Origin of the sequence: Aquabacterium sp., assembly GCF_048860245.1 — a bacterium.
Classification (GTDB): domain Bacteria; phylum Pseudomonadota; class Gammaproteobacteria; order Burkholderiales; family Burkholderiaceae_C; genus Aquabacterium.
Window position 1 is genome coordinate 1 of the sequence record NZ_JBLIZW010000008.1, and the last position, 57,671, is coordinate 57,671.

Annotated in this window: 47 protein-coding genes and 1 pseudogene (1 of these 48 running past the window's edge); 27 read left to right on the top strand and 21 right to left on the bottom strand. The window is 61.9% G+C overall.

The window, feature by feature from the left end; genetic code table 11:
• Positions 1–267: 267 nt before the first annotated feature.
• The 5 genes from ACMV18_RS00645 to gap all read left to right on the top strand — a co-directional run bounded on the left by ACMV18_RS00645 (position 268) and on the right by gap (position 6,546).
• Positions 268–792 carry a pilin gene (locus ACMV18_RS00645; protein ID WP_420816285.1) on the top strand — a complete coding sequence of 175 codons (525 nt, stop codon included), beginning with the start codon at positions 268–270 and terminating at the stop codon, positions 790–792.
• A 121-nt stretch (positions 793–913) separates the two neighbouring features.
• Positions 914–2,659 carry a phosphoethanolamine transferase gene (locus tag ACMV18_RS00650; RefSeq protein WP_420816286.1) on the top strand — a complete coding sequence of 582 codons (1,746 nt, stop codon included), beginning with the start codon at positions 914–916 and terminating at the stop codon, positions 2,657–2,659.
• A gap of 113 nt (positions 2,660–2,772) precedes the next feature.
• Positions 2,773–3,399: a hypothetical protein gene (locus tag ACMV18_RS00655; protein ID WP_420816287.1), complete on the top strand. Its 627-nt coding sequence runs from the start codon at positions 2,773–2,775 to the stop codon at positions 3,397–3,399.
• A 57-nt stretch (positions 3,400–3,456) separates the two neighbouring features.
• Positions 3,457–5,502, top strand: a complete 2,046-nt coding sequence (gene tkt, locus ACMV18_RS00660; protein WP_420816288.1) for a transketolase — start codon at positions 3,457–3,459, stop codon at positions 5,500–5,502.
• A gap of 42 nt (positions 5,503–5,544) precedes the next feature.
• Positions 5,545–6,546 (top strand): type I glyceraldehyde-3-phosphate dehydrogenase, encoded by a 1,002-nt coding sequence (gene gap, locus ACMV18_RS00665; RefSeq protein WP_374257460.1) that lies wholly within the window; start codon positions 5,545–5,547, stop codon positions 6,544–6,546.
• A gap of 46 nt (positions 6,547–6,592) precedes the next feature.
• Here the strand turns inward: gap and ACMV18_RS00670 are convergent, their stop codons facing one another.
• Genes ACMV18_RS00670 through ACMV18_RS00685 form a run of 4 tightly spaced genes read right to left on the bottom strand, consistent with a single transcriptional unit; the run spans position 6,593 to position 10,293 of the window.
• Positions 6,593–8,008, bottom strand: coding sequence for a methyl-accepting chemotaxis protein (locus ACMV18_RS00670; protein ID WP_420816289.1), 1,416 nt, complete (start codon positions 8,006–8,008; stop codon positions 6,593–6,595).
• A gap of 36 nt (positions 8,009–8,044) precedes the next feature.
• On the bottom strand, positions 8,045–8,833 hold the full coding sequence (locus ACMV18_RS00675) for a hypothetical protein (RefSeq protein ID WP_420816290.1): 789 nt from the start codon (positions 8,831–8,833) through the stop codon (positions 8,045–8,047).
• Between the two features lie 38 nt (positions 8,834–8,871).
• On the bottom strand, positions 8,872–9,765 hold the full coding sequence (locus tag ACMV18_RS00680; RefSeq protein ID WP_420816292.1) for a biotin--[acetyl-CoA-carboxylase] ligase: 894 nt from the start codon (positions 9,763–9,765) through the stop codon (positions 8,872–8,874).
• Positions 9,766–9,774: 9 nt separating this feature from the next.
• Positions 9,775–10,293 carry an SET domain-containing protein gene (locus ACMV18_RS00685; protein WP_374257466.1) on the bottom strand — a complete coding sequence of 173 codons (519 nt, stop codon included), beginning with the start codon at positions 10,291–10,293 and terminating at the stop codon, positions 9,775–9,777.
• A 126-nt stretch (positions 10,294–10,419) separates the two neighbouring features.
• Between ACMV18_RS00685 and ACMV18_RS00690 the strand changes: the two genes are divergently transcribed.
• From ACMV18_RS00690 to ACMV18_RS00705, 4 genes are all read left to right on the top strand, one after another.
• Entirely contained in the window at positions 10,420–13,044 is a 2,625-nt protein-coding gene (locus ACMV18_RS00690; RefSeq protein WP_420816293.1) for a DNA topoisomerase III, read from the top strand.
• 172 nt (positions 13,045–13,216) lie between these two features.
• The gene (gene pstS, locus ACMV18_RS00695) at positions 13,217–14,281 is read left to right on the top strand and encodes a phosphate ABC transporter substrate-binding protein PstS (RefSeq protein ID WP_420816294.1); all 1,065 of its coding nucleotides are present in this window, start codon (positions 13,217–13,219) and stop codon (positions 14,279–14,281) included.
• Positions 14,282–14,337: 56 nt separating this feature from the next.
• Entirely contained in the window at positions 14,338–15,372 is a 1,035-nt protein-coding gene (gene msrP / locus ACMV18_RS00700; protein WP_420816295.1) for a protein-methionine-sulfoxide reductase catalytic subunit MsrP, read from the top strand.
• Positions 15,372–16,007 carry a sulfite oxidase heme-binding subunit YedZ gene (locus ACMV18_RS00705; protein ID WP_374257472.1) on the top strand — a complete coding sequence of 212 codons (636 nt, stop codon included), beginning with the start codon at positions 15,372–15,374 and terminating at the stop codon, positions 16,005–16,007. The genes msrP and ACMV18_RS00705 overlap by 1 nt, the downstream gene beginning before the upstream one ends.
• Before the next feature lie 16 nt (positions 16,008–16,023).
• Here ACMV18_RS00705 and ACMV18_RS00710 read toward each other — a convergent pair whose 3' ends face one another.
• From ACMV18_RS00710 to ACMV18_RS00730, 5 genes are all read right to left on the bottom strand, one after another.
• Positions 16,024–16,884: an intradiol ring-cleavage dioxygenase gene (locus ACMV18_RS00710; protein WP_420816296.1), complete on the bottom strand. Its 861-nt coding sequence runs from the start codon at positions 16,882–16,884 to the stop codon at positions 16,024–16,026.
• A 98-nt stretch (positions 16,885–16,982) separates the two neighbouring features.
• A complete protein-coding gene (locus ACMV18_RS00715) occupies positions 16,983–17,936 on the bottom strand; it encodes a sensor domain-containing diguanylate cyclase (RefSeq protein ID WP_420816297.1) in 954 nt (317 codons plus the stop codon).
• Positions 17,929–18,543, bottom strand: a complete 615-nt coding sequence (locus tag ACMV18_RS00720) for a chemotaxis protein CheC (protein ID WP_420816298.1) — start codon at positions 18,541–18,543, stop codon at positions 17,929–17,931. Before ACMV18_RS00720 ends, ACMV18_RS00715 begins: the two co-directional genes overlap by 8 nt.
• Positions 18,543–18,914, bottom strand: coding sequence for a response regulator (locus ACMV18_RS00725; RefSeq protein WP_420816299.1), 372 nt, complete (start codon positions 18,912–18,914; stop codon positions 18,543–18,545). The genes ACMV18_RS00720 and ACMV18_RS00725 overlap by 1 nt, the downstream gene beginning before the upstream one ends.
• A 62-nt stretch (positions 18,915–18,976) precedes the next feature.
• On the bottom strand, positions 18,977–24,946 hold the full coding sequence (locus tag ACMV18_RS00730) for an excinuclease ABC subunit UvrA (protein WP_420816300.1): 5,970 nt from the start codon (positions 24,944–24,946) through the stop codon (positions 18,977–18,979).
• A gap of 131 nt (positions 24,947–25,077) precedes the next feature.
• Between ACMV18_RS00730 and ACMV18_RS00735 the strand changes: the two genes are divergently transcribed.
• The 3 genes from ACMV18_RS00735 (at position 25,078) to ACMV18_RS00745 (ending at position 28,668) form a co-directional block, all read left to right on the top strand.
• The gene (locus ACMV18_RS00735; protein WP_420816301.1) at positions 25,078–26,181 is read left to right on the top strand and encodes a diguanylate cyclase; all 1,104 of its coding nucleotides are present in this window, start codon (positions 25,078–25,080) and stop codon (positions 26,179–26,181) included.
• 73 nt (positions 26,182–26,254) lie between these two features.
• On the top strand, positions 26,255–28,177 hold the full coding sequence (locus tag ACMV18_RS00740) for a methyl-accepting chemotaxis protein (protein ID WP_420816302.1): 1,923 nt from the start codon (positions 26,255–26,257) through the stop codon (positions 28,175–28,177).
• Positions 28,178–28,230: 53 nt separating this feature from the next.
• A complete protein-coding gene (locus ACMV18_RS00745; protein WP_374257484.1) occupies positions 28,231–28,668 on the top strand; it encodes a hypothetical protein in 438 nt (145 codons plus the stop codon).
• A 69-nt stretch (positions 28,669–28,737) separates the two neighbouring features.
• Here ACMV18_RS00745 and ACMV18_RS00750 read toward each other — a convergent pair whose 3' ends face one another.
• The 4 genes from ACMV18_RS00750 to ACMV18_RS00765 form a co-directional block, all read right to left on the bottom strand.
• Positions 28,738–29,160: a universal stress protein gene (locus tag ACMV18_RS00750; RefSeq protein ID WP_374257485.1), complete on the bottom strand. Its 423-nt coding sequence runs from the start codon at positions 29,158–29,160 to the stop codon at positions 28,738–28,740.
• 51 nt (positions 29,161–29,211) lie between these two features.
• The gene (locus ACMV18_RS00755) at positions 29,212–29,991 is read right to left on the bottom strand and encodes a metallophosphoesterase (protein WP_420816303.1); all 780 of its coding nucleotides are present in this window, start codon (positions 29,989–29,991) and stop codon (positions 29,212–29,214) included.
• Between the two features lie 6 nt (positions 29,992–29,997).
• Complete coding sequence (locus tag ACMV18_RS00760) at positions 29,998–30,717, bottom strand: UPF0149 family protein (RefSeq protein ID WP_374257488.1); 720 nt, start codon at positions 30,715–30,717, stop codon at positions 29,998–30,000.
• A gap of 81 nt (positions 30,718–30,798) precedes the next feature.
• Positions 30,799–31,455 carry a glutathione S-transferase family protein gene (locus ACMV18_RS00765; RefSeq protein ID WP_420816334.1) on the bottom strand — a complete coding sequence of 219 codons (657 nt, stop codon included), beginning with the start codon at positions 31,453–31,455 and terminating at the stop codon, positions 30,799–30,801.
• A 230-nt stretch (positions 31,456–31,685) separates the two neighbouring features.
• Between ACMV18_RS00765 and ACMV18_RS00770 the strand changes: the two genes are divergently transcribed.
• Positions 31,686–32,936 carry a polyhydroxyalkanoate depolymerase gene (locus tag ACMV18_RS00770; RefSeq protein ID WP_420816304.1) on the top strand — a complete coding sequence of 417 codons (1,251 nt, stop codon included), beginning with the start codon at positions 31,686–31,688 and terminating at the stop codon, positions 32,934–32,936.
• 9 nt (positions 32,937–32,945) lie between these two features.
• Here the strand turns inward: ACMV18_RS00770 and ACMV18_RS00775 are convergent, their stop codons facing one another.
• The 4 genes from ACMV18_RS00775 to ACMV18_RS00790 form a co-directional block, all read right to left on the bottom strand.
• A complete protein-coding gene (locus ACMV18_RS00775) occupies positions 32,946–34,841 on the bottom strand; it encodes a propionate--CoA ligase (RefSeq protein ID WP_420816305.1) in 1,896 nt (631 codons plus the stop codon).
• A gap of 114 nt (positions 34,842–34,955) precedes the next feature.
• Positions 34,956–35,141 carry a hypothetical protein gene (locus tag ACMV18_RS00780; protein WP_374257492.1) on the bottom strand — a complete coding sequence of 62 codons (186 nt, stop codon included), beginning with the start codon at positions 35,139–35,141 and terminating at the stop codon, positions 34,956–34,958.
• A gap of 8 nt (positions 35,142–35,149) precedes the next feature.
• Positions 35,150–36,085 (bottom strand): UDP-3-O-acyl-N-acetylglucosamine deacetylase, encoded by a 936-nt coding sequence (lpxC, locus tag ACMV18_RS00785; protein ID WP_374257493.1) that lies wholly within the window; start codon positions 36,083–36,085, stop codon positions 35,150–35,152.
• 87 nt (positions 36,086–36,172) lie between these two features.
• Positions 36,173–37,363: a class I SAM-dependent methyltransferase gene (locus tag ACMV18_RS00790; RefSeq protein ID WP_420816306.1), complete on the bottom strand. Its 1,191-nt coding sequence runs from the start codon at positions 37,361–37,363 to the stop codon at positions 36,173–36,175.
• Between the two features lie 47 nt (positions 37,364–37,410).
• Between ACMV18_RS00790 and ACMV18_RS00795 the strand changes: the two genes are divergently transcribed.
• From ACMV18_RS00795 to ACMV18_RS00825, 7 genes are all read left to right on the top strand, one after another.
• Complete coding sequence (locus tag ACMV18_RS00795) at positions 37,411–38,241, top strand: SDR family oxidoreductase (RefSeq protein ID WP_420816307.1); 831 nt, start codon at positions 37,411–37,413, stop codon at positions 38,239–38,241.
• Entirely contained in the window at positions 38,231–38,638 is a 408-nt protein-coding gene (locus ACMV18_RS00800) for a dihydroneopterin aldolase (protein ID WP_420816308.1), read from the top strand. Before ACMV18_RS00795 ends, ACMV18_RS00800 begins: the two co-directional genes overlap by 11 nt.
• Positions 38,629–39,000 carry a dihydroneopterin aldolase gene (locus tag ACMV18_RS00805; protein WP_420816309.1) on the top strand — a complete coding sequence of 124 codons (372 nt, stop codon included), beginning with the start codon at positions 38,629–38,631 and terminating at the stop codon, positions 38,998–39,000. Before ACMV18_RS00800 ends, ACMV18_RS00805 begins: the two co-directional genes overlap by 10 nt.
• Before the next feature lie 178 nt (positions 39,001–39,178).
• Positions 39,179–40,180, top strand: coding sequence for a tRNA 2-thiocytidine(32) synthetase TtcA (gene ttcA / locus ACMV18_RS00810; RefSeq protein WP_374259368.1), 1,002 nt, complete (start codon positions 39,179–39,181; stop codon positions 40,178–40,180).
• A 1-nt stretch (position 40,181) separates the two neighbouring features.
• Positions 40,182–40,790 (top strand): DUF4136 domain-containing protein, encoded by a 609-nt coding sequence (locus ACMV18_RS00815; protein WP_420816310.1) that lies wholly within the window; start codon positions 40,182–40,184, stop codon positions 40,788–40,790.
• Between the two features lie 26 nt (positions 40,791–40,816).
• Positions 40,817–42,211, top strand: coding sequence for a bifunctional UDP-N-acetylglucosamine diphosphorylase/glucosamine-1-phosphate N-acetyltransferase GlmU (gene glmU / locus ACMV18_RS00820; RefSeq protein WP_420816311.1), 1,395 nt, complete (start codon positions 40,817–40,819; stop codon positions 42,209–42,211).
• Positions 42,212–42,228: 17 nt separating this feature from the next.
• A complete protein-coding gene (locus tag ACMV18_RS00825) occupies positions 42,229–43,086 on the top strand; it encodes a J domain-containing protein (protein WP_420816312.1) in 858 nt (285 codons plus the stop codon).
• A gap of 6 nt (positions 43,087–43,092) precedes the next feature.
• Here ACMV18_RS00825 and ACMV18_RS00830 read toward each other — a convergent pair whose 3' ends face one another.
• The gene (locus ACMV18_RS00830; protein ID WP_420816313.1) at positions 43,093–43,584 is read right to left on the bottom strand and encodes an Lrp/AsnC family transcriptional regulator; all 492 of its coding nucleotides are present in this window, start codon (positions 43,582–43,584) and stop codon (positions 43,093–43,095) included.
• Positions 43,585–43,742: 158 nt separating this feature from the next.
• Between ACMV18_RS00830 and glmS the strand changes: the two genes are divergently transcribed.
• Both glmS and ACMV18_RS00840 read left to right on the top strand, forming a co-directional pair.
• Positions 43,743–45,623: a glutamine--fructose-6-phosphate transaminase (isomerizing) gene (glmS, locus tag ACMV18_RS00835; RefSeq protein ID WP_420816314.1), complete on the top strand. Its 1,881-nt coding sequence runs from the start codon at positions 43,743–43,745 to the stop codon at positions 45,621–45,623.
• Positions 45,624–45,629: 6 nt separating this feature from the next.
• Positions 45,630–45,860: a VF530 family DNA-binding protein gene (locus ACMV18_RS00840; protein WP_420816315.1), complete on the top strand. Its 231-nt coding sequence runs from the start codon at positions 45,630–45,632 to the stop codon at positions 45,858–45,860.
• 7 nt (positions 45,861–45,867) lie between these two features.
• On the opposite strand, the gene ACMV18_RS00845 is transcribed toward ACMV18_RS00840, so the two are convergent.
• A complete protein-coding gene (locus ACMV18_RS00845; protein ID WP_420816316.1) occupies positions 45,868–46,290 on the bottom strand; it encodes a MerR family transcriptional regulator in 423 nt (140 codons plus the stop codon).
• 162 nt (positions 46,291–46,452) lie between these two features.
• Here ACMV18_RS00845 and ACMV18_RS00850 point away from each other — a divergent pair, with 162 nt between their 5' ends.
• From ACMV18_RS00850 to ACMV18_RS00865, 4 genes are all read left to right on the top strand, one after another.
• A complete protein-coding gene (locus ACMV18_RS00850; protein ID WP_420816317.1) occupies positions 46,453–47,118 on the top strand; it encodes an NAD(P)H-binding protein in 666 nt (221 codons plus the stop codon).
• Between the two features lie 78 nt (positions 47,119–47,196).
• Positions 47,197–48,429: an NADH:flavin oxidoreductase/NADH oxidase family protein gene (locus ACMV18_RS00855; protein ID WP_420816318.1), complete on the top strand. Its 1,233-nt coding sequence runs from the start codon at positions 47,197–47,199 to the stop codon at positions 48,427–48,429.
• A gap of 243 nt (positions 48,430–48,672) precedes the next feature.
• Complete coding sequence (locus tag ACMV18_RS00860) at positions 48,673–49,830, top strand: acetylornithine transaminase (RefSeq protein WP_420816319.1); 1,158 nt, start codon at positions 48,673–48,675, stop codon at positions 49,828–49,830.
• A 9-nt stretch (positions 49,831–49,839) separates the two neighbouring features.
• Positions 49,840–50,058: an oxidoreductase-like domain-containing protein gene (locus tag ACMV18_RS00865; RefSeq protein ID WP_420816320.1), complete on the top strand. Its 219-nt coding sequence runs from the start codon at positions 49,840–49,842 to the stop codon at positions 50,056–50,058.
• A gap of 14 nt (positions 50,059–50,072) precedes the next feature.
• Here ACMV18_RS00865 and ACMV18_RS00870 read toward each other — a convergent pair.
• Both ACMV18_RS00870 and ACMV18_RS00875 read right to left on the bottom strand, forming a co-directional pair.
• A pseudogene (locus tag ACMV18_RS00870) lies at positions 50,073–51,524 on the bottom strand (flavin-containing monooxygenase); the annotation flags it as partial.
• Between the two features lie 139 nt (positions 51,525–51,663).
• The gene (locus tag ACMV18_RS00875; protein ID WP_420816321.1) at positions 51,664–53,346 is read right to left on the bottom strand and encodes a diguanylate cyclase; all 1,683 of its coding nucleotides are present in this window, start codon (positions 53,344–53,346) and stop codon (positions 51,664–51,666) included.
• A gap of 291 nt (positions 53,347–53,637) precedes the next feature.
• On the opposite strand from ACMV18_RS00875, the gene ACMV18_RS00880 reads away from it, so the two are divergent.
• Positions 53,638–57,671, top strand: partial view of a response regulator gene (locus ACMV18_RS00880; RefSeq protein WP_420816322.1) — the 5' portion only. The gene runs 40 nt beyond the window's last position; the window shows 4,034 of its 4,074 coding nt (coding positions 1–4,034); its start codon is at positions 53,638–53,640; its stop codon lies off the right edge, out of view.

Here is a 57,671-nt window from a genome sequence, read left to right on the forward strand (position 1 = left end):
GTGCGCGGCATCAAGAAGGTCGACCAAGTCTTCATGATGGCCATGGCCGCCTATAACCTCGTGCGCATGCGCACCTTGGGACAAGTCCGTCTGGAGGTCGCGTGATGAGGGCAAAACACCCCGAAATGGCCTCAGATCAGGTCGAAATGGGCTTGAAATGGGGTGGTTTGGCGCCGGAGTCGGCCCGCATCATCGAAAAACGAGTCCTTACGTCAGCAGCGAAGCTGCGCCCGTTGGGTATTTCCGCAGCCTGCTAAGGAGTTGACCATGAAAGTGATGAAGCAAGTGCAAAAGGGTTTCACCCTGATCGAACTGATGATCGTGGTGGCCATCATCGGTATTCTGGCTGCCGTGGCGCTGCCCGCTTATCAGGACTACACCGTCCGCGCTCAGGTGTCTGAGTCCCTGAACTTGGCCAGCGGCCTGAAGACTGCCGTGAGCGAGTACTTCTCGCAGACTGGCGCGTTCCCAAAGGACAACGTTCAAGCAATTTGCGGTTCTGCTTCGACCTGTACCGGTTCTGCTGCGACCGACAACAAGGGTAACTATGTGACCCAAATCGCTGTGACTACTGGTGGTGGCTTGGATGTGACTTTCGGCAACAAGGCCAACAAGGACATCTCTGGTAAGGTTCTGAGCCTGCGCCCTGGTATTGACACCGCCAAGAACATCACTTGGATTTGCGGCAAGGCTGCTACCCCCTCTGGCGTGACCGTCGGTGACGGTACCAACGTTGCAACGGACGGCACCAACGTCGATCTGAAGTATCTGCCTACTTCTTGCAAGATCTAATTCAATACGTTGAATTGGCAAAGGGGCACCTTAGGGTGCCCCTTTTTGGTTTCCGACTTTGAATTCAAGTGAGGCTGATTTGAACAGGGTGCAAACAGGATGGGCATGGATGAGTGTCGCAATGTTTGCGCTCGTGCTATTTGTTCCCAACCTTGTTGACGTCTTTCCGATGACGCCCACAGGGCGTGTTGACCGTGTGGAAACCATGGTCCTGGGGGCCGTGTTTTGGCTGCTGTGGTTTGCTGTTTGGCGCCAACTCTGGCATGCCTTGTTAGGTGCTGCGGTATTGTTTTTGCCGTGGTGGCCCATTGATATCTACCTTCGGACGCAGGTTGGTACACCATTTGGCCGGATGTTTGCCGGCATCGTCATGGAGACGCATGAGGCGGAATTGATGGATTTCCTCAGCAGCTACGCGCATTTGGTTGTCGTGGCGGTGCTGTTTTACTTGCTCTTGGTTGGCTTGTGTGTGCCCGCCGTTCGACGGGCTGGGATTGCCTGGCGGCATCGGTCGCGCTGGTGGATTCTGATGTTACTGCCAGCGTGTTTGGGGCTGCTTCAGTTTTCGTTTGCCAGGCAGGAGGCAGGATTTGACATCAAACCGCCCCCCGACGTGTTTCGCGTGGAGCCGCTGGACTACATGGGGTCCAAGTTGTCGGTGGTTTATCCACTCGATATGCCTTTTGCGATGTACCGTTACTGGCAGGACCGACGGAAGGTTGCCGAGTTGCGTGAGCAGATGCGCAACTTCTCATTTGGGGCGGTGAAAGATCCTGTGGTCGGGGCGCAGGTCTTGGTGTTTGTAATTGGTGAGTCGTCACGAACGGATCGTTGGCAGCTGGGAGGCTACGCAAGGGCAACGAATCCTTTGCTCTCGGTCGAGCCCAATCTTTTCTTCTTCACGGATGTCGTTACGCGCAGCATTGCGACGCGTACGGCCGTACCGGGCATGGTGTCACGCGAGCCGATCATCGGGGCTGATGGGGGCACCAATCCAAAAGTTGAGCCGGGTTTCCTGCGGGCTTTGCAAGAGGCGGGATATGCCACCTACTGGCTGTCCAATCAAGGCAGCAGCGGTTACTTCGAGACGTCAACCGTGTTTTATGCGCGAGACGCGCAGCATGTTCAGTTCTTCAACCCAGGCGACTATCAGGTCGAGGGACGCCATGATGAGGCGATGTTGCAGCCATTGCGCGCCATCGTCGCGGATGGGATGAAGGGCGCATCACCACGTGTGGCCATCGTCCTGCACACCATGGGGAGTCATTTCAATTACGCGCACCGATATCCGGATCGCTTCGATGTTTTCCAGCCCTCATTGCGGACACCCGGGCATGGCTTTGAGTTGGGAGTGGTCAAGAAGGTAGAAACCAATAATGCCTACGACAACTCGGTGCTGTACACGGACTATGTCTTGTCTCGGGTGATTGGCATTTTGAGGGACGCACAGGTGCCTGCCGCGATGGCTTACATGTCGGATCATGGCGAAGACCTTTATGAGCCGGGGTGCTTGTCGCCTGGATTGATTCGCTTGGGGGAGACTTCCTATCGCGTGCCAACTTTGGTGTGGCTGAGTGATCAGTTGTTGGCTCAGCAGCCTGACTGGCGTCAGCAGATGCGCGCGAACAAAGCCGTGCCCATGGTGGCTGACGTGATGTTTGGCACCGTGTTGGATCTGGCGGGGGTCAGGGTCCATGAGAGCGGGCATATCCATCGCAGCTTGGTCCACCCGATTGAACCCTATCACGAGGGGCGCAGGGTGGTTGCACCAGATAATTCATGGACTGACTTTGACAAAGCGGCCGCCAGAAGTCGGTGCCAAATCACCGCGCCAGATGGCCACGTGCAAGCGCGAGGTGTTCAGTGAAGACGAGATTGAAGTTGGCAGCGCTTTACGGTGCGGTGTCTGGCTGTGTGTTGATCGGATTGATGCAGTGGGTCCTTGCGCACAGGGCGTCTGCAAGTTGGCAGGGGCTGCAGATGGGTGAGGCGCCAGCGAGGCTGGCGGTTGCGGTCGCTGCTGCATTGGGCGCTGGCGTGGCGATCTTGCTGTTCAAGCCTGGTAAGTCGGTTGCAGAGCGTGTGGCGGATGTCGCGCTGATCATTCTTGCGCAGGGGGGCGTTTGGTTGGCTGGTGCTGTGGTGGCGCTGCAAGCTTCGCCAACGGTTGTGGTTTGGATGGCCGATCACTTTGAAGTGGTTTCGCCAATGGATATTCGTCGTCGTGGTTTCCTGTTGCCTGTGTTGGAGCAAGTCCAGATGGCGTGGCGGGGTGTGCAGACGCAGAGCTTGGCCCTTCCTGATGACTCCCAGGCTCGCCAGTCTTTGTTGATGGCTGAGTTGGGGGGGCAAAGCTTGGCCGGGCGTCAAGAGTTGTGGCGTAACTATCGGGCCAGTGACACCGCCACCAGCATTCGTGCTTTGCCAGCAAGTGGTGGCAGCCAAGGTATGGCGGGCCGCGATGCCTTCATGGCAGCGTCAGCCTGTGCTGAAGCTGATGTTGGCTGGCTGCCGCTCAAGTCTCCGCATGGCTTTCATACGGCATTGGTCAGCCGAAAAGATGGGCGTATCTGTGACGTCCTTGACCTCGATCTTTGGGATAAGTAGCCGCTGGTGTTGGCTCGCAGGTAAAATCCGCGTTTTCCTGTAGCCATGCTTCCCACCATGCCCAACTCCACCAAGAACATCACCGCCATGGCCAACGCCATCCGTGCGCTGGCCATGGATGCCGTCCAGCAAGCCAATTCCGGTCACCCCGGCGCCCCGATGGGCATGGCCGACATGGCGGTCGCTCTGTGGGGACGTCACCTGCGCCATCATCCCGCGCAACCGCAATGGGCTGACCGCGACCGCTTCGTGCTGTCCAATGGTCACGCTTCGATGCTGATCTACGCGCTGCTGCACCTGTCTGGCTACGATCTGTCCATCGACGATCTGAAGGCCTTCCGTCAGATGCACAGCAAGACGCCAGGCCACCCCGAAGTGGGCATCACTCCCGGCGTGGAAACGACCACCGGCCCCCTGGGTCAAGGCATCACCAATGCCGTGGGCATGGCCTTGGCCGAGAAGATGATGGCAGCGGAGTTCAACCGCGAAGGCCACAGCATCGTCAACCACTACACCTACGCTTTCCTGGGCGATGGTTGCCTGATGGAAGGCATCAGCCACGAAGCCTGTGCCCTGGCTGGCGCCTGGAAGCTCAACAAGCTGATCGCGCTGTACGACGACAACGGCATCTCCATCGACGGTCAGGTTGCACCTTGGTTTGTGGACGACACGCCCAAGCGTTTTGAGGCCTATGGCTGGAACGTCATCGGCCCTGTCGATGGTCACGATGTGGACGCCGTGGATGGCGCCATCGAGAAGGCAAAGCTGAGCGCTGACAAGCCCACGCTGATCGTTTGCAAGACCTCGATCGGTCACGGCTCGCCCAACCGCGCCAACACGGCCAAGGCCCACGGTGAACCCCTGGGTGGCGACGAGATCAAGCTGACCCGCGAAAACCTGGGTTGGGACCACGCACCCTTCGTGATCCCCGCTGAAGTCTACGAAGACTGGAATGCGCAAGCCGACGGCGAGATGCTGGTCAATGACTGGAACCAGCGCTTCGCCGCCTACGAAAAGGCCTTCCCCGAGCTGGCTTCCGAGTTCACGCGCCGCATGGCGGGCGAACTGCCTGCCAATTTTGCCGAGATCGCCGTGCAAGCCGTGGCCGCTGCCCACGACAAGGCGGAGACCGTGGCCTCCCGCAAGGCCAGCCAGCTCGCACTGGAATTCTTCACCGCTGGCGTGCCCGAGATGCTGGGCGGCTCCGCTGACCTGACTGGCTCCAACCTGACCAACACCAAGAGCACGCCGGCTTTCCGCGTGGATGGTGAAGGCAAGGTCGTGACCACCGATGGCAAGCCCGGCCGTCACATCAACTACGGTGTGCGTGAGTTCGGCATGGCCGCCATCATGAACGGTGTGGCCCTGCACGGTGGCTACATTCCTTACGCTGGCACCTTCCTGACCTTCTCGGACTACAGCCGCAACGCCATCCGCATGGCCGCGCTGATGAAGACCCGCGTGGTGCACGTGTTCACCCACGACTCCATCGGTCTGGGCGAAGACGGTCCGACCCACCAGTCGATCGAGCACGCCGCCAGCCTGCGCCTGATCCCGGGTCTGGACGTCTGGCGTCCGGCTGACACCACCGAAACCGCCGTGGCCTGGTCCATGGCGCTGGCCAACAAGCATCGCCCCAGCGCGCTGCTGTTGTCGCGCCAGAACCTGCCTTACGCGCCGAAGGCCGATGCCGATGTGATCACCCAAGGTGCTTACGTGCTGGCTGAACCTTCGGAAGTGGGCCTGAAGAAGAAGCCCGTGGCCGTCATCATCGCCACCGGTTCGGAAGTCCAACTGGCGCTGCACGCTCAGCAGCAACTGGCCGAGTTGAAGATCCCTGTGCGCGTGGTGTCGATGCCATCGACCACTGTGTTCGATCGTCAGTCCGTCGAATACAAGACGTCCGTGCTGCCGGCCAAGCTGCCGCGCATTGCCGTGGAAGCGGGTGTCACCGACTTCTGGTGGAAGTACGGCGTGGATGCCGTCGTGGGCATCGACTCCTACGGCGAATCGGCACCGGCTGGCGTGCTGTTCAAGCACTTCGGCTTCACCACCGAAAACGTGGTGGCCACGGTCCGCAAGGTCCTGTCCAAGAAGAAGTAAGCAAGCGGTTTTCTAGATTTCATTTCGCAAGGTAAGCAAATCATGACCATCAAGATTGGTATCAACGGTTTCGGTCGTATCGGCCGCATGGTGTTCCGCGCTGCTGTGCAGAACTTCGCCAACGACATCGAAGTTGTGGGCATCAACGACCTGCTGGAACCCGACTACCTGGCCTACATGCTGAAGTACGACAGCGTGCACGGCCGCTTCAAGGGCGACGTCTCGGTGGATGGCAACACCCTGGTCGTCAACGGCAAGAAGATCCGTCTGACCGCTGTGAAGAACCCCGCTGAACTGAAGTGGGACGAAGTCGGCGCCGACGTCGTGATCGAATCGACCGGCCTGTTCCTGACCAAGGAAACCGCTGAAGCCCACATCAAGGCTGGCGCCAAGAAGGTCATCATGTCGGCACCTTCCAAGGACGACACCCCGATGTTCGTGTACGGCGTGAACCACGGCACCTACGCTGGTCAAGCCATCATCTCGAACGCTTCGTGCACCACCAACTGCCTGGCCCCTGTGGCCAAGGTGCTGAACGACACCTTCGGCATCAAGCGCGGCCTGATGACCACCGTGCACGCTGCCACCGCCACGCAAAAGACCGTGGACGGTCCTTCGAACAAGGATTGGCGTGGCGGCCGCGGCATCCTGGAAAACATCATTCCTTCCAGCACTGGCGCTGCCAAGGCTGTGGGCGTGGTGATTCCTGAGCTGAACAAGAAGCTGACCGGCATGTCGTTCCGCGTGCCCACCTCTGACGTGTCCGTGGTGGACCTGACTGTCGAGCTGAACAAGGATGCTTCGTACGAAGACATCTGCAGCGCCATGAAGGCCGCCTCCGAAGGCGCCATGAAGGGCGTGCTGGGTTACACCGAAGACAAGGTGGTGGCCACCGACTTCCGTGGCGAAAGCTGCACCTCGGTGTTCGATGCCGAAGCCGGTATCGCGCTGGACAAGACCTTCGTGAAGGTCGTGGCTTGGTACGACAACGAGTGGGGCTACTCCAACAAGTGCCTGGAAATGGCTCGCGTCATCGCCAAGTAATCAGCGTTTGCGTTGATCAGCAAAGGGGCCCTGCGGGGCCCCTTTGTCATGCATCGTGGTGCGCGCCCAATTGGAAGGTGGACACCACCTCAACCAGACCTTCAGCCTGTCCTCGCAGGCTGGCCGCCGCGGCGGCCATTTCTTCGACCATGGCGGCGTTTTGCTGGGTGTTGTGGTCCATCTGGGTCACAGCCTCACCAACCTGTGTGACGCCCCGGCTTTGTTCGCCGCTGGCCGTGCTGATTTCACCGATGACCTGCGTGACGCGGTGAATGGCGTCGACCACTTCGCTCATGGTGTGACCGGCTTGGTCCACCAAGGTGGCGCCTTGCTCCACGCGATCAACGCTGGTGCCAATCAGACTCTTGATCTCTTTGGCGGCCTCGGCACTGCGGCTGGCCAGCAGCCTGACTTCGCCTGCCACCACGGCAAAGCCGCGGCCTTGCTCACCGGCCCTGGCCGCTTCAACCGCGGCGTTCAGCGCCAGGATATTGGTCTGGAACGCAATGCCGTCGATGGTGCCAATGATGTCGGCGATCTTGCGGCTGGCATCGGTGATGCTGTGCATGGTGTTGACCACCTGCATCATGACGTCACCGCCTTTACTGGCCACTTGTGTGGCGTCTTGGGCCAGATCGTTGGCCAGTCGAGCGTTGTCGGCATTCAGTCGCACCGTGGAGCCCAACTCCTCCATGGATGCGGCGGTTTGCTCCAGTGCACTCGCCTGTGACTCGGTCCGGGCGGACAGGTCCTGATTGCCTTGGGCGATTTCCGCGCTGGCCGTGGCCACGCCCTCTGCTCGCCCTCTGACTTCCCGAACGATCAGGGCCATGCTGTCGCGCATGGCCTTGATCCCATGCAGCACGCTGTCATCATCACCGGGCTTGAGTTCGATGGGTACGGAGAGGTCACCTTGTGCCAGTCGGTGTGTGATGCCGTTGGCTTCGGTGGGCTCGCAGCCGAGTCGGCGCGTGATGCTGCGCACCACGCCGACCCCCAACGCAGACAGGGTCAGCACGAGCAAGAGGCCCACGCCTCCGATCCACTTGGCCACGCGCCAGACTTCTGCCATGACGGTGTCGACGTAGACGCCCGAGCCAATCACCCATCCCCACGGGGCAAATCCTTTGACGAAAGAGATTTCGTCGACTGGGGCCTGGCTGCCCGGCTTGGGCCATTGGTAGGGCACAAAGCCTTGTCCATCTGCCTCCACGACCTGAATCATGGCCACAAACAATTGCTTGCCGTTGGGATCTTTGATCTGGCTGATGTCTCGCCCGTTCAGGTCTGGCTTGATGGGGTGCATGAGCATGTGCAGCTTCATGTCATTGACCCAGAAGTACTCGTTGCCGCTGTAGCGCAAGGTCTGGAGGGCCGCGAGGGCGTCAGCTTGCGCCTGCTCGGTCGACACCAAGCCTCTTTGGGCCCGCGCATGGTGATGGCTGACCAGGGCATGCGCCACCCCGACCGGTATTTGTTAGCAATTGTTTCAGTTTCTTTAGCGCTGGGCACACTTGCCGAACGACTTCTTGTCGGGGAGCTTGGCCTTTTCCAGGCGCTCCTTCAGGTCGCTGGTGGCTTCAGAGACGCGCACGAAATTCATTTCGCCACCTTGGCGGACGGTGATGAGCCGTGCCGATCGCATGCCCCGCTCCTTCAGGTTGTCGAGGGCTGCTTCTGCGTCGGATTGTCGTGTGTAGCGGCCCAGCGAGAAACCTGGGTTGAGGTTGGATGGGGTGCGGACCTCTTCAAAGCTGACCCCTTTGAATTTGCGGATCTCGGCTTTTTTGCGGTCGTAGGTGTCCGAGTCGGGGAAGGGGCCCATGTAGACCATCCACAGACCCTTGATGTCGACCGTGTTGGTCCGCCACTTGTAGCGCGGCAGGATGCCGCTCAACGCGGTGTTCACTGCGGTCATGCCTGCATCGTCAAATGGACCCGCTTCCAGACAAACCGTGGGTTGTGGCGGAGCCGAGGCGGTGGCAGCCGCAGTGGAGGCATTGTTGCCGCTGGCACTGCTGGCCGATGCTGCTGCCTCTACCCCGCTGGCAAATGAGGCGCTGTCTTCTGCGGCAGATGCGGCTGAACTGGGTTCTGATGCGGCCACGGGGCGTGTCTTGCCGGGGGGCAGGATCAGCAATTGCTCAGGGTGCAATTGCTGATTGAGGCGCTGGGGTTCGTGCTGACGGTCGGGGCGAACGCCTACCACGGTGTTGAGCCAGCCGCGGCTCCATCCGAAGAACAGGGCGTTGACGATCAGCAGAATCAGCACCAGAGAGCGCAGCATGACAGCGTGGGTGTGGCGGTAAGTGGGAGAGCTTGAGGTCAGTTGGGGCGGGGGCGAACGCTGACGTCACCACTGCTCCAAGTCTGTTGGCCCTGGTCAGTATGCACGACCAGCGCGCCGAATGTGTCGACGCCCTGCGCGAGACCGATCTGGTTGGGCGGATAGCCGTCTCCGGGAGACTGACCTGGCGTGCTCCATAGTCCAATCTGTTGCCCCAAGAGCACATCCCGGCGGGCATAGGCTTCTTGCAGCGGCGCAAAGCCGTGTCGCTCAAAAGCGTGCACGCGGCGAATCAGCGTGGGCGCCACCCACTGCCACACTTGCCCAATGGTGAGCGCCGCCTGGTCAGGGCGGATCAGGCTGGTGGCTTCGGGGGCTGACGGGGTGCCTTGCACATTCAGACCGATGCCGATCACGACCCATCGTTGCGAGGAGGGCAGGCCAGGGGCTGGACAGGCTTCAATCAGGATGCCACCCAGATTGCGGCCACCGATCCACAGGTCGTTGGGCCACTTGAGGCCCATGGGCCGGTGCGGGGCTAAGCCGGTGGCGCTGGCGAAGGAGGCCATGCCGGCGTCCAGCGCATCGGCCACCGCCAGCCCCACGGCGAGCGACAGGGCGCTGCCTCCGCCTGGCACCTGATCCAGATTCAGGGCGATGCCCAGCGAAAAGGTCAAGGTCTGACCCGGATGCGCCAGCCACTGGCGACCCCGACGACCACGCCCGGCGGTTTGCTCGGCGGCCACCACAAGGGTCGTCTGGGTGTCACCTAGCCGGCCACGGTCCATCAGCACCGTGTTGGTGGACGCGCACTGCGGCAGGACCTCCAGGCTCAATGCTGGACAGAAGGATTGCGTAGCCAGCCAGATCGCCTCAGCGGCGCCGTTCAAATCGGCAACCACCGTCGCCAAGGCCTGTGCCGTGTTCTGCATGACCCTGTGTCAACGGCGGCGCTTGAGGGCCAGCATGGTGCCGCGGCAGCTGGGGGCGCCGCACCAGCAGGCGTATTCTTTTTTGAGCTTGGGCGTCAGGCGCGCATCAATGACCAGGCCATAGTCGAAGAAGAGCTCTTCGCCGGGTTCGATGTCACGCAGGGCATTGAGAAAGACGCGGTTGCCCACCTGCTCGGCTTCCAGATTGGGCTCACACGAGTGGTTGATCCATTTGGCCGAGTTGCCCTGGTACTTGCCGTCGATGACGTGGCCATCGTCGAGGTGAAAGTAGAAGGTGTGGTTGGGCTGACTGGGATCGTGAGGGTGCCGGTCGAGGGCTTCTTCCCAGGTGATGATTTCGCCCTTGTACTCTAGGACGCGTTCACCAGCCTTGAGGGGGCGCACGGCGTAGACGCCTTTGCCATGCACGCCGGAATCTCGGACCTGGGTGCGGCGGCCGCTGTCGGGGCTGGCCGCGGCAGAAGCAGAACGGGCGGCAGGCTTGGGTTTGTTCGCAGCTTGCGTCATCGGCCAGATTGGTTACATTGAAATTGTGGGCGCGCGCGTGCCCGCGTGTGCACACGTGTGCATGCGCTCGTGTACATGCGCGCGAGAACCGCATTGTAAGAACGGTTTGCATATATAAACACGTCCATGAGCAAAGCCCTGGTCATTGCTGAGAAGCCATCTGTTGCCCAAGACATCGTGCGCGCACTGACGCCGGTTGACGGCAAGTTCGAAAAGCACGATGAATATTTCGAGAGCGAACACTATGTGGTCAGCTCTGCGGTCGGTCATCTGGTCGAAATCAAAGCGCCCGAAGAGTTCGATGTGAAACGCGGCAAGTGGAGCTTTACGCACCTGCCCGTCATCCCGCCGCACTTCGATCTCAACCCGATCGACAAGAGCAAGGGGCGCTTGAATGCCCTGGTCAAGCTCATCAAGCGCAAGGACGTCACCTCGCTGATCAACGCATGTGACGCGGGGCGAGAGGGTGAACTGATCTTCCGTCTGATCGTGCAGTACGCGCAGGACAGCACCGCGACCACCCGCGCCAAGGGCTTGGGCAAGGGCGTGCAGCGCCTGTGGTTGCAGAGCATGACGCCGCAAGCCATTCGCGATGGCTTTGAGGCGCTGCGCAGCGATGAGCAGATGCTGCCGCTGGCTGACGCCGCACGTTGCCGCTCCGAAGCCGACTGGCTGGTGGGCATCAACGGCACGCGGGCCATGACGGCCTTCAATTCGCGCGATGGGGGCTTTTTCCTGACGACGGTGGGGCGCGTGCAAACGCCGACGCTGTCCATCGTGGTCGAGCGGGAAGAAAAGATCCGCAAGCACGTGTACCGCGACTACTGGGAAATCCGTGGCACCTTTGGTGTGGCGGCGGGCGCGTATGACGGCAAGTGGTTCAACCCGAATCACAAGAAAAACGAAGCCGATCCCGAGCAGAAGGCCGATCGCGTCTGGTCTGCTGCCGAGGCACAGGCCATTGCCGATGCGGTGCGTGGGCAGACCGGCACGGTCACCGAAGAGTCCAAACCCAGCAGCCAGTCCAGCCCCTTGCTGTATGACCTGACCACGCTGCAGCGTGAGGCCAACTCGCGCTTTGGTTTCAGTGCCAAGACCACCTTGTCGCTGGCGCAGGCCTTGTATGAAAAGCACAAGGCGCTGACCTATCCTCGTACGGACTCGCGCGCGCTGCCTGAGGACTACGTCGGCGTGGTGCAGCAAACCATGGCCACGATTGCCGATGAGGACATGCCGGGCCCGCTGCGCGATTTGTCCATGCACGCTCGCAAAGCGGTCAACGATGGCTACATCAAGCCCAACAAGCGCGTGTTTGACAACGCCAAGGTGTCGGATCACTTTGCCATCATTCCGACCATGCAGACGCCTCGCAGCCTGACGGAGGCCGAGGCCAAGTTGTACGACATGGTGGTCAAGCGCTTCATTGCCGTGTTCTATCCGGCGGCGGAGTTCCAGGTCACCACCCGCATCACCAAGGTGCCGGTGCAGGGCAAGGAGCACCACTTCCAGACCAACGGCAAGGTGCTGGTTAAGCCGGGCTGGATGGCGGTGTACGGCAAGGAAGCAGCCGAAGAGGGTGATGAGTCCACCTTGGTGGCCGTGCAAGCCGGTGAAGCCGCACACAACGAGGATGTGCTGGTCAATGCCTTGAAGACCAAACCGCCTGCACGCTACTCTGAAGCGACGCTGCTGTCGGCCATGGAAGGCGCAGGCAAGCTGATCGACGACGAAGAGTTGAAGGCGGCCATGACCGAGAAGGGCTTGGGCACGCCAGCCACTCGCGCCGCCATCATCGAAGGCTTGCTGACCGAGAAGTACATGATCCGTGAAGGACGTGAACTGATCCCGACGGCCAAGGCCTTCCAGCTGATGACGCTGCTGCGTGGCTTGGGTGTCGAAGACCTCACCAAGCCTGAGCTGACCGGCAACTGGGAACACAAGCTGGCCGAGATGGAAAAGGGTCGCTTGAGCCGCGAGGCCTTCATGGCCGAGATCGCAGCCATGACCCAGCGTGTGGTGCAAAAGGCCAAGGAATACGACCGTGACACCATCCCGGGTGATTACGCCACGCTGAGCACGCCTTGCCCCAACTGCGGTGGGGTGGTCAAAGAAAACTACCGCCGCTTCACCTGCACCGGCAAGCACGGCGGGGACGCGGAAGACGCATCGGGCTGTGGTTTCAGCATGACCAAGATCCCGGCCGGCCGCAGCTTCGAGTTGGCCGAGGTGGAGCAACTGATGCGGGACCACAAGATTGGTCCGCTGGAAGGTTTCCGCTCGAAGGCGGGTTGGCCGTTCACGGCCGAGTTGCGACTGGTACGTGACGACGAAGCCAACAACTGGAAGATGGAGTTCGACTTTGGCGAAGATGCAAAGAAGGACGACGAGGCCGGTGAAGACGTGGACTTCAGCGGTCAAAGCAGCTTGGGTGCGTGCCCGAAGTGCGGTGGTCATGTGTATGAGCACGGCACCAACTACGTGTGTGAGCACGCCGTGGGCAAGGCGCGTTGTGACTTCAAGACGGGCAAGGTCATCTTGCAGCAGCCCGTGACCCCCGAGCAGGTGGGCAAGCTGCTGCACAGCGGCAAGACCGATTTGCTGGAGAACTTTGTGTCCAACAAGACGCGGCGCAAGTTCAAGGCTTTCCTGACCTGGGATGCCAAGACTGGCAAGGTGGGCTTCGAGTTCGAAGCACGCGCCCCGGCGGCCAAGAAGGCCGCGCGCAAGACCGCCGCCAAGAAGGCCGCGTGATGACAGCAGGCGAAAGGCCTGCCTGGCTGTGTCATCTTGCGTAAGCGCTTGTAAAAACGACCAGCTTGGCTGGTCGTTTTTGTTGGGATCCTGCGCTTGTCACGGAACTGTCATATCGCATGCGTTATCGTCGCGCCTCGTTGGAAGACCTCCTTTTGAAGCAGTCGTACGCATGCAGTTTTTCGCAGATCACAAGCGGGTCGGGGCCACTTTGGTGGCGCTGGCCATGAGCCTGTCGGGTGTTTCGGCCTCCGCCGAAGCCGTCATCAAAGGGGCTGGCGCGAGCTTTCCTTCGCGCATTTACGAGCGCTGGACCCAGCGCTTCATGGAGTTGAATCCAGGCACCAGTGCCAGCTACACGCCAACCGGATCGGGTGACGGCGTCAAGCAGATCAAGGCGCGCTCGGTGCAAATGGGGGGCACCGACAATCCGCTGACACCTGCGCAGTTGGCCGAACACAAGCTGGTGCAGATTCCTTTGCTGGTGGGCGGGCTGGTGCCGGTCATCAACGTGCCGGGCATCAAGTCCAATCGCCTGGTCTTGAGTGGGGCCGTGTTGGCGCAGATGGCCATGGGAGAGATCACCCGCTGGGACGATGAGCGCATCACGGCCTTGAATCCGGGCGTGTCGCTGCCGTCGACGCCCATCGTGCGCGTGGTCCGCCAGGAAGCCTCGGGTTCGACCGAGATCTGGACGCGCTATCTCGGAGAGTCCTCTCCCGCGTTTGCCAAGGCGATCCCCATGAGCCAGAAGCCCAGCTGGCCTGGTAACACCGTGGCGGCGAAGGGCAACGATGGCATGGTGAGCGCCTTGCAGGGCAACACCGGTGCCATGGCCTATGTGTCGTACGACCGGGTCATCAAGGACAAGCTGGTGGCGGTTCGCTTGTTGAACAATCAAGGCACCGCAGTGGAGGCGTCGGAAGCCGGATTCCGCGCGGCCATTGTGGCCTCGGATGTCTATCGCAAGGGGGATGACACGGCGTCGTTGCTGAACATGCCGCGCCATGATGCCTGGCCGCTCACGGCCACCAGCTACATGCTGCTGGATGCGCGTCCCAAGGATGTGAAACAGGCCGAATTGGCAGCGCGCTTCGTGTACTGGTGCTTCATGCACGGCGACGAGTTGACCAAGGGAACCGGGTTTGCGCCCCTGCCTGACCGTGTGCAGGCGCGTCTGGCGGGCCGCCTCTTGCAGATTCAAGGCCCCTCCGGGGAAATGCCCAAATTCCAGTAAGGCTGCAGCAAGCGGCCGCACGGTGTAAGGTCGAGGCTCCTTCAGGAGTCTCGTACATGGCTTGGACACCGTCGCGACGTTCAATCTTGCATCCCGACAGCGGGATGGTGCATGGCGTGTCCAGCGAGATCACGCCGCCGGAGGTGTATGCCCAGCGTCGGCAGTGGCTCAAAGCGGCCTCGTCGCTGGGGGCGGGCACGTTGTTCAGCGCCTTGGGCGCGGAAGCAGGTTGGGCGCAAGGTGTGGCCCCTCAGCCCGCCAAGCGGCCAGGCAAGCTCGCCGCTTTGCCGGGAGCCCGCAGCACCGTGGCGGGGGCCCATGTGGCCGACAAGTGGACGTCGTATGACGATGTCACCCACTACAACAATTTCTATGAATTCGGGACCGACAAGTCGGATCCGGCGGCCTATGCCTCATCGTTGAAGCCCAGACCTTGGGCTTTGAGCATCGAGGGTGAGGTGGGCAAGCCGCTCAAGCTGGGCCTGGACGAGCTGCTCAAGCTGGGGGCCATGGAAGAGCGCATTTATCGTTTGCGCTGCGTGGAAGGTTGGTCGATGGTGATTCCCTGGGTGGGGTACGGACTGGCCACCTTGCTGCAGCGTGCGCAGCCGACGAGTCGGGCCAAGTACGTGGACTTCGTGAGCCTGGCGGATCCGCAGCAAATGCCTGGGGTTCGTTCCGGGGTGCTGGACTGGCCTTATGTGGAGAGCCTGCGCATCGATGAGGCCATGCACCCCTTGACCCTGCTGGCATTTGGCCTGTATGGCGAGGTCTTGCCCAATCAGAACGGTGCGCCCCTGCGTCTCGTGGTGCCGTGGAAGTACGGGTTCAAAAGCGCAAAATCGATTGTCACCATTCGCCTGAGTGAAAAGCCCGCAACGCCCAGTTGGGTCAAAGCCAACCCTGGCGAGTACGGCTATTACTCGAATGTGAACCCCAGGGTGGATCATCCTCGCTGGAGTCAGGCCACGGAGCGCCGCATTGGCGAAGGCGGGCTGTTCGCGCCCCGTCGTCCCACGCAGATGTTCAATGGTTATGAGGCCCAGGTCGGGGCCTTGTACGCCGGAATGGATTTAAGAAAGTTTTTCTGATGTCGTTGTCGTCTACTCTGAACCAGGGACTGCTCAAGCCTTGGGTCAAGCCTGTGCTGTGGGTGGTGTGCGCGGTGCCCGCCCTCGTGTTGTTGTTTGCGGCCTCGATGGATGCCTTGGGTGCGAACCCTGCCGAGGCCTTGATCAAGGAGTCGGGGGAGTGGGCCTTGCGGTGGTTGTGGCTCACCTTGCTCATCACCCCCTTGCGTGACATCGCAGGCCTACCAACGATCTTGCGTTACCGCCGCACCTTGGGCGTGACGGCCTTTGTTTACGCGGTGTTGCACCTGCTGGCCTACGCCTGGCTGGACAAGGGCTGGGTGATGGATGACATCGTCCGGGACGTCATCAAGCGCAACTTCATTTTTGTGGGCATGCTGACCTTTGTGTTGATGCTGCCCCTGGCACTGACGTCGTTCAACGCAGCGATTCGCGCATTGGGCGGGCGGCGCTGGCAGATGCTGCACAAGTTGGTGTACTTCGTGGCCCTGTCGGGGCTGTTTCACTTCTACTTGAAGAAGGCTGCGAAGAACGATGTATCTGAGGTGATGGTGTATGCCCTCATCCTGGCGGTGTTGCTGGGCTGGCGCGTGATGCGCAAGGGGGGCATCGTGGCCATGTTGCGCGTGCGCTGACCACGGGCCCCTTGGTTTAAACGGCCAGGCCGACGGTCAGCGTGGCCACGTAGCCGTCGGCGTTGTTGCCCGTGATGCTCAGCATTTGTGTGCTGTAGCCGTCACTGAAGACGTTGTCGGTGGCAAAGCTGATTTGATCAAAGTTGGATGCGCTGCTGCTGTAGCTGCTGACGTTGTCATAGACCTGATTGCACGTCGCAATCGGGAAAGCCATTTGCGAGGTCAGCATCTTGTTGCTGGCCGATGTGGCCTTGGACAGGCTGGGATAGACCTCGAAGTGGATGTGCGGCATCCGTCCCAGATAGCATCCGGGGAAGATGGTCTGGAACGACACGAGCCCTGTGCTGTCGGTCACCTGAACGCCGCGCAGATAGTTCTCGTTGGTGATGCTGCTGGAGTACATCGAGTAACGGCCATCTTGTGTGCAGTGCCAGATGTAGATGGCGTAGCCCTCCAGTGCGGCGCAGCTGTTGTTCACGTTGGCCAGTTGGACTTTGACTGTCAGTGGCAGGCCCGTGGCGGTGCCCGAGGCCGTGTCCACGCTGGTTCGGATGTCACTGCGGACGAAGTTGCTCAGCGTCAGGGCATTGAGCGTTTGATTGCTGGCCACTGAGCCGTCTGCCGGATAGGGGCCGGCGGTTTCGGTCGGCAAGGTGGTGCACGAACTCCCGGAACTGCTGGTGGCCGTCAGCGTAGCGGTGCTGCTGATGTTGGTGTTGCCACCAGCGGCCGCGCCACCGCCGCCGCAGCCCGACAGCATCAGCGTGGCGTAGCCGCCTGCGGCGGTCAGCCAACCCAGTGCCTGGCGGCGTGCCAGGATGGTTTTCAGGTCTGACTCAAGGCCTCGGGCGTGTTCGGGGCAGGGGGCGTTGTGCATGGCGTCTGTCCAGCTGTGGGGATGACGCCATGCTCGCTTTACAGTGTTGCTGGATCGTGTGCGCGTGTGTCGGGCATGCAAACCATGCCCGTGCCCTGTCAGAGCGGTTGTTCGGCGACGACGACGCGGTTGCGCCCGCTGTTCTTGGCCTCGTACAAGGCCGCATCCGCCTGTGCGATCAGATCAAACTGGGTCGTGGTGGAACGGTTGCGCGTGGCCACGCCGATGCTGATGGTCACGCACTTCCAGGGCGGCGAGTCCGTGTGCGGCATGGCCAGTGACTCGATCTCACTGCGCAAAGCTTCCGCCACCTTGTTGGCGCCTTCCACGGAGGTGTCGGGCAAGATCATGGCGAATTCCTCGCCACCATAGCGGGCCACGAGATCGGCGGGGCGTCGCACCAGGTTGCGCATGATCTCGGCCACCTTGATCAGGCAGGTGTCCCCTTGCTGATGGCCGTACAGGTCGTTGTAGCGCTTGAACTGATCGACATCGATCAGCAGCAGCGAAAGGGGGGCATGGCTGCGTTTGCTGCGACGGAACTCGGTGAGCAGGCAGTCATCCAGGTGGCGACGGTTGGCAATGCCCGTCAGGCCATCAATGATGGTCAAAGCACGCAGAGCGAGCGTCTGATCGCGCAATTGTTTTTCGCGCGCCACTTCCAGGGTGACGTCCCGGATCTGAATCAGACAGAAGCGCGCATCGTCGTCACCATGCAGCGGGATGACTTCAATGGTCTGCCGCATGAGCAGGCCGCTTTGCGCATCCTTGGGGTGGGTGTACAGCGTCAAGGGTGCTTTGTTGAGCGTGTGAGACAGCAAGGCAGGAAAGCCCGCCTTCAGCGCTTGCTCCGCAGCGGCGTGCAGCCGCTTGCCGGTGACTTCCGGGAACACGTCCAGCAAGGTCTGGCCCAGTGCGGCGTCGGCCGCGCGCCCGGAATGGGTCACCATCCAGCGGTTCCACATGACGATGCGCTGCTGCGCATCGAGCACGAAGGCGCCGATGTTCATCGCGTTGAAAACCGAGGCACACAAAGGAGTCTGTTCAGCCAAGCGCCTTCTCCAGGTAGGCGTCGAGCTGATCGCGCAGGTCTTGCAAGGCCGCCAGATCCAGCAGGAAGGCCACGTAGCCGCTGATGGCGTGCTTCTCGACAATGAAGTCAATGTGCAGCATCAGGGTGGGGGCGTCAGCGTCGCTACCTGACACGTTGAGCACGTCTTCGCAGGTGCCCACACGGTAAACAGGCAGGGAGCCTTCCAACTGGCTCTCGAACATATCGGCCAGGGTGCCAATGCAGGCATTCAGGATGATGTTCCCGATCTCGCCCATGGCCTCTTGTTCCATCTCGGTGAGTTCTTGCAGGGGGATGTGATCTCCCACCATCAGGCTCACGAGTTCGAGGCTCTTGTGCTCCGGAAACATCAAGATGGCTTCGGTGTTGAAGCTGCCTCGGTAATCCTGGCTGACGCCGCAAATGCGGTCGTTGGCTTGTTCGCCCAATTGCCGAGCTGCCTCCGCACGTGTGGCGAAGGTGATGGTCGGGACGGTGAGGGCAACCTCTTCGTTGACCATCGTGCTCATGGCGGCTGCCGCATGGCCGACACCAATGTTGAAGATCTCGACCAGAGCGTCGTGCTGCAGCTCGCTGAGTTCAATCATCAGATCACCTTCAAGGTGTCGAGCAGGGCGTGCATCTTGGGTTCGGTCATCGGCTTCTCTGCGAAACCGAGGCAGAGGTCAGAGGCCTTCTTGCGTGTGGCTTCTTGAACGTTGGCCGTGACCAGGAAAATGTTGGACAGCGGGTGTGCCGTGCGCAGCACTTCTGCTGCGGCGATGCCACCCATGCCGGGCATGTTGACGTCCAGCAGGATCAGGAACGGCTCGAACTGATTGGCCTTGTCGATCGCCTCTTCACCCGTTCCGGCCTCTTCAATCTGCCAGTCAGGGTGCTTTTTGGCAATGTACTGGCGCGACATCATCCGCGAGATGCGGCTGTCATCAACCAGGAGAACGATCGGTGTGGTGCCCATGTCAGCAGGTACGGTAGAGAGCCGACATTTTGTCACTTTCTGTTGCCGGCCGTATTGGGGAATCAGCTGATGTTGCGGCGCAATACGCTTTTGAGGGCGATGCCGGTGTGGGTTTTGCGCCGAATGATGTCATCTGGTGGGCCCTCTGCGGCGACCTTACCCCCGCCGGTCCCCCCTTCCGGTCCCATGTCGATGACCCAGTCGGCCTCGGCGATCACGTCCAGATCGTGTTCGATGACCACCACGCTGTGGCCGCCGTCGACCAGTCGGTGCAGCACACGGATGAGCTTTTCGACGTCGGCCAGGTGCAGGCCCACGGTTGGTTCGTCCAGCACGTACAAGGTGTGAGGGGCCTTCTGACCACGGCGGGTGATGTCGTCGCGGACCTTGCTGAGCTCGGTCACCAGCTTGATGCGTTGCGCCTCGCCGCCCGACAGGGTGGGAGAGGGCTGGCCGAGTGTGAGGTAGCCCAAGCCGACGTCTTGCAGCAGCTTGAGCGGGTGCGCGATGGAGGGCATCGAGGCGAAGAATTCGACGGCCTCGTCCACTTCCATCTTGAGCACGTCACCGATGTGCTTGCCGCGCCAGGTGGCCGACAGGGTTTCAGGATTGAAACGCATGCCGTGGCAGGTGTCGCAATGCACTTTCACATCTGGCAGGAAGGCCATTTCGATGGTGCGGATGCCCTGGCCTTCGCAAGCGTGGCAGCGACCTTCGCCGGTGTTGAAGCTGAAGCGGCCGGCGCCCCAGCCGCGCGCGCGCGCTTCCAGCGTGTCGGCAAACAGCTTGCGGATGGTGTCCCAGAAGCCGATGTAGGTGGCGGGGCACGAGCGGGGTGTTTTGCCGATGGGGGTTTGGTCGACTTCGAGCACGCGGTCCACTTGCCCCCAACCTTCCAGGCCCTCACAGCCGGTCCAGGTGGGCGTGGTGGTGGCGCGTTCCTTGAACGGGATGCTGACGGCGGCTTGCACGTTGGCGAGCAACACGTCGCGGGCCAAGGTGGATTTGCCCGAGCCGGACACGCCCGTGACGGCAACCAGTCGATGTAGCGGGACCTGAACGTCCACGCCTTGCAGGTTGTGGAGCTTGGCGCCCTTCAGGGCCAGATGGGGGGCGCTTGGGTCCACCGCGCGGCGACCCACGGCCTGCCCGTCGGCATCCACGCGCAGCGGGTGCTGCATGGGGGCGCGCAGGCAGCGGCCGGTCACCGAGTCGGCCGAGGCCATGATGTCGGCCACCGAGCCTTGGGCGACGACGGTGCCACCCCGCACGCCGGCACCGGGGCCAATGTCGATGACGTGTTCCGCGCGGCGGATGGTGTCTTCATCGTGCTCGACCACGACCAGGGTGTTGCCCTCGGACCCCAGCGTGTGCAGGGCGTCCAGCAGCAATTGGTTGTCGCGGGGGTGCAGACCGATGGTGGGCTCATCGAGCACATAGCAGACGCCTTGCAGGTTGCTGCCCAACTGTGCAGCCAAACGGATGCGCTGGGCTTCGCCGCCCGACAGGGTGGGCGCGGCACGGTCGAGGCTGAGGTAGCCCAGCCCCACCTGCTCCATGAAGGCGAGGCGAGACTTGATCTCGCTGACAATGTCACGGGCGATGGTGGCTTCGCGGCCATCCAGCTTGAGCTTGTCGGTCCACTTGCGTGCGTCCTTGACGGACAAGGCCGACAGCTGTGCGATGGACTGCCCTCGCAGTTGCACCGCACGGGCCACGGGGTTGAGGCGGGCGCCGTGGCAGGTGCCGCATTCGGCTTCGCTCACGTCGTCCACATCGGGTTCGGCAAAGGTCTGCTCGCGGCCCTTGTTGTCATCGGCTTGCGAGTCGTCGAGCACCTTGCGCTGCTCGCGGGTCAGTGCCAAGCCCGTGCCCACGCAGTCCGGGCACCAGCCGTGTTTGCTGTTGTAGCTGAACAGGCGCGGGTCGAGCTCGGGGAAGCTGGTGCCGCAGCTGGGGCAGGCGCGCTCGGTCGAAAACACCTTCACGCGGCCCATGCGCAGTGTGGACTTGCCGGTGGCCAGGGCATCAGCCAGGCCTTCCAGCCCGGTGATGAGGTGGACCACACCCTTGCCATGCTCCAGTGCGGCGGCCAGCAGCTCGCGCAGGCGGGCTTCGTTTTCGGGCGTGACGACCACGTCGCCCACGGGCAGCTCGATGGTGTGTTCGCGATAGCGGTCGATCTTGGGGCCCTTGGCCGTGCCCCAACCGGCGGTGGGCAGGAACTCGCCGTCCACACGCAGGTAATCAAAGCCCTTGCTGGCCGCCCACTTGGCCAGCTCTGTGTACAGGCCCTTGCGGTTGACGACCAGCGGCGCCATCAGCCCAATGTGCTGACCGCGGTAGTCGCGTACCCATTGGGCGGCGATGGCCTCGGGCGTTTGCGGCAAGACGGGGATGGGGTGGCCATCCTCGTCCACGCAGCAGGTGCAGTGCTGCACGCCCAGCTTCACGAAGAGCAGGCGCAGGAAGTGGTGCACCTCGGTCGTTGTGCCCACGGTGGACTTGCGACCGCCTCGGGACAGCCGCTGCTCAATGGCCACGGTGGGCGGAATGCCGTAGACCGCGTCCACCTCGGGGCGACCGGCGGGTTGCACCAGCGAGCGTGCGTAGGCATTGAGCGATTCCAGATAGCGGCGCTGGCCCTCGTTGAACAAGATGTCGAACGCCAGTGTGGACTTGCCCGAGCCTGACACACCGGTGATGACGTTGAACTTGCCGCGCGGGATGTGCACGCTCAGGCCCTTGAGGTTGTTCTCGTGAGCGTTGACGACCTCGATGGCATCGTGACCGGGCGCTTGCGCTGCAGCCTGGCGCCGCTTGTCACGGCGGGCCTTGATGAGGGCTTGCAACGAGGGGCCATCGGCGTCCGTGTCGCGGCCCACGTGGTAGCTGGGCAGGCGCTCCTCGGCGGTGCCGGGGCGGGCTGCATCGGTGACGGTGGGCACGTCCAAGCCCAGAGCCTGTTCGTATTCACGCAAGGCGATGGCCGTGTGGGTCTGGCCCAGGCGCAGTTGCTCAGGCGGGCCGAAGGCCACCAGTTGACCGCCGGCATCGCCACCCTCGGGGCCGAGTTCGATCAGCCAGTCACAGGCGCGGATCACGTCCAGGTTGTGCTCGATCAGGATGATGGAGTTGCCCGCATCCAGCAGCTTGGCAAAGGCCCGCATCAGCTTGGCGATGTCATCGAAGTGCAGGCCGGTGGTGGGTTCGTCAAACAGGAAGAGTGTGCCCTTGCGCGCGGTGCGCTGGCCGCTCTTGCTGGCTTGTGCGGCGGCTTCCACCAAGTGCCCGGCAAGCTTCAGGCGTTGGGCTTCCCCGCCGGACAAGGTCGGCACGGGCTGGCCCAGCTTGACGTAGTCCAGGCCCACATCGGCCAGGGGTTGCAGGGCGCGCACCACGTCCACATCTTGCGCGAACAGGCGCACGGCTTCGGCCACGGTCAGCTCCAGCACGTCGGAGATGCTGAGCTTCTTGTTCAGCCGCTCGATGGTGACTTCGCGCACCTCGGCTCGGAAGCGGGTGCCATCGCAATCCGGGCAGCGCAGGTACACGTCCGAGAGGAACTGCATCTCGACGTGCTCAAACCCTGAACCCCCGCAGGTGGCGCAACGGCCCGTGCCCGCGTTGAAGCTGAAGGTCCCTGCGGTGTATTTGCGCTCGCGCGCCAGCGGCGTCACGGCAAACAGGGTGCGCACGGCATCGAACGCGCCGACATAGCTGGCGGGGTTGGAGCGCGCGGTTTTGCCAATGGGAGACTGGTCCACAAACTGCACATTGCTGAGCCAGTCGGCACCCAGCAGTTCGTCGTGCTCGCCGGGCGCGTCGGTAGCCTGGCCGAAGTGGCGCAGCAAGGCTGGGTGCAGGATGTCCTGGATCAGCGTGGACTTGCCTGAACCACTCACGCCGGTCACGCCCACCAGGCGTTGCAGCGGGAATTCGATGTTCAGGTTTTGGAGGTTGTGCTGCCGGGCACCTTGCAGGACCAGTCGCGGGGTGTTCTCGGCCACCGCACGACGCAAGCCCAGACCGATGGTGCGACGTGCGCCCAGATAGGCGCCGGTCAGGGTCTCGGCTTGCTTGAGTTCGTCCGGTGTGCCGTCGAACACGATGCGGCCGCCTTGGTGGCCGGGGCCGGGTCCCATGTCGATCACGCGGTCGGCGGCCAGCATCACGGCGGGGTCGTGTTCCACCACCACCAGTGTGTTGCCGGCATCGACCAAGCGTTGCATGGCCACGTTGATGCGGTCCATGTCACGGGGGTGCAAGCCAATCGAGGGCTCGTCCAGCACGAACAGCGTGTTCACCAGCGAGGTGCCCAGCGCGGTGGTCAGGTTGATGCGCTGCACTTCGCCGCCCGACAGGGTGCGGCTTTGGCGGTCCAGCGTGAGGTAGCCGAGCCCCACGTCCACCAGGTATTTCAGGCGGGTGCGGATTTCGTCGAGCAGCAACTGCAGGGCTTCCTGGTCGTTGCTGCGGGGCAGGGTGACGAAACTGAAAAAGCGCTGCAACTGCGAGATGGGCAGCAGCATGATGTCGTGCAGAGTCAGGCCTGGCAGGCCCTCCAGCACGGTGCGGCTCATGCCCACCCCTTTGGGCTGAAAGCGCTTGGCGGCCGCCAGCACGGCGTTGGCATCGTCGTTCGAACCCAGGCGCCACAGCAGGGACTCGGTTTGCAGGCGGGCACCCTCACAGTGCGGGCAAGGTGTGTAGCTGCGGTACTTGGACAAGAGCACACGGATGTGCATCTTGTAGGCCTTGCTTTCGAGGTACTCGAAGAAGCGGCGAATGCCGTACCACTGCTTTTGCCATTGGCCCTTCCAGTCGGGGTCTCCTTCGATGACCCAGTGCTTGTGCTCCGGTGTGAGCTGCGACCAGGGCAGGTCACGCGGGATGCCCGCTTCACCCGCGTACTTGATCAGCTCGGCCTGACACTCTGCCCAAGCGGGGGTCTGGATGGGCTTGATGGCCCCGCCCCTCAGGGTCTTTTTGGCATCCGGGATGACGAGGCCCCAATCCACGCCAATGACCCGACCAAAGCCCCGGCAGTGCGGGCAGGCGCCTGCGGCCGAGTTGAACGAGAACATGCCCGGCGTGGGCGTGCTGTAGCGGCGGTGGCTGTCGGGGCAATGCAAGCCGGCCGAGAAACGCCACAGCATGGGCTCGCTGTCGTCACCGGATTCGGGCAGGGCGTAGACGGTGATGTGACCCCCACCGCGTTTGAAGGCCACCTCCAGGGCTTCCATCACACGGGGGCGATCCAGGTCCGCACCGCTCGGGTCGGCCCCCAGGCGGAATCGGTCGGCCACCACGTCCAGGACCAGGCGCTCGTCGTCACCCAACTCGGCTGCCGCGTCCTTCTTCTTGCTGGTCTTTTTGGCGGCGGGTTTCTTCTTCGGGGCATCGTCGGCATCGAGCGAGGCAGCTACTTGTGCGCTGGTCAAAGCGGCCGAGGGCAAATCCTTCGCCTTCACCACACGTTGCGCTTGAATGCGCGAGAAGCCACTGGCCGACAGCCACTCTTCCATTTGCTCTGGGGTGGTGTTGGCTGGCAGCACTGCACCAAAGGTGATCACCACGCGGCGGCCGCCCGGTGTGGCCGCACAGCGCTGCAGCAGCTCGTCAAAGACCGATTGCGGACTGTCTTCGCGCACGAGCAAGCCGGTGTCCTGATCGAACAACTGGGCGGCGCGGGCAAACAGCAGCTTGAGGTGGTCGTTCAGTTCGGTCATCGTCCCCACGGTCGATCGTGAGGTGCGCACCGGATTGGTCTGGTCGATCGCAATCGCCGGCGGCACCCCTTCCACGCGGTCCACGGCCGGGCGATCCATGCGGTCCAGGAACTGGCGTGCGTAGGCGCTGAAGGTTTCGACGTAGCGGCGCTGTCCTTCGGCGTACAGGGTGTCAAACACCAGCGACGATTTCCCCGAGCCACTGGGGCCGGTCACGACCGTCAACTCACCCGTGCGGATGTCGAGGTCGAGGTTCTTGAGGTTGTGCTGGCGAGCACCGCGAATGCGGATATCAGACATGGATCACCTTGAAGACGTGCGCGGACATTCTAGAGACGCCATAAAGTCACAGGAAGTTGCAGGCTTGTTAAGCGCATGGCGTTTTTTCGCTGTATACAGACATGAGAACAAAAACGTTGAGGGGGTGTTTTTTGCGTCGCTGGCTGACGAATCTGATTCTCGGGCGAGATGCTCGCCAACAAGCCTATGTGCTGCGCACGATGATGGCTTCGGTGAGTTACCTGATCGGGTGCGTCATTGCCGAGACGGCGCTCTTCAGCGGCATTGCCGGCCCGCAGGAAGCACGTACCTTTGAGTTTTTTTCCGTTCTGACGGCGGTGCTGTCTTACTGGCTGGTTCGGTCAGGGATGACGCGTTGGCTGGAAGACCCCGGCCTCACCATCGTGCAAATGCTCGTGGGTGAAACCATGGCGGCCATCGCGTACTGCCAGTTTCACGAGTTTCGCGGTGCGATGCTGGCGCTGGATGTGGCCGTGATTTCATTTGGCATCTTCAACCTGAACCGTTGCCGCCAATGGATGATGAGCCTGTATGCCCTGGTCACGATGGGCGGGGTCATGCTGTGGCAAAGCCTGGAAGCACCCGACCGCTTTCCCCCCACGGTGGAAGCGGTTCATTTTCTGATCTTGTGCACGTTGCAAGTGGTCGTGGCCTTGTTGGGGGCCGAATTCTCGGAATTGCGTGCCCGTCTGCGTAGCCGCAAGAACGCGCTGGAAGAGGCATTGACCCGCATTCAGGATCTGGCCAACCGGGACAGCCTGACGGGCTTATACAACCGCCGCTACACGCAAGAGCTGATGGATCATCACATCAGCCTGCAAGGCCGGTCAGGCAGGGCTTTTTCGCTGGCGCTGATCGATCTGGATCATTTCAAGGCGGTCAATGACACGCACGGCCATGCCACGGGTGATCAGGTGCTGCAGATTTTTGCCAGCGAAGCGCGTCGCGTGACCCGTGAGTCGGACATCCTCGCCCGCTGGGGCGGCGAAGAGTTCATCATCGTCATGCCGGACACCCTGGCTGAAGGGGCCCGCTTATTGGTGGATCGGTTGCGCAGTTCGTTAAATGAATTGAGAATCGAAACACTCGAGCCCCCCCTGCAAATCAAGTTTTCTGCAGGCATCACGGAACATCGTCCAGGGGAGAGCAGTGATGTGGCCCTGACGCGCGCCGATCGAGCGCTCTATGCGGCCAAGGTGGCGGGGCGCCACCGGACGGTTGTTGATTTGGGTTAACGGCAAATGTAAATCGTTCAAGAACGATGGGCTGATGCCGATGAAGACATCAATTTCTGAATCGGTACTCGCCATGACATCCTGGATCGCCAACCTCCCATTGCGGCACAAGCTGCTTCTCTTGTGCCTTGTGGGCCTGGTTCTGGCTGCGGCGCCCAGCATCGTGCTGGTCAAGGACTTGGTATCGAGCATGCAGGTCATCCGCCAGGAACGCGATGCCATGCCGTCGGTCCATGCCATGCTCAAAATGGTGCGTTACACCCAGGAGCACCGTGGCATGAGTACGGCCGTGCTCAATGGCAATGAAACCATGCGAGGGGGGCGTGAACAGCGGCAGACCCTGATCGAGCAGGCCCTGACCGACACGCGTAGCCTGTTGCAGGCGCAATCACACACCCGTGTGATGAGCGAACTGGACAGCATTCAGCAGGAGTGGCGCACCCTGGCCAAGGATGTGTCGTCTGCCTCGGTGTCGGCATCCGACAGCGTGACGCGACACAACAATCTGATCAACCGAATGTTGTTCTTGCTGGATGACGAAGCCGAAGTCAGTGGCTTGTCGCTCGATGCCGATGCTGAAAGCTATTACCTGATCCTGACGGTGATGCGTGATCTGCCGCGCGTGACCGACAAGATGGGACAGGCCCGCGCGCGCGGCACGGCTTTGGTGCACAAGCGCAGCACGGATGCGCTCGAAGTCAATGCTTTGCAAAACGCCTTTGGGGCGGTTCGTGTGCATGCCATCGATGCGCGGCGTAATCTGCAAAATGCCTCGGCGCGTTCTGTGGACGCTGGCGCATCGTTCAAAGCCAGTTGGGATGATGCCCACGCGGCCATGACTGCTGCGGAAAAGCTGGTCAACCGGATTTCGGCAGGGCAGTTCGACACGCTGACGGCGGACGCCTATTTCAAAGAAATGACGACGCACATTGATCAGCTGTATACGTTCAGTGATGTGCTATTGTCGCGACTGGATCACCTGTTCGAAGCACGGTCTGCTGCCGAGCGCAATGCCTTGGTGGGCGTGCTGGCGGCCATGTTGGTGGCGCTGTTGGCGGGGATCGCTTTGGTGGTGGTGATCGCTCGGTCTATCACCGGCCCGATTGGTCGTGCGCTGGAAATGGCTGAGGCCATGGCGCAAGGCGACTTGTCTCATGAGTTGGCGGTCGATCAGCGTGATGAGATCGGGGTCATGGTGCATGCCATGGCCGAGTCCATCCAGCACATGCGGCAAACCTTGGCAGGCATCAAGTCGACCAGCGAATCGGTGGCGACGGCGGCCACGCAGATCGCGCAGGGTAATCTGGACTTGAGCAGTCGGACTGAGAATCAGGCGTCGTCACTGCAGCAAACGGCGTCCTCCATGGAGGAGATGTCTGCGACCGTGAACCAGAACGCGCACACGGCCGCAACCGCCAACAGCCTGGCGAATCAGGCGGCGTCGGTGGCGTCTGAGAGTGGTGAGACCTTCAGTCAGGTGGTACACAAGATGGAGGCCATCAAGCAGTCCAGCAACAAGATCGCCGAAATCAACGCGGTGATTGACGGGATTGCCTTCCAGACCAACATCCTGGCTTTGAACGCGGCGGTGGAAGCAGCGCGAGCCGGTGAGCAGGGACGTGGCTTTGCCGTGGTGGCTTCCGAAGTGCGGGCTCTGGCGCAGCGGTCGGCCAACGCGGCGCGCGAGATCAAGTCGCTCATCAGTCACAGCGTGGAGAACGTGGAAGCCGGGTATGCCTTGGCTCAAAGCACGGGGCAGTCGATTGATCGTCTGGTGGCGCAAGTGCAGCGCGTGAGCCAGATGATGTCCGAGATCGCCACCAGCTCAGATCAGCAAAGTCAGGGCATTTCGCAGGTGAATGCTGCGGTGACTCAGCTGGATGAAGTCACGCAGCAGAACGCTGCCTTGGTGGAGGAGTCGTCTGCGGCCGCCACCAGTCTGCGAGAGCAGGCGCAGCGTTTGCAAGAGGCCGTGGGTGTCTTCAAGGTGGACTGATGGACCGGATTTCGTGTCAACATGATCGACATTGATCACTGTTGAAGCGTTTTATGTTGCTCAAGCGTCTCATCCTGCCTTTGCTGATCGTGGTGGCCTTGGTGCTTGGCTGGTTCAGCTTTTTCCTGCATTGGAGCTACTCCACAGGCGAGCGCGCCGGCTGGGTGCAAAAACTCTCGCACAAGGGCTGGGTCTGCAAGACCTGGGAAGGGGAGCAGGCCTTGGTGTCGCAGCCAGGGGCGGTGGCTGAGAAGTTTCTCTTTACTGTGCACGACGATGCCGTGGCAGCCGACATCAACCGGCTCATGGGCAAGCGGGTGTCGCTGCATTACGAAGAAAAGGTGGGGCTGCCTACCAGTTGCTTTGGCGACACGCGTTACTTCATCACCAAGGTGGTGCCGGTGGACGAGATCAGTCTGACGCCCGGCGTGGTGGTGCAAACGCCTGCCGCCTCCGCGCCGATGCCTGCCTCGGCTGCTTCGGCGCCTTGATGCCGCGGTTGCCCGACCAAGACAAAGGCCCGCAGTGGCGGGCCTTTTGGGTGTGCGTGTGACAAGCGGTCAGCGCACCAGCAACACGGGTACCTTGCAGCTGGCCAGCACCTTGGTGGCCACCGAGCCTGTCACCAGGTTCATCAGGTTGCTGTGCCCGTGCGAGCCCATGATGATCAGGTCGAACTTGCCTTTGTCGGCAAACTTGGCGATCACGTCGGGGGCATGGCCAGTCTTGCCCACATAAGCGGTTCGCAGGTCATGCTTGGCGGTGAACTTGCGGATGGGCTTGAAGATGCCTTCCGCCGTGTCTTCGTAATAGCTCTTGAGTTGCTCGGGCGGGAACATCGAGGCCGCGTGCGGCGGGATCAGGGGCACCACGGTCAGCACCGTGAACTCGTGCTGACCGCTCAGCCATTCTTCGTGCGTGGCCAACCAGGCCAGCATGCGCTTGGTGTAGGGGCTGCCATCCACAGGGAGCAAGATCTTCATGGGTGTCCTCTCAAGGGTGCCGATGCATCCATCGGGCTTCAATCCTACAGTCTAGACCCGAACGCAGCGCAGACCGTCATAGCCGTCTGATTCGTGTTTGTAGCCGTGGCCACGTGCGTTACTGACCACGCGGGTGTGCCCCCGGTCGTGCGTCACCACGTAATCATGTCGGCAGTGCAAGTGCCCATGGATCCACAGGTCCACACCCGGCATCAGGTCGTCATCGGCGTTGCAGAAGCTGGCGGTGCCGGGCTGGCGACCATAACGGGGGTCGGCACTGCGCAGGCTGGGGCCAAAGTGGGTGATGACCACGGTGGCATCCCACGGTGCATCAGGGGCGGGGGGCTGCGACAAGGTGTCTTGCAACCACTGCCGGCATTGCAGGGCTTCGGCGCGCACGGCGTCCGGATCGAAGGGCAGTCCGTGGCGGGTGGCCCGCATCACGTTGACGAAGTACGAGGCGGCCCGCATGGGCTTGGCCCGGTGGGCTTCACCAAACAGGTTGAAGTCGCACCAGCGCGTGGTGCCCAGAAAGCGGATGCGCCGGCCATCGGGGGCGGGCAGGACGATGTGGTCCTGCGACAGCAGGGTCAGGCCCAGTTGGCGAGCGTGGTCGCGCAGCCCAATCAGGGCCTCGTCCACATCCCGGCGATCAAACTCGTGGTTGCCGGGCACGTAGAGCACCGGCACGGGCCAGTTGGCGAACAGGGACAGCCCTTCCCAGGTGCTGTCCACATCGCCAGCGATGACCAGCAAGTCGGCGTCAGGGGCCGCTTGGGGCTCGAAGTCTTCCGTCTCCAGATGGAGATCGGACAAGATCTGGATGTTCAAGGGCGATCAGTTGGCGCCGTGACAGTTCTTGTACTTCTTGCCGCTGCCGCAATGGCAGGGGTCGTTGCGGCCGAGCTTGGGATGCTCGCGGATCACGGTTTCGACCTTGTGGCTTTCGGCCAGACCGATCTGCGCCAGGTCCACCACGTCGAACACCAAGGCCTCGATGGCTTCATCGAGGTTGTTGAGCGGGTGCTCTTCGTTCAGGGCCTTGGTCATGGCTTGCTGGGTTTCATCCTGCTCGGGCAGGTGACGCCAGATGGAGTCCAGCAGGTCGGGCACGCCCGCCAGTGCGGCTTCTTCCAGTTGGGGGAAGTTGGCCAGCGCCCATTCGAAACCAGCCGCCCAGTAGCCCAGACCTTCCAGTGCATCCTTGCCTTCGACGGGATTGCCGTCGTCGTCTTCGATCATGGGGACCAGCGGGTCGAACCAGCCGTCTTCCAGAATGCCGCGCAGGATTTCATCCTTGCGGCGGGTGATCAGGTGAACCAGCCGCTCGTGCTGTTCCACCGACCAGCCGGGGATGCCGGGCTCGGGCATGCCTTCGGTCCCGAAAATCGGGGGCAGCCAGTCTTCGGGTTGCAACAGCACGGGTTGCACGATGACGCCAGCCAGGTAGCCGTCCAGGATGACCGCATCAACGGTTTCAAACGGGGCCGGGACAGTGCCCAGCAATTCGTCGATTTCGTTGATCTCGGCGTCGGTCAGCGGCAGCGGTTTTTTCATGATCAGGCAAACAGGGGCATCGAAACCTGCATTGTGCCGGCAATGTCTTCCCCTGACCAGTCAAAGAAGGACTGTGCGGCTTCAGAATTCGACGTCGAGTTCATCAATGTCAATGGGTTCTGATTTGGCGGCTTTGATCCAGTCTTTCATGTCAGGCATGGCCAGGATGCGATCCACATAGCTTTGGCAGACGGTATCCAGCTTGACGTGGTAGGTGGTGAAGCGGGTGCACACCGGTGCATACATGGCGTCTGCGATGGTGCGTTGCGCACCAAACAGGAACGGGCCGCCGTATGTGTCCAGGCATTCGCGCCAAATGGCACAGATGCGGTCGATGTCGGCTTGCGCACGCGACCAGACTTTGAAGTCGGGGAAATTGCCGCGCAGGTTCATCGGCAGCGATGACCGGAGCGCCGAGAAGCCTGAGTGCATTTCGCCACTGATAGCGCGGCAGTGGGCGCGGGCCGCGCGGTCTGCGGGCAGCAGGTGCGCTTCGGGGCACACCTCGTTGAGGTATTCCGCAATGGCCAGCGTGTCCCACACACGGACCCCTTCATGGCTCAGGCAGGGCACGAGGATGGACGACGACAGCAGCAAGATTTCTGCGCGGGTGGAGGGGTCGTCAGGGGGCAGCACATGCTCGGCAAACGGCAGGCCTGCAAAGCGCACCAACAGCCAACCCCGCAAGGACCACGATGAGTAGTTCTTGCTGGTGATCGTGAGGGTGGTCGGCACCACGGTGTGGCTGGTGGGCGCATCCGCCGGAACCTTGGATGTGGGACGGGCACGGGTCGACTTGCGCGCCGGGGCTTTGGCGAGGGTGGCCATGGTGTCTCCGAGTCAGGGTGTGGGTGTCAGGCCTGTGTGTCACTGAGCAAGCTGCATGCCACGGTGCACGTTGTTTGTGGGCCATGCTGACTTGGCGCGCAACTTGCAGCATGAGACGGGCCGCTACCTCAGGAACGCTCATGCTTTACGCGACCTATCAGGCTCAACACATGGCCATGGACCCTTGGCGTCAACTGGCGCGGGGCATGGCGGACTGGCTGCATCAGGTGGTGCCCGAGGGGCCTGCGCAGTCGTCCGTCAGAGAACTGGTGGCCGGCGGGGCGCTGGCTCGCAGCGTGGCTGCCGCCCACGACGTGTTTGCGCGCATGTCCCTGACCCATGCCCGCCCCTCGTTTGGCATCCCGGAGGCCCTGTGTCAGGGGCGCACCTATGTCATCCACGAAGAGCCCGTGATGCGCACCCCGTTTGGCACCTTGCTGCATTTCCGCAAGGAGGGTGGCCCCGAGTTGCCCAAGGTGTTGCTGGTGGCGCCCATGTCTGGCCACTTCGCCACGCTGCTGCGCGACACCGTCAAGACCTTGCTGCAAGACCATGACGTGTTCATCACCGACTGGCACAACGCGCGGGATGTGCCGCTGAAGCACGGGATGTTTGGCCTGGATGACTACACCCGGCACCTCATCCAGTTTCTGGACAAGCTGGGGCCGGGCGCGCACTTGATGGCCATTTGTCAGCCTTGTGTGGCGGCGCTGGCGGCCACGTCCTTGATGGCGCAGGATGCTCACCCTGCTCAGCCGCGCAGCTTGACGCTGATGGCCGGTCCCATTGATTGCCGCGTCAACCCGACGGAGGTGAACAAACTGGCCACCAGCAAACCCATGAGCTGGTTCGAAGAGAACATGATCCACACGGTGCCTTGGCCGCAGCGTGGGGCCGGGCGCAAGGTGTACCCGGGCTTTGTTCAGCTGACCGCGTTCATGAGCATGAACCGCGAGCGCCACATCAAGGCCTTCGAGGACATGTACGCCCATTTGGCAGCGGGGGATCATGACAAGGCCGCGACCACGCAGGCGTTTTACGAAGAGTATTTCGCTGTGGCCGATCTGCCGGCAGAGTTCTATCTGGAAACCGTGGGCAAAGTGTTCCAGACCTATGACCTGCCCCGAGGCGTGCTGACCTGCGGAGACACGGTGGTGGATCCCAGGGCCATTCGGCGGACCTCGCTGTTCACGGTCGAAGGTGAGCGAGACGACATTTGCTCAGTGGGACAGACCGTGGCCGCGCAGGACCTGTGCACCGCCGTCCGCCCTTACCGGCGCAACCACCACATCCAGACGGGTGTGGGCCACTATGGGGTGTTCAGCGGCCGCCGCTGGCAAAACGAAATCTATCCCCGTGTCAGGGACGTGATTCACCAGACGGCGGCCTGAGCCAAGCGATCAGGTCGTGGCTGCTGCTTGCAGTTGTTGCAGCGCGCTTGGGTCCTCGATGGTGCTGAGGTCGCCCGTATCACGGCCTTCGCACACGGCCTGGATGGCGCGCCGCAGCAGCTTGCCCGAGCGCGTCTTGGGCAGCACGCCGACAAACTGCACACGCGCCGGTCGGGCCACTGCGCCCAACTGGCTGTCCACCGTTTGCATGATTTCGGCTTCCAGTGCGGCGCAGCCCGCCGCATCGGCCACGCGGGCCGGATCCCGTGCCACGACAAAGGCGCGGGCCACTTGCCCCTTGAGCTGATCGGCCACGCCCACCACCGCCACTTCGGCCACACCGGCATGGCTGCTGATGGCCTCTTCGATTTCGCGGGTGCCCAGTCGGTGTCCGGCGACGTTGATCACGTCGTCGGTGCGGCCCAGGATGAAGTAGTAGCCATCCTTGTCGCGGATGCCCCAGTCAAAGGTGTTGTAGACCAGCTTGTTGTGGAAGGTCGACCAGTAGGTCTGCACAAAGCGCTTGTCGTCACCCCAGACGGTTTGCAGGCAGCCGGGCGGCAGAGGGCCTTCGATGGTCAGCACGCCCTTTTGGTCCGCGCCAGTGAGCTCTTCGCCCGTCTGGTCATCCAGCAGCTTGACCTGGTAGCCGGGCATGGCAATGCCGGGCGAACCCAAGCGGGTTTTCAGGGACGGATCAACGCCGCGCGCCAGGCTGAGGATGGGCCAGCCCGTTTCGGTCTGCCAGTAGTTGTCGACGATGGGCTTGCCAATGGCCTCGCCGATCCAGGCAGCCGTGGGCTCGTCCAGTGGCTCGCCTGCCAGGAAGAGGCTCTTGAGGCTGGACAGGTCGTGGCGCTTGAGGCAGTCCGGGTCCTGCTTTTTGAGGACGCGCACGGCAGTGGGCGCCGAGAACATCACGTTGACCTTGTACTTTTCGACCAGTGACCACCAGATGGCCGCATCCGGACGGATGGGCAGACCTTCGTAGATGATGGTGCTCATACCCGTGATCAGCGGGCCATAGACGATGTAGCTGTGCCCCACGACCCAGCCAATGTCGCTGGCGCAGAAGAAGGTTTCGCCGGGCTTGCCGCAGTAAATCTGGTCCATGGACGATGCCAGCGCCACGGCATAACCGCCCGTGTCCCGCTGCACCCCTTTGGGCTTGCCGGTGGTGCCCGAGGTGTAGAGCGTGTAGCTGGGGTGGGTGGCGTCGACCCATTCACAAGGCACCTGGGCGTCGAGGACGGCGGCGCGTGCGCTCGCGTAGTCCACATCGCGGGGGCTTTGCATCTCGGCCGGGGCCAGGCCGCGGTCCACCAGCAGCACGTGTTCCACGGGGTGGCTGCACACGCGCAGGGCTTCGTCCAGCAGGGGCTTGTAGGGAATGACCTTGCCCCCGCGTGAACCAGCGTCGGCGCTCACGATCACGGTGGGGCGGGCATCGTCGATGCGGCTGGCCAGTGCGTGGCTGGCAAAGCCGCCAAACACCACCGAGTGGATGGCGCCCAGACGGACCGTGGCCAGCATGGCAATCACGGCTTGCGCGATCATGGGCATGTAAATCAGCACCCGGTCGCCCTTTTTGACGCCGAGGTTCTGCAGGATGGCCGCCATGCGCTGCACTTCAACGTGCAATTGCGCGAAGGTGATGATCTCTTCGGTGTTGGTTTCGGTGGAAACCGCGATCAGGGCGGCCTGATCGGGTCGGGCCGCCAGATGCCGGTCGACCGCGTTGTGGCAGAGGTTGGTCTGCCCGCCCACAAACCACTTTGCAAAGGGCGGCTGGTGGTAGTCACAGACTTGGTCGAATGGGCGGTGCCAGTCGATGCGAGCCGCTTGTTCGGCCCAGTAGGTGTCGCGTTCTTGGATGGAACGCTCGTAAAGCGCGCGGTAGCTCATGCTTACTCCTGAAATGCCTCAGCGGGTAGCCGAGGCCTCAGGACCGACATGCTAGGCCGGGTCAACCCTCATGGGTTTGGGGACAATCCCGCGGTGACGTTAACGTCAGAGCGTTCAGATGAACATCGCACCGCGACGCAGCACGAACAAGCCGATGACGCAGAGCGCCAGAACCACCACCCAGCGAAACACCTGCTTGGCGCGTTGGCGCCAGACGGCATCCCCGGTGATCTGGTGCATGGCCATGCAGGCCAGCATGGCCACCAGCAAGCCGGTTCCGATCAGGCGAAGCAGGGCCATCTGGAGGCTTACCAGGCTGGCGCCAGCTCGGCCATGCCGCGCGGAGCCTTGGCCTCGTCTTCAAACGTCACGATGTCCCAGGCGTCTTGCTGATCCATCAGGGCGCGCAGCAACTGGTTGTTCATGGCGTGGCCCGATTTGTAGGCGGTGTACGCGGCCAACAAGGGGTAGCCCACCACATACAGGTCACCGATGGCGTCCAGGATCTTGTGTTTCACGAACTCGTCGTCGTAGCGCAGGCCGTCGCTGTTGAGCACACGGTAGTCGTCCACCACGATGGCGTTGTCCATGCTGGCACCCAGCCCCAGACCCCGTGAGCGCATCAATTCCACGTCTTTGGTGAACCCAAAGGTGCGGGCGCGGGCGATGTCGCGCTTGTACTGGCCCGAGCTGAAGTCGAACTCCACGCGTTGGCCGGTCTGGTCCACGGCCGGATGGTCAAAGTCGATCTCGAAGGCCAGTTTGTAGCCGTGGTAAGGCTCCAGCCGTGCCCACTTCAAGTTGCGTCCCTCGCCGTCGCGCACTTCAATGGGCTTGAGCACGCGCAGGAATTTCTTGGGCGCCTTCTGCAACTCAATGCCCGCGCTTTGCAGCAGGTACACAAACGCGGCTGACGAGCCATCCAGAATGGGCACCTCTTCGGCCGTGATGTCGATGTACACGTTGTCCAGCCCCAGGCCGGCACACGCCGACATCAGGTGCTCGATGGTGTTGACCTTGGCTGCACCGGGGTCCCCGCCTGGGGAGATGGTGGTGGCCATCCGGCAGTCGCACACCGACGTGGTGTTGACGGGGATGTCCACAGGCTCGGGCAGGTCCACCCGGCGAAACACGATGCCCGTGTTCGCTGGCGCCGGACGCAGGGTCAACTCCACGCGCTGGCCACTGTGCAGGCCCACGCCCACCGCGCGGGTCAAAGATTTGAGGGTGCGTTGTTGCAGCATGGGGTGAATTATCCCGGTTCTGCCTCCCTCGTGCATTCAAGATCGCCTATCGCGGCGATTGGCACAAGCAGCAGGCTCAGCGCGTGTTCAGAGCGTATGCGTCCGGTCGCCGTGCTCAAAGCCGATGGCGTCAAACCACGGGCCTTTGACAAAGCCGATGACCTTGAACAACTCACCCATTTCGTGTTCGGCCAGCAGCATCTGGATGGCGCCACGGGTTTTCAGTTGATCGGCCGTGCTGGCATCGCAGGTGCGGGCCAGGGCTTCGCCCAGTCCGCAGTTGGTCAGGAAGCGGCCTTGCGAGGTGTAGCCCAGCACTTCCCAGCCACCTTCTTGTCCAGCGAGTGCAATGCCGGTGAAGTTGACGTGGGTGGTGATGTCTTTCTCGCCGACCAGCACCAGCGGATCCGGGTCGCTTTGGTGCAGGTGATGGCACATCAGGGTGCCGCCGTGGCGCTGGGGCAGGTAGTACTCCGATTCCGGGAAACCGTAGTCCAGGAAGAAAGCGGCGCCACGTGACATGCGTTGTGCCAGCGTTGCCACAAAGGCTTCGGCCTGTCCGTGGGTTTCGGTGACGGTGCCGGGCACGAATTCGCTGTCAGGGCGATCGGTCGGCGGGCGCACCCCGTCCGGTGCCGGCCGGTCGGCCCACGCGAAGGTCGTGGGGGCGTCGGTGCCGTCTGTCGGGGTCAGGGCCACGCCGCGCTCCTGCCACTGCACCCCATCCCACGCCATCAGGTGCACCGGCATGGCGTCCAGCACCTCGTTGCCCACGATCACGCCTTGCAGGTCATCGGGCAGGCTGTCGGCCCAGATCACCTTGTGGACCAGTTCCGGGTGGGCTTTGCGCAGGCGCTCGTGCTGGCGCTCCCGCAGGGTGCCGGAGAGATCGACGATGGTGTAGCGGCTGATCTGGTCGCCCAGTTCACCCAGAATCTGTTCGGCCAACGCACCGGTGCCGGCGCCGAACTCCCAAATCTGATCGGTACCCGTGGCCGCCAGGGCCTGGGCCAGTTGCTTGGCCAGCACTTCGCCGAACAAGGGCGTCAACTCCGGTGCGGTCACGAAGTCTGATCCATCTTGTGGTGCGTGGCCCAGCACCCGGCGACCGCCGCTGTAGTAACCCAGTCCGGGAGCATACAGGGCCAGCTCCATGAAGCGCTCAAAGCGCATCCACCCGCCGCGCTCACGGATTTCGTGCGCAATCAGGTCGGCCAGAGGGTGAGGGTTCAGGGGGGCGGCCACTACACTGTGGCCCGTTGTGGTCGGGCGGTTCATGCCCGAGATTGTAGGAACGTGGAAGGTTTGTCGCAGAAAGTTCGCACATGACGCACGAGTCGAACAAGGTTTTGTCCCCGGATGCCGCAGCCCGGCGGGTGCTCATCACCGGCGGGGCACACCGACTGGGCGCTGTGCTGTGCGAGGTGTTCGCGCAGGCTGGCTGGGAGGTCTGGTGCCACTATCACCGCTCGGCCGAGGCGGCACTCGCCTTGTGCGCGAGGCTGCGTGCACAGGGCTGGCGGGCGCAAGCGATCCAGGCCGACCTGCACGACCAGGCTGATCGCCAGCGCATGGTGGCCGACATCACGGCGCAGGCGGGTGCCCTGCATGCCTTGGTCAACAACGCGTCCAGCTTCGAGCCTGATGCCGCCGACGACTTCGATGTCGCCGCCACGAGGGCGCAGCTGGAGGTCAATCTGGTGGCGCCGCTGGCGCTGTCGGCCCTGGTTGCGCAAGCGGCACCAGCGGGCGAGCCTACGGGGGGGCGCTGCGTCATCCACGTGCTCGACCAGAAGGTGTTCAACCTCAACCCCGATTATTTTTCGTACACGGTGACCAAGCTGGCGCTGGAGCGCGCGGTGGCCTTGCAAGCGCAGGCCCTGGCGCCTGCCGTGCGCGTGTGCGGCGTGGCACCGGGCCTGATGTTTCTGAGCGGCCCGCAAACGCAAGAGAATTTTGACCACGCAGGCCAGGTCAACCTCATGCGCCGGCCCACCGATCCGGCTCAAGTGGCCCAGACCTGCCTGTTTCTCGCCCAAAATCCCTGCATCACCGGGGTGACCCTGGCGGTGGACAACGGCCAACACCTCGTGCCGCTGCCCCGCGACGTCATGTTTGTGGTGCAAGACCTTTTGAAAGGTGGCGATGCAAGCTGACCTCATCACCCAACTGTTGCTTACGTGTCGCCGCATTTTTTTGCGCGACCACGTCATTGAGGTGCGCATTGGCGCGCACGATTTCGAGAAGGCGCGCGCTCAGCGCGTGATCTTCAACATCGAGTTGTTTGTGCCTTATCACCTGTCCACCCCCACGGCCGATCAGCTGCACGAAGTGGTGGACTACGACTTTGTGAGGCAGGTGGTGGCCCGTCGCGTCAACGCGGGTCACGTGGAGCTGCAAGAGACCCTGTGTGATGACCTCGTCAGCGAGCTGATTCAGCACCCCAGTGTGCAGGCCGTGCGACTGTCCACCTGCAAGCCCGATGTCTACCCCGACTGTGCCGGGGTGGGCGTAGAAGTATTCCGAATGAAAGACCCCCAGCCATGTCTCTGACCAAAGGCACGCAGACCCTCAACCTCACCGGCCTGCGTTTTGACGCCAGCCTGGGGGTGTTGGAGCACGAAAAAACCGCCCCCCAGCCCATCCTGGTGGATGCCGAACTCAATATGGGCAGTCAGCCCCTGCTGCCCAAAGACGACGACCTGATGCACGTGCTGGATTACCGCCGTGTGCGCGCCATCATCATTGAGGAGTGCACGGCCCAGCACATCAATCTGCTGGAGACCATGATCGGCAAGCTGTGCAACCGGCTGATGGATCTGCCGGGCGTGCAGGGCGTGCGCGTGCGCATTGCCAAGCTCGAAATCTTTGACGATTGCGAAGTGGCCATCCACATGGAAACCGGCCAATGGTGAGTTTTTGCGCCGTGGCCTCGGCCATCTGAGGCATATGCACGGGGCAAACTGCCCTGACTGAGGGGGGAAATCTGGCCCAAAACCACCAGATCGGCGAAAATGGAAGGTTATGAGCCAAGCCGCCCCCACTTTCCAAGAGTCCCATCTGAGTGCCGTGTCCCCTGATCAGGAGGTCCGCATGGTTGACGACGCCCTGCTGTTCGCCCAAGCCGCCCTGGTCATGGAGGCCGGCGGGACTGATGCCGTGGCCGATGCGGCCGAAGAAGCGCGTGCCAAAAAGCATGCCTTCGAGATGAACAAGCTCAGCAAGCGCCTGCACCGTCAGGTGGGCGAGGCCATCACCGACTTCAACATGATTGAAGATGGCGACAAGGTCATGGTGTGCATGTCGGGCGGCAAAGACAGCTACGGCATGCTGGACATCCTGATGAACCTGCAAAAGCGGGCCCCCATCAAGTTTGAGATCGTGGCGGTCAATCTGGACCAAAAACAACCCGGTTTCCCTGAGCATGTGCTGCCTGAATACCTGACCAAGGTGGGCGTGCCTTTTCGCATTGAAGAGCAGGACACCTACAGCGTGGTCAAGCGTGTCGTGCCCGAGGGCAAGACCACCTGCTCGCTGTGTTCGCGCCTGCGTCGTGGCATCTTGTATCGCGTGGCCACCGAACTGGGTTGCACCAAGATCGCCTTGGGCCACCACCGCGATGACATCCTGCAGACCATGTTCATGAACATGTTCTTTGGGTCGACTCTCAAGGGCATGCCGCCCAAACTGGTGACCGACAACGGTGAACACGTGGTGATCCGCCCCATGGCCTACTGCCGTGAAAAGGACCTGGCCACGTACGCCGAGCATCGTCAGTTCCCCATCATTCCGTGCAACCTGTGCGGCAGCCAGGAAGGCCTGCAGCGTCAGCAGATGCGCGAGATGATCAACGACTGGGATGAGAAATTCCCCGGCCGCGTGGACAACATGTTCACCGCGCTGTCGAACATCATTCCGTCGCACATGATGGACCGCAAGCTCTACCCCTTCACCACCATCAAGGCCACGGGCGTGCCCATGAAGGGCGGCGACATCGCGTTTGACGAAGACGAAGGCTGCGGCGATCCCTCCGATGGCTTGCCTGCCGAAACCTCGGTGCCCCTGAGCGCCATCCCCATTCGCAAGGCGGTGTGACATGAAGCGCTGGCTGCTGGCTGTGCTGTGGTGTGTGAGTGCGCTGTGGTTGGCCGGTTGTGCTGGCCCGCAAGCAATCACCAGTCAGGTGTCCAGTTTTGGCGCCTGGCCGGCAGGGCGCGCGCCGGGCACCTATGTGTTCGAGCGATTGCCCTCGCAGCAAAGCCAGCCGCAATGGCAGGCCACACTGGAGGCGGCTGCGCAGCCGGCGTTGACCGCAGCCGGGTTCAAGCTGGTCGAAGCGCCGGAGCAGGCCGCATTCAGCGTGCAGCTGGGGTCTCAAACCCGTCAGGATCCGCGTCCGCAGTACGACCCGTTCTGGGGGCCGTTTGGCCGATTTGGCTGGGGGGGCTTCTGGGGGACAGGCGGTGGCGGGGTGTCCATGAGCATGCAGATGGAGCCCAACTGGGTCCACATGCAGGTGGATGTGATGATTCGTGACCGTCGCACCGGTGAGGTCCTGTACGAAACCCATGCGACACACGACCGGCTGGGTTCCGTCAGCGTGCAACTGCTGACGCCTTTGTTTGATGCCGCGCTCAAGGACTTTCCGGGTCCTGCTGTGAGTCCGCGTACCATCACCGTCCCGGTCCGTCAGGGCCAGGACTGATTCCTCCCTCTTCCAACAGGCAGTTCATGTCGCTTTCCATCGTCATCATGGCCGCGGGCAAAGGCACCCGCATGAAGTCGTCTCGCCCCAAGGTGCTGCACAAACTGGCCGGGCGCCCGATGCTGGCCCATGTGATCGGCACCACAGCCACCTTGCAAGCCGGCCGCCAGGTGGTCATCACCGGGCATGGTGCCGAGATGGTCGAGACCGCCATGAAAGCGGCCTTTTCCTCGGCGCCCTTGCAGTTCGTGCGGCAGGAGCCCCAACTGGGTACCGGCCATGCGGTGCAGCAAGCGGTGCCCGTGTTGCCAGACGATGGCATCACCCTCATCCTCAATGGCGACACCCCGCTGATCCACGCCAGCACCGCACAGGCCTTGGTCGATGCGTGCGGCGGCGACAAGCTGGCGCTGTTGACCATCAACCTGGCAGACCCCACGGGGTATGGCCGCATCGTTCGCGATGAAACGGGCGTGAAGGTGCTGGGCATCGTCGAACACAAAGACGCCACGCCCGAGCAGCGCGCCATCCACGAGGTGTACACCGGCATGATGGCGGCACCCACGGCGCGCTTGAAGCAATGGCTCGCGCGTCTGGACAACCGGAACGCCCAAGGGGAGTACTACCTGACCGATGTGGTGGCCATGGCCCAGGCCGAAGGCCTGAGTGTGGTCGCCGCACAGCCGCGTGACGAGGTGGAGGTGCTGGGCGTCAACAGCCCTGCGCAATTGGCTGACCTGGAGCGCCGGTACCAGCGTGTGCAGGCAGAACGCCTGATGGAGCAGGGCGTGCGTTTGGCTGATCCGGCCCGTTTTGACCTGCGTGGCACCCTGCAGTGCGGCCAGGATGTGGACATCGACGTCAACTGCGTGTTCGAAGGCCAGGTCACGTTGGGCGATGAAGTGCAGATTGGCGCCAACTGTGTCATTCGCAATGCGAGCATCGCTCGTGGCGCGGTGATCCATCCCTTTACCCACATTGATGGCGACACCCAAGGCGCCAGCGTGGGCGAGGGGGCCTTGATCGGTCCGTTCGCGCGCTTGCGCCCTGGTGCCAAGCTGGGCAAAGAGGTGCACATCGGCAACTTTGTCGAGGTCAAGAACTCCACCCTGGCCGATGGCGCCAAGGCCAACCACCTGGCCTACCTGGGTGACGCCGATGTGGGCGAGCGCGTCAATTACGGCGCCGGCAGCATCACGGCCAACTACGATGGGGCCAACAAGCACCGCACCGTCATTGGCAATGACGTGCACGTGGGCTCCAACTGCGTGCTGATCGCACCGATCAGCCTGGGCGACGGTGCCACCATCGGTGGCGGCAGCACGATCAGCAAGGATGCGCCAGCCGGGCAACTCACCGTGGCGCGAGCCAAACAAGTCTCCCTGAATGGGTGGCAGCGTCCGCAAAAGGTGAAGCGCTGAACGGCTAATATGGCCGCATGAACCACTATGAACGCCTGAAAGTTGCACAGGACGCCCCGCCAGAGGTCGTCCGTGCTGCCTATCGGGCGTTGGCAGGCAAGTTGCACCCGGATCGCCAAGCGTCCGGGGCGCCGACGGGCCCGCAAGATGAGTGGCATGAACAGATGGCTGCGCTCAACGCGGCTTATGAAACGCTGATCGACCCGCAATTGCGCCGCGAATATGACGCGACGCTCATGCCGTGGCGAGCCTCTGCCAGTGACGCTGCGGTCCCGACCGATGCGGGTGAGGCGTCTGGCGCGCAGGCCGGCGCAGCCCGTGTGGACCTGGATTGGGTCACGCCAGAAATGGTCGCGACCGAAGCCGTCTGGCCGCCCAGCAAGCGTGTGATTGTTTTGGTGGGTGGCGTGAGCGCGCTGCTCACCATGGCCATCGTGTCGCTGATCTGGCACCTGGTGTCGTCGCACCAAATGGAGCAGGCCCTGTCAGATCACTATGCCATGCGGCCACCGCCCATGGCCTCTGGTGCGTCTCAGGGAGACGATGCGGTCATGTCGACGCCGTTTCCGCCTCAGCCTGTGGAGCCGGCGCAGCGTGTCCGTGTGGCCGATGGCAGCGCACAGCCCGATCGAGAGGGCCTCGCAGGGGCTGCCCCACATCGTCCGACGGTGGAGGAGTTGTCCCGGATGTCGGATGAGGAACTGTTGAAGGTGCTGCCTTCTCTGGATGCTCGCGCGGCACCGGCCGAGGCGCCTCCCGCCATGCGAGGCTACGGTCTGGCGGCCACCCGGCATCATCCTCTGGATGGCAAGCCCTTGTCCTTGCGTTCCGACGCGAAACTGGTGGACCCACTGGCACCCGATGCCAAGCCCTGAGGCCCGTCAGGCCATCGGGATCTGCGTGCCGAACTTGGCGCGCTTCACCGAGAAGAACGCGCGCACATTGCGCACCTGAGCGTCTTGCGTGAACAGGCGGTGGGCCAGGGTCTGATAGGCCGGCATGTCCCGCACTTGCACCACCAGCACGAAATCCGGACCGGGGGACACCCGCCAGCATTGCTGCACTTCGGCATCGGCCACCGCGCGGGCCTCGAACGCGTCGAGCACCTCTTGCGTCTGAACATCCAGGCTGATCTCGACCAGGGCTGTCAGCCCCCATCCTAGGGTCTGCGCCAAGCGGTGGGGCGACAGGATGCACACCTGTCGTTCGATGAAGCCTTCGTCGCGCAATCGTTTGATGCGCCGGTGACAGGTGGCTGGCGAGATGTGGACCTGATCGGCCAGTGCCTGATGAGACCATGTTGCGTCTTGCTGCAGCAGGGTCAGCAGCTTCAAGTCGATGGCGTCCAGTTCGGTAGCATGTGGGGTTGTCATGAAAGAATTATTCACCAATCCTTTGAATTTGAAATGCATTGTTTGTGTTGGGTGATTGATGAATGAATCATTCATTTTTGCGATCAATATGAACGGTTCATTCTTGCTGGCTGTTCTAGGATGCTCACCTACCGCTTGATATCTGTGGAGACAGCAGCATGTGTGGCATCGTCGGCGCCGTTGGTTCGCGCAACATCGTTCCCGTTCTGGTCGAGGGGCTGAAGCGCCTGGAATACCGGGGATACGACTCCTGTGGCGTAGCGGTGCTGCAAGACGGGCAATTGCGTCGCACCCGCAGCACCGAGCGGGTGGCGGAGCTGGACGCCCAGGCGACGACCGAAGGCGTGCAAAGCACGCTGGGCATTGCCCACACCCGCTGGGCCACACACGGCGCGCCGGCCGTGCACAACGCGCACCCTCATTTTTCGCATGGCCCGGGTGCCGATGCGGCTCAGACCAAGCCAGGTCGTGTGGCCCTGGTGCACAACGGCATCATCGAGAACCACGAAGAGCTGCGCCGGGAACTGCAAGCCAAGGGCTATGTGTTCCTGAGCCAGACGGACACCGAGGTCATTGCGCATCTGGTGGATCACTTGTACGACGGCGATCTGTTTGCGGCGGTCAAGGCGGCCACTCAGCGTCTGACTGGGGCCTATGCGATTGCCGTGTTCCACCGAGATGAGCCGCAACGTGTGATCGGTGCCCGCCAGGGCTCGCCCTTGATCATGGGTGTGGGCGGGGCGGACAGCGCCGAACGTTTTTTGGCGTCGGACGCCATGGCCTTGGCCGGCGTGACTGACCAGATCGTGTACCTGGAAGAGGGCGATGTGGTGGACCTGCAGCCCGGGCGCCATTGGATTGAGCATCGCAGTGCGGACGGCCAACACGTGCGTGTGGAGCCTGAGCAGCGCCCGGTGCGCACGGTGACCGCGCACAGCGGCGCCGTGGAGTTGGGGCCGTATCGCCACTACATGCAAAAGGAAATCTTCGAGCAGCCCCGCGCGATCGCGGACACGCTCGAGGGGGTCGAGGCCATCACGCCCACCCTGTTTGGGGACGGGGCCGAAGCGGTCTTTCAGCAGATTGACCGTGTGCTGATCCTGGCCTGCGGGACCAGCTACTACTCGGGCTCGGCTGCGAAGTACTGGCTGGAATCCATTGCCAAGATCCCCACGCAGGTGGAAATTGCCAGCGAGTACCGCTATCGCGACAGCGTGCCAGACCCTCGCACGCTCGTGGTCACCATCAGTCAGTCGGGTGAAACCGCCGACACCCTGGCTGCACTCAAGCATGCGCGTAGCCTGGGCATGGAGCAGACCCTGACCATCTGCAACGTGGCGACCTCGGCCATGGTGCGCGAGTGCAAGTTGTCTTACGTGACACGTGCCGGCGCTGAAATTGGCGTGGCGTCGACCAAAGCGTTCACCACCCAGCTGGCGGGGCTGTTCTTGTTGACCCTGACCTTGGCCAAATTGCGCGGCCATTTGAGCGCCGAACAAGAGGCTCAACATCTGAGCGCCATGCGTCACTTGCCCGTGGCCTTGCAAGCCGTGCTGGCGCTGGAGCCTCAAGTGGTCGCTTGGGCAGAAGCCTTTGCCCGCAAGGAAAACGCCTTGTTCCTGGGACGTGGCCTGCACTACCCGATTGCACTGGAAGGTGCGCTCAAGCTCAAGGAAATCAGCTACATCCACGCCGAGGCGTATCCGGCAGGCGAACTCAAGCACGGTCCGCTGGCACTGGTCACGGCCGAGATGCCCGTGGTGACCGTGGCGCCCAACGACGTTCTGCTGGAAAAGCTCAAGAGCAACATGCAGGAAGTGCGCGCACGCGGCGGCGAGCTGTATGTGTGCGCCGATGCAGACACGCAGATCCAGGCCGAACCAGGCATCCATGTCATCCGCATGCCCGAGCACTATGGCGCCCTGTCAGCCATCCTGCACGTGGTGCCACTGCAATTGCTGGCCTATCACACGGCGTGCGCCAAGGGCACGGACGTTGACAAGCCACGCAATTTGGCCAAGTCGGTCACGGTGGAGTGAGCGGGCGTGGATCATCAACCTGACAACCCGCTGCATGGGGCCACGCTCCAGCACATGGTCGAATGTCTGGCCGACCATTACGGTTGGGCTGAGTTGGGGCACCTGATCCCGATTCGCTGCTTCACGCATGACCCCAGCGTGTCATCGAGCTTGAAGTTCCTGCGGCGCACGCCGTGGGCGCGGGCCAAGGTTGAAGCGCTGTACGTGGAGACGTGGTTGCGCGCACGTGGCCGCTGACGCGCGGTCAGCGCGGCTTCTGGCCGATGGCAATGCCCATCTGTTCCAGCACCCGGGTCGCGTTGTCTTGGCACGCCACATCCTCCGGCTTGGTGTCGATCAGGTGCAGCAGGTTGTGCAGATTGGCTTTGTTTTGAGCCAGGCGAACCTCCATCGATTCGATGTCGGCGATTTTCTTGCGGAGCGCCGCGATCAATTCGTCATGGCGCCAATTGCGTAAATCGTCGGGCAGGATCTGCTTGATTTCGTCCAGACTGAAACCGGTCTGTTGGGCATTGGTGATGATGGCCAGCACGGCCACGGCTTCCAGCGGGTACGCGCGATAGCCGTTTTCTTGACGGCTGACTGCATTCAGCAGGCCTTTGGACTCGTAGAACCGGATGGTCGATGTCGTCAGGCCGCTTCGTTTGGCGAGTTCTCCGATTCGCATTGGCGTCTCCATGTTGAGCCGAGGTGTGCGGGGCGTGGCCTCGCCACACTTTAACCTTCAAGCTAGGTTGAGAGTCAACTTCCATGCCGACCGTGCCACCGGACATTTGACATCTCAGGGGCGGCGGTCGGTAGACTGGTGTGGATCTTGGAAAGGTGAGTGATGACTGGTTCCTCTCGGCGCATTTTGATTGCAGGTGCCACTGGGCACGTCGGCAAACAGATCCTGACGCAGCTGTTGGCGGATGCATCGGTGTCGCATGTGTATGCCCTGGGGCGCCGGGCGCCATCGATCGAGCACCCCAAGCTGATGCCGATCCTGACGGATTTCTCCAAGGTGGCATCGGTGCCGGCCGTGGACGAGGTGTACTTGGCCTTGGGGACCACCATGCGTCTGGCCGGAAGTGAAGCCGCCTTTCGTGCGGTTGATTTTGATGCGGTGTACGTCTCTGCGCAGGCCGCATTGGCTGCTGGCGCCAAAAGGGCGGGCTTGGTCAGCGCCGTGGATGCGGCGCCCACTTCCCGCTTCTTTTACAACCGGGTCAAAGGCGAGATCGAAACCGCTCTGCGCGCCTTGCCTTTCGATGCTTTGGTGATTGCGCGGCCCTCGATGTTGTTAGGGACGCGCGGGGACGAGGGGCGTGCTGAAAGCTGGGTCGAGCGACTCTCAGCCAAGCTGCTGCCGGGTGTGGCGCGCTGGGTGCCGAGCGCCTATCGCCCGATTGGGCCCGAGGCTGTGGCGCGTGCCTTGACGCATTGGGTGCCTCGCGCCCACGGGGTCAAGTGGCTTGCTTCGGGTGAGATGCTCGACATGAAGGCTGCGGGCTGAGGTAAAGGGGCAGCAGGCTTGACATTGAAGTTAACTTGAAACTTATGCTGAGGTCTCCATGATCCAGGAGACCTTGTGATGAGCCCCTTTTCCCCGTTGTCGTTGCCGAATGGCAGCACGCTGCCCAATCGTCTGGCCAAGGCCGCGATGGAAGAAAACATGGCCGATGGCGACCATGCGCCGTCTGAGGCCTTGATCCAGTTGTACCGAGCGTGGGCCGAAGGTGGTGCGGGGCTGCTGATCACGGGCAACGTCATGGTGGACCGCCGTGCGATGACCAACTCCGGCGTCGTCGTGCTGGATTCTGAACAGTTCGCGCCGCGCTTTCGAGCCTGGGCACAGGCAGCGCGCGCACAGGGGGCGCAGGTGTGGATGCAGATCAACCACCCTGGGCGACAGATGCCTGCGGCGCTGCAGCAAGTGACGCTCGCACCCTCTGAAGTGGCCATGGACCTGGGGGGCTTTTCGAAGCAATTTGCCCCGCCGAAGGCGATGACGGAGCAAGACATTCAGGATGTCAAAGCACGCTTCATCGGCGCTGCACGACTGGCTGAAAAATTGGGCTTCACGGGCGTGCAAATTCATGCGGCACATGGCTATTTGCTCAGCCAGTTCCTGTCGCCATTGAGCAATCGCCGTACCGATCAGTGGGGAGGCAGCCTGGCCAACCGCGTACGTCTGCTGTTGGAGATTGTGCAGGGGGTGCGTGCCACGGTCGCACCGACGTTCGCTGTGTCCGTCAAGCTCAATTCGGCTGATTTCCAACGGGGTGGGTTCAGCGCTGACGATGCCAAGGCGGTGGTGGCCATGCTCAATCCCTTGGGCATCGATCTGATCGAGCTTTCGGGCGGCAGCTACGAGGTGCCAGCCATGCATGGGCAGACCCGTGACGGGCGCACGTTGGCGCGTGAGGCGTACTTCTTGGAATTTGCGAAAGACATCGCCGCTGTGGCACAGATGCCTGTCATGGTCACGGGAGGGATTCGTCGCCTTCCGGTTGTGATGCAAGTGCTCGGCAGTGGCGTGGATGTGGTGGGCATGGCCACGGCGCTGGCGATTCAACCGGATTTGCCCAAGGCATGGCAGGCCGGGCAAGACGATGCGCCTGCCTTGCGCCCCATCACCCTGAAAAACAAGGTGCTGGCATCGGTGGCTTACATGGCGATGGTGAAGCATCAGTTCCGACGTCTGAGTCGCAGGATGCCGACCAATCCGGATGTGGCGCCATGGAAAGCACTGCTGGCAGAGCAATTGGACAAGGGCTGGCGCAATTGGCGCTATCGCCGAGCCATGCGTGCACGGACCGCCTGACTTCGGGTAGCATGTGGCACATGTCTTTCCGTTTTGCCCTCATTTCTGCTGCGCGAGCCCCACGAGCTGCACGAGCCCGTGGCTTGCTGCTGTGCGCCTGGAATGAGAGAACGTTGACCTAGACCCGATTTACCAACTGTTTTCTTCCCCGAAAGGCCACAGCTTCCGCTGTGGCCTTTTTTGTTTTTGCTGCGTCACTTTTGAAAGGACCCTGCCATGCAGCCTCAGCCACAACCCACGCACATGTTTGATCGACTCATGCCCATCGTGCAACGCCCCCACGAGGTGTTTGTGCGCGGCGAGGCGGCGTGGTTGTGGGATGCGGCGGGGCGGCGCTATCTGGATTGGTTGCAAGGCTGGGCGGTGAATGCTTTGGGGCATTGTCCGAAGGAGATTCAGCAAGCGCTGGCCACTCAGTCCGGCTTGCTGCTGACGCCGAGTCCGGCATTGCACAACCAGCCGTCGCTGCTGCTCGCGGAACGCCTGTGCCAACTCAGTGGCATGCATCAGGTGTACTTTGGTAGTACGGGCGCCGAGGCCAACGAATGCGCCATCAAGCTGGCGCGCAAGTGGGGCCGACTTCATCGGCAAGGTGCGTTTGAAATCATCACCTTCGACAACGCGTTTCACGGTCGCAATCTCGGCACCATGGCCGCCAGCGGCAAAGCCGGGTGGGATCAACTGTTTCCGCCCAACCTGCCTGGTTTTGCCAAGGCGCGTCTGAATGACCTGGCATCAGTGCGTGAGCGGATTCATGACCGGACGGTGGCCATCATGCTGGAGCCTGTGCAAGGCGAAGCGGGTGTCCGTCCTGCCACGCCTGCGTTCTTGCAGGCGCTGCGTCAGCTGTGCGATGAGCATGGCCTGTTGTTGATCCTGGATGAGGTACAAACCGGTTGCGGTCGATTGGGCAGCATGTTTGCGTTTCAGCGCTATGGCGTGACGCCCGACATCGTGACCCTGGGGAAGGGCCTTGGCGGCGGGGTGCCCATTTCTGCAGTGCTGACCCAGCAGCATTGCAGCGTGTTTGAAGCCGGGGATCAGGGCGGGACCTACGCTGGCAATCCCTTGATGTGTGCCGCCAGCCTGTCCGTGTTGCAGACGGTCAGTCAGCCTGCATTCCTGTCGCACGTGAATGAAATGGGCCGGTTGCTGGCATCCGGGCTGATGCATCTGTCAGCCCGACATGGACTGGGCGAAGTGCGCGGAGATGGCTTGCTCTGGGCGTTGGAGTTGGGCACTGATACCGCGCCAGAAGTGGTGCGGCAATGCCGTCAACAAGGATTGCTGGTGAATGCTGCGCGCCCGCATTGTTTGCGCCTGATGCCCAGACTGAACAGCACGCCCGAAGAAGTGCAGGAAGGTTTGGCGATATTGGGGCGAGTCATGGCGGCGCTTTGATGCGGGAAAATGGCGGGCATGAGCACGCCAGACCTTCCTGATCCCGATCCCATGCCACAACCTCCCGAGGCGCCAGACCTCAATGCCTGCTGTGGCAGCGGTTGTGATCCGTGCATCTTTGACGCGCATGACATGGCCATGGACGAGTACCGACGCGCCCTGCGGGCCTGGCAGGCGCGTCATCCGGAAGCCAGACCCGAACCCAACAGTCTGCCTAAGGCAGACTGACGCACTCACCCCAATTTGTACGCCCGCAAGCTGCTCCAGCGTGTCAGCCAGCGATAGCTGAGCGTGAAGCCAGGCCAGTTGGTGCTGTTGTGGCCATTGGCGTCGACATACCAGCTCTTGCAGCCGTTCCACACCGTGTGCTGCAGGCGTTGCTGCACGTCCGCGTTGTAGTGCTGATGCACGGCCGGGTCGGGTTCCAGGGTGGTGCGTTGCTGGGCATCCATCGCTTTCAAGCAGCGCATCACATGGGCAATCTGGCTCTCGATCATGTAAACAATCGAGTTGTGACCCAGGTTGGTGTTGGGCCCGTACAGCATGAACAAATTCGGGAAGCCCGGCATGGTGAGGCCCAGATAGGCCTGCGCGCCATTGCGCCAGGCCTCGTTCAAATCCAGCCCCTGTCGGCCTTTGATCTGCATGGGGGCCAGGAACTTGGTGGCTTCAAAGCCGGTGCCGTAGACCAGCACGTCGGCGGGGTGCACGATGCCATCACGTGTCATGACCCCGTCCGGGGTGATTCGCTGGATGCCCTGCGTGTGCAGGTGCACCTGAGGTTGCGCCATGGTGGCCAGATATTCACTGGACAGCAGAATGCGCTTGCAGCCAATCGGATAGTCCGGTGTGAGTTGCTGGCGCAGCGCAGGGTCAGAGACCTGTGCCTTGAGCAGGCGCTGAAACGGCACGCCGACCGCCAGCTTCATCAAACCCTTGAAGCGCGTAAAGGCCAACGCCCGGTACTCGTATTGCGTGTAAATCCAGGCACGGTGCAGGCGCATGGCGCCCGGAACATGGGCAAACAACCAGCGCTCCAACGACGTGTAGGGACGATCAGGGCGCTTCATCATGTATGCCGGTGAGCGCTGATACACATCCAGGTTGGCAACCTGCTTGGCAATGGCTGGCACAAACTGAATGGCTGAGGCGCCCGTGCCGATCACCGCCACGCGCTTGCCTGTCAGTGACACGGTGTGATCCCACTGGGCCGAGTGGAAACTGGGGCCTGCAAAGCGCTTCAGGCCCTCGATGGCAGGCATCGCCGGCTGACTCAGCTGTCCGGTTCCGGTGATGAGGAACTGCGCGCTCAGTTCACGCCCATCTTTCAACTGCACGCGCCACAACTGTTTGGCGTCATCAAAAGCAGCCCCCGCGACCTCGCTGTCGAATTGAATGTGCTGGCGCAGCTTGTATTTGTCGGCGCAGTGACGCAGGTAGTCAAAAATCTCGCGCTGACTGGCGAATACGCGGGTCCAGTTTGGATTGGGTTCAAACGAGAACGAGTACAGGTGCGAGGGCACATCACAGGCCGCCCCCGGATAGGCGTTGTCCCGCCAGACGCCGCCCACGTCCGAAGCGCGCTCCAGAATGACAAAGTCCTGAATGCCTGCCTTGCGCAAGGCAATCGCCATGCCCATGCCCGCGAAGCCGGTGCCGATGATGATGAAACGCAGTGGAGAGGGTGACGACATGGAATGAGGTGGCCGGCACACGGATCCCGGCCCAAAGTTGGACGCAAGATGGTGCGGGGGAACCTCGTTGACGTGAATGACCGTTTGGGTCGTCTGTTTTATGAATTGGGCCAAACGTGGCCCAATTCAGCGTAAACACTCAGGTCTTGGCGGGCGATTCCAGCAAGACGCTGACGGTACGGTTGCGCCCTTGGTTCTTGGCCTGATACAAGGCTGCATCGGCTTGTGCAATCAATCCCTTGGCACTGATCGGGCCAGAGTGCTGCATGATGGTGGTGGCCCCAATGCTGATGGTCACCGTCCCCGTTGGGCTGCTGGCGTGTTGAATGTCCAGCGCAATGATCTCTTGACGGAGGCGCTCAGCCAATGCGATCACCTCATCGGCTGAGGGCAGGCTGGTCACCACGGCAAACTCTTCACCGCCGATGCGTGCCACAAACTCGCCCGCGCGACGCACGTTGCGTTGCAAGGCGTTCGCCACCTTTTGCAGGCAGGCATCGCCCGCCGGGTGCCCCAGCTTGTCGTTGTAACTCTTGAAGTGATCGACGTCGATGATCAGCAGCGTGATGGGGGTGGCATTGCGTCCTGCACGCGCCAATTCCGATTCCAATGTCTCGTCAAAGTAGCGACGGTTGAACAGGCGTGTCAGATGATCGGTGGTCGAGAGTTGGGCCAGCTCCTTGTTCACCCGTTCCAGCTCACGTGTCTGGATGTGCTGCAGCTTCAGGCTGGCATGCAAGCGCCGGTTGAGCGACAGGATGTAAGCCGTGATCAAACCACCCAGCACGATGGCGACACCACCGAGCCAGAAAGCCTGTTGCGCCCAATCAGGCAGTGCCGCCTCTTGCTCGATGAAAAAGCCGTCGAGCTTGAAGTTGGGCGACAGCAAGCCGGTTTCCGCGAACACCGTTCCGATGTCATGCCAACGGGCTTTGCTCATGTAGCCGATGTCCACCACGTCGGACTGAAGCAGGTTGTAGATGGATTGCGCTTCCTGACTCAGAGAGGCGCGATCCATTTTTGGGTGGTACTGACGGACGATCAGATCAATCACTTCTGACTGGTGCGTGAGCGCGTAGCGCCAGCCCTGAGTCAGCGCGTCGCGCATGGCTTTCACGACATCGGGCTGGGTCTTGGCAAACTGCGCCCGCGTGAACAGCGTGTCGCCATAAAAGTCGATCTGCAGGTCGCGTGGATTGAAGATCTTGTATGCAATGCCGTGGCGCGCGGCCTCGAACGGCGCGGTCGAGATGTAGGCCGTGGTGGCACTGATTTGATCGGGGCCTTCTTGAGCCAGGCTTGCCACCGTCCCAGTGTGGGGCACAAAGCGAATCTTGCGCAGGTCAACGCCAGCCTTTTCCATGTAGGCTGTCAACTCGGCAGAGTGGGTCTCGCCCATCACTGTCTTGCCTTCCAGATCCTTCACTGATTGGAGGTTGGCGTCGTGGCGCGCCAGGATCACGAACGGTGAGTGCTGAAAAATGGCTGCAACCGCCACCACTGGGCGTCCGCGATTGAAGTCCAGCAGCAGCGACGAATTACCAATGCCGAACTCGGCCATGCCGGACGTGACCGATTGCACGAGATCGAGATTCGGCCCCCCCTCGATCAGTTCAACATCCAGGCCCGCTCGGCGAAAGTACCCTTGGTCCAGCGCGGCGTAAAAGCCAGCAAACTGAAACTGGTGGTACCACTTCAATTGGACTCGTACTTTTTGCAGCGCCCCTTCAGCGGGAGATGCTGTGGCTGCCGCCGCCAAGCCAGACACCATGCATGCCAAAAGCAGGGCGGCAACGGAAAAGGCGCGGCGTAGGGACAGCATCCGGGAAGGGTGAGAGAGAGATCGGCGCAGTTTAGCTTGCCGGGACGAAGCGCTGGTGACCGTCAGTCGTTAGAAATGACCGCTATTCCCGTGGCTTTGTCGACCTTCTGCCTGATGTCGGGTGGCGGAGCGCTGCAAGCCCCCTCCAAAGTGGGATATCAACCAGTAAGGGCACCCGTTTCTCCGCTGGTTGAATAAGCCCGAGTGGATTAGACTGGAATGAGTCTATCAACCGGTGTTGCACGACCGATGCACATGCGTCACTTCATTCAACGGCTGGCAGTCATAGGGATGGCATTGCTGCTGCAATGCTGGATGACGGCTTTCGCGTGGGCGCAAGGGGCACCGAAGGTGATTCGCGTCGTGGGCGACGAGAACTACCCCCCGTATCTTTTTCTGAATGCCGAAGGCAAGGAAGAAGGTTTCCTGGTGGATGTCTGGCGCCTTTGGGAAGCCAAGACGGGCGTGAAGGTCGAGCTCAAGGCGCTCAAATGGGCGTTGGCGCAGCAAACCCTGCTGGACGGGCGGGCAGATGTCATCGATAACATCTTTGAAACGCCGGGTCGGGCGCCGTACTACGACTTCTCCCAACCCTATGCAGATTTGCCGGTCGCCATCTACCGCGACGTCTCAATCAGTGGCATTCGCAGCCTGGATGCACTGCGGGGTTTCAAGGTGGGTGTCATGTCGGGGGACGCCTGCATCGAGACCTTGCAGCGCGGCGGTGTGACTTCCCTGACGTATTACGACAGTTACACCAAGTTGATTCAGGGTGCGATGGCGCAAGACGTCAAAGTTTTCTGTCTGGATGAGTACCCTGCTGATTTTTATCTGTATCAACAAGGGGCGAACCGACAGTTCGTCAAGGCCTTTCAGCTAGGGAAGGGGCAGTTTCACCGCGCCGTACGCAAAGGCAATGTGGCAACGCTGCGTCTGGTCGAAGAGGGCATGGCGGCCATCACAGACGATGAAATGGCGGCGCTTCGTGAAAAATGGCTTGCCACGCCCAAGGATTACCGGGAGTACGCGCGTAATGCAGTGTGGGCTACTGGATTGCTGTCTTTGGGTGCGGCGGTTTTAGCGCTGTGGATCATCACGTTGCGACGCACGGTGGCAAGCAGAACCGCGGAAATCGTGCAGACCAAGGAGGCGCTGCAAATCAGCGAAGAACGTTTGCGTGCCGTGGGTGACAACTTGCCGGAAGGTTTCGTTTACCGCTACGGTGGCTTGCCTGGACAGCTGCGGTTTCATTATGTGAGTGCTGGTGTGGCAAATGTGCTTGAGCTGACGCCAGAGCAGGTGTTGAGCGATCCGGCCCACATTTTTCGGGCGATTGACCCGTCAGCAGTGGCGTCCTATATCGCCGCAGAGAAGCGCAGCGCACAGGACATGAGCGATTTTTCCGCTGTGTTGCCTGTGCGGTTGGCGTCGGGGCGGTGCAAATGGATTCAAGTGCAGTCCCATCCGCATCCCGCCGCAGATGGCGCGATTTTTTGGGACGGTGTCGCCCTGGACGCCACCGAGCGTGTCGAGGCGCTGGACAAACTGGCGGAAAGCGAGGCGCGGTTCCGTCGCGTGTTTGAAGACACCTATCAACCCATCTTGTTGCTCGAAGCCGGGCGCTACGTCGCAGCCAATCCCGCCGCCTTGAATGCCTTGGGGGCGACGCGGGCCGACGAGCTCATCGGCAAAACGCTCACTGACATTTCGCCCGACTACCAACCGGATGGCATGCTGTCTTCAGAGAAGGCCAGCATCATGCTGAGCGTGGCGTTCGCGCAAGGATGCAACGAGTTCGAGTGGGAGCACACGCGCGTGGACGGCCGCGCCATTCTGGTCCAGGTCTTGATCACGCCCATTCGCATGGCGGGCCGGGATGTGCTGCATGTGGTGTGGCGAGACATCACACAAGAGAAGCAAGTCCAGCGCGAACTTGATGAGTACCGCAATCGCCTGGAACAATTGGTGGACGAGCGCACCGCGGCCTTGCAAAGCGCCACGCAGGAGCAACAGGCTGTCTTTGATGCCGCCACGGTGGGCGTCATCCTGACCAAAGAACGCATCATCCAACGTTGCAACCGCACGATGGAAACGCTCTTCGGGTACGGCCCTGGCGAATTGATGGGGCGGGCCACGAATGTCTTCTACCCTGACGCTGCAACCTACGCAGACGTGAGTCAGGCGATTGTGGATGGCTTGACGTCAGTGGGGCACTTCCGTGAAGAGCGCGAATTGGTGCGCAAAGACGGCAGTCGCTTCTGGTGCCGAAAAATGGTGCAGGCGATTGATCGCGACGATCTCAGCAAAGGTTTCGCGGGCACGTTTGAAGACATCACGCTCGAGCGGCAGGCCTTGGATGAGATGGTCAAGGCGCGCAAGCTGGCTGAGGAAGCCGCGCAGATCAAGTCGGATTTCCTGGCCACGATGTCCCATGAAATCCGCACCCCCATGAACTCCGTGATGGGCATGACCTACCTGGCATTGCGGGCCGATCCCCCTCCCAAGATCCGGGACTACATCCAGAAAATCCAGTCATCCAGCCAGCTGCTGCTGGGGGTCATCAATGACATTCTGGACATCAGCAAACTGGAGGCGCAGCGCATGACGCTGGAGCAGGCTGACTTCAACCTTGAAAAAGTTCTGGCCGATGTGATGACGCTGTTTGCCGAGAAGGCGAGCAGCAAGGGGCTGGAGTTGGTCATCGATGTCGATGCCGATGTGCCGGTTGATCTGGTGGGGGACGCCCTGCGCCTCGGTCAAATACTGATCAATTTGACCAGCAACGCCGTCAAGTTCACAGAGCATGGCAGTGTGCAGGTGCACGTCGCCAGTGTGCGGCAAGAGGGCGCCCATGCCACGCTGCGGTTTGAAGTCAAAGATACCGGCATTGGCATCAACGACGAGCAGCGCGGCCGGCTGTTTCAGACCTTTCAACAGGCCGATACCTCGATCACGCGCAAATATGGCGGAACCGGGTTGGGGCTGGCCATCTCTCGCCGACTCACTGAATTGATGGGGGGTGAAATTGGTGTCGACAGCCAGCCTGGCGAAGGGTCTAGTTTCTGGTTCACCGTGAACGTGGGCGTGAGCGCAGGCAAGGTGAGCCCTGGCAGACGCTCCTTGCAACATGACTTCCGTTCCTTGCGCGTGCTGGTGGTGGACGACAGCGAGCCCGCGCGACGCACATTGTGCGAAATGCTTCGCAGCATGGGCATCGACCCGCACGAAGCGTCGAATGGGGGGGAGGCCGTCGACGAAGTGGTTCGAGCCGATGCAACGGGCCACCCGTATGCCCTCATCTTGCTGGACTGGAAAATGCCCGAGATGGATGGCTTGGCGGTGGCCAACGCGCTCCAGCGCAAGAACTTGAGCGTGGATCCAATCGTGCTGATGATCACCGCCTACGACCGATTGGATGTGATGCCCGCGGCGACGCAAGTGGGCATCAGCAATGTGCTGGTCAAGCCCGTCACGCCCTCGGCGTTGCTGGATGCCGTGATGGGTCACATCGGTGCTGCCAAGCCTACGCTGCCGCCCAGTGCTGTGGCCGTGCAGGGGTTGAGCCGCATGGAGGAGTTGGTGGGGGCGACGGTCCTTCTGGTTGAGGACGATGAGTTGAATCAGGAAGTGGCCACCGAGTTCCTCAAGGAAATGGGCTTGATGGTGGACTGGGCCGAAAACGGTGAGGTGGCCTTGGCCAAGGTTCAGCATCAGCCCTATGACGCTGTGCTGATGGACATGCAGATGCCGGTCATGGATGGTTTGACGGCATCGCAGGAAATTCGCAAGCTGCCTGACTTGGCGACGCTGCCCATTCTGGCCATGACGGCGAACGCCATGGCCAGCGATCGTGTGCGGTGTTTGCAGGCGGGCATGAACGACTACATCGCCAAGCCGATCGATCCGGTGGATCTGCAGGCCAAGCTGCGCAAGTGGATCAAGCCGGTGGCTGCGGGGCGCACCGCTGTGGCGGCGGTGTCCACCTCTGGGGATCAGGATGGGGCGGTGATCGCCTCCTTGCGCGGTATCCCGGGGCTGGATCCCGACTTGGGGTTGAAGCAGTCACTGGGCAAGCCCGCTTTGTATGTGAAGTTACTGGGTAAGTTCTGTGCAGGGCAGAAGGCCACTTGCGAGCAGATTGCACAGGCACTGGATCGTGGCGAGTTGGAGCCCGCAGAGCGATTGGCGCATACGCTCAAGGGCGTGTCCGCACAAGTCGGCGCCAACCTTCTTCGTGAGCAGGCCTCCCGCCTGGAGCGGGCCATTCATCAGGCCGAGCCCGATGCGGTGGTGCAACTGCACCTGCAAGACACGGCCGCCAGCCT

Coding starts and splice junctions, on each gene's coding strand:
- ACMV18_RS00875 (WP_420816321.1), bottom strand. CDS start 53,346: ATGCTGTCCCTACGCCGCGCCTTTTCCGTTGCCGCCCTGCTTTTGGCA.
- ACMV18_RS00705 (WP_374257472.1), top strand. CDS start 15,372: ATGTCGTTGTCGTCTACTCTGAACCAGGGACTGCTCAAGCCTTGGGTC.
- ACMV18_RS00850 (WP_420816317.1), top strand. CDS start 46,453: ATGACTGGTTCCTCTCGGCGCATTTTGATTGCAGGTGCCACTGGGCAC.
- ACMV18_RS00770 (WP_420816304.1), top strand. CDS start 31,686: ATGCTTTACGCGACCTATCAGGCTCAACACATGGCCATGGACCCTTGG.
- tkt (WP_420816288.1), top strand. CDS start 3,457: ATGCCCAACTCCACCAAGAACATCACCGCCATGGCCAACGCCATCCGT.
- ACMV18_RS00645 (WP_420816285.1), top strand. CDS start 268: ATGAAAGTGATGAAGCAAGTGCAAAAGGGTTTCACCCTGATCGAACTG.
- glmS (WP_420816314.1), top strand. CDS start 43,743: ATGTGTGGCATCGTCGGCGCCGTTGGTTCGCGCAACATCGTTCCCGTT.
- ACMV18_RS00760 (WP_374257488.1), bottom strand. CDS start 30,717: ATGAAAAAACCGCTGCCGCTGACCGACGCCGAGATCAACGAAATCGAC.
- ACMV18_RS00725 (WP_420816299.1), bottom strand. CDS start 18,914: ATGGGCACCACACCGATCGTTCTCCTGGTTGATGACAGCCGCATCTCG.
- ACMV18_RS00830 (WP_420816313.1), bottom strand. CDS start 43,584: ATGACAACCCCACATGCTACCGAACTGGACGCCATCGACTTGAAGCTG.
- ACMV18_RS00865 (WP_420816320.1), top strand. CDS start 49,840: ATGGCGGGCATGAGCACGCCAGACCTTCCTGATCCCGATCCCATGCCA.
- ACMV18_RS00690 (WP_420816293.1), top strand. CDS start 10,420: ATGAGCAAAGCCCTGGTCATTGCTGAGAAGCCATCTGTTGCCCAAGAC.
- ACMV18_RS00675 (WP_420816290.1), bottom strand. CDS start 8,833: ATGCTGCGCTCTCTGGTGCTGATTCTGCTGATCGTCAACGCCCTGTTC.
- ACMV18_RS00795 (WP_420816307.1), top strand. CDS start 37,411: ATGACGCACGAGTCGAACAAGGTTTTGTCCCCGGATGCCGCAGCCCGG.
- gap (WP_374257460.1), top strand. CDS start 5,545: ATGACCATCAAGATTGGTATCAACGGTTTCGGTCGTATCGGCCGCATG.
- ACMV18_RS00710 (WP_420816296.1), bottom strand. CDS start 16,884: ATGCACAACGCCCCCTGCCCCGAACACGCCCGAGGCCTTGAGTCAGAC.
- glmU (WP_420816311.1), top strand. CDS start 40,817: ATGTCGCTTTCCATCGTCATCATGGCCGCGGGCAAAGGCACCCGCATG.
- msrP (WP_420816295.1), top strand. CDS start 14,338: ATGGCTTGGACACCGTCGCGACGTTCAATCTTGCATCCCGACAGCGGG.
- ACMV18_RS00655 (WP_420816287.1), top strand. CDS start 2,773: ATGGGTGAGGCGCCAGCGAGGCTGGCGGTTGCGGTCGCTGCTGCATTG.
- ACMV18_RS00800 (WP_420816308.1), top strand. CDS start 38,231: ATGCAAGCTGACCTCATCACCCAACTGTTGCTTACGTGTCGCCGCATT.
- ACMV18_RS00740 (WP_420816302.1), top strand. CDS start 26,255: ATGACATCCTGGATCGCCAACCTCCCATTGCGGCACAAGCTGCTTCTC.
- ACMV18_RS00680 (WP_420816292.1), bottom strand. CDS start 9,765: ATGCAGAACACGGCACAGGCCTTGGCGACGGTGGTTGCCGATTTGAAC.
- ACMV18_RS00775 (WP_420816305.1), bottom strand. CDS start 34,841: ATGAGCTACCGCGCGCTTTACGAGCGTTCCATCCAAGAACGCGACACC.
- ttcA (WP_374259368.1), top strand. CDS start 39,179: ATGGTTGACGACGCCCTGCTGTTCGCCCAAGCCGCCCTGGTCATGGAG.
- ACMV18_RS00750 (WP_374257485.1), bottom strand. CDS start 29,160: ATGAAGATCTTGCTCCCTGTGGATGGCAGCCCCTACACCAAGCGCATG.
- ACMV18_RS00790 (WP_420816306.1), bottom strand. CDS start 37,363: ATGAACCGCCCGACCACAACGGGCCACAGTGTAGTGGCCGCCCCCCTG.
- pstS (WP_420816294.1), top strand. CDS start 13,217: ATGCAGTTTTTCGCAGATCACAAGCGGGTCGGGGCCACTTTGGTGGCG.
- ACMV18_RS00685 (WP_374257466.1), bottom strand. CDS start 10,293: ATGACGCAAGCTGCGAACAAACCCAAGCCTGCCGCCCGTTCTGCTTCT.
- ACMV18_RS00720 (WP_420816298.1), bottom strand. CDS start 18,543: ATGATTGAACTCAGCGAGCTGCAGCACGACGCTCTGGTCGAGATCTTC.
- ACMV18_RS00745 (WP_374257484.1), top strand. CDS start 28,231: ATGTTGCTCAAGCGTCTCATCCTGCCTTTGCTGATCGTGGTGGCCTTG.
- ACMV18_RS00730 (WP_420816300.1), bottom strand. CDS start 24,946: ATGTCTGATATCCGCATTCGCGGTGCTCGCCAGCACAACCTCAAGAAC.
- ACMV18_RS00860 (WP_420816319.1), top strand. CDS start 48,673: ATGTTTGATCGACTCATGCCCATCGTGCAACGCCCCCACGAGGTGTTT.
- ACMV18_RS00825 (WP_420816312.1), top strand. CDS start 42,229: ATGAACCACTATGAACGCCTGAAAGTTGCACAGGACGCCCCGCCAGAG.
- lpxC (WP_374257493.1), bottom strand. CDS start 36,085: ATGCTGCAACAACGCACCCTCAAATCTTTGACCCGCGCGGTGGGCGTG.
- ACMV18_RS00815 (WP_420816310.1), top strand. CDS start 40,182: ATGAAGCGCTGGCTGCTGGCTGTGCTGTGGTGTGTGAGTGCGCTGTGG.
- ACMV18_RS00650 (WP_420816286.1), top strand. CDS start 914: ATGTTTGCGCTCGTGCTATTTGTTCCCAACCTTGTTGACGTCTTTCCG.
- ACMV18_RS00855 (WP_420816318.1), top strand. CDS start 47,197: ATGAGCCCCTTTTCCCCGTTGTCGTTGCCGAATGGCAGCACGCTGCCC.
- ACMV18_RS00805 (WP_420816309.1), top strand. CDS start 38,629: ATGTCTCTGACCAAAGGCACGCAGACCCTCAACCTCACCGGCCTGCGT.
- ACMV18_RS00780 (WP_374257492.1), bottom strand. CDS start 35,141: ATGGCCCTGCTTCGCCTGATCGGAACCGGCTTGCTGGTGGCCATGCTG.
- ACMV18_RS00845 (WP_420816316.1), bottom strand. CDS start 46,290: ATGCGAATCGGAGAACTCGCCAAACGAAGCGGCCTGACGACATCGACC.